This window comes from Acinetobacter pittii ATCC 19004 = CIP 70.29, from assembly GCF_000369045.1.
GTDB classification, from domain to species: Bacteria; Pseudomonadota; Gammaproteobacteria; order Pseudomonadales; family Moraxellaceae; genus Acinetobacter; species Acinetobacter pittii.
The window spans coordinates 253,858-311,528 of sequence record NZ_KB849797.1 but is presented as its reverse complement, the minus strand read 5'-3'; the positions used below and the strand labels follow the sequence as shown (position 1 = coordinate 311,528).

The 57,671-nt window shown below is 40.4% G+C and carries 49 protein-coding genes, 3 tRNA genes and 1 riboswitch (2 of these 53 only partly in view); of the genes, 26 read left to right on the top strand and 26 right to left on the bottom strand.

Annotated elements, in window-relative coordinates; genetic code table 11:
- From F928_RS20085 to F928_RS20075, 3 genes are all read right to left on the bottom strand, one after another.
- On the bottom strand, positions 1–268 hold the 5' portion of the coding sequence (locus F928_RS20085; RefSeq protein ID WP_005079315.1) for a ubiquinone biosynthesis accessory factor UbiJ. 401 nt of this gene lie to the left of the window's left edge; the window shows 268 of its 669 coding nt (coding positions 1–268); its start codon is at positions 266–268; the stop codon falls past the left edge of the window.
- An 11-nt stretch (positions 269–279) separates the two neighbouring features.
- Complete coding sequence (gene ubiE / locus F928_RS20080) at positions 280–1,227, bottom strand: bifunctional demethylmenaquinone methyltransferase/2-methoxy-6-polyprenyl-1,4-benzoquinol methylase UbiE (protein ID WP_005079312.1); 948 nt, start codon at positions 1,225–1,227, stop codon at positions 280–282.
- 147 nt (positions 1,228–1,374) lie between these two features.
- Positions 1,375–2,082, bottom strand: coding sequence for a DUF8198 family protein (locus tag F928_RS20075; protein ID WP_005079311.1), 708 nt, complete (start codon positions 2,080–2,082; stop codon positions 1,375–1,377).
- Between the two features lie 209 nt (positions 2,083–2,291).
- Between F928_RS20075 and F928_RS20070 the strand changes: the two genes are divergently transcribed.
- Complete coding sequence (locus tag F928_RS20070) at positions 2,292–3,710, top strand: polyphosphate:AMP phosphotransferase (RefSeq protein ID WP_005079309.1); 1,419 nt, start codon at positions 2,292–2,294, stop codon at positions 3,708–3,710.
- A 22-nt stretch (positions 3,711–3,732) separates the two neighbouring features.
- Here F928_RS20070 and F928_RS20065 read toward each other — a convergent pair whose 3' ends face one another.
- Positions 3,733–4,239, bottom strand: a complete 507-nt coding sequence (locus F928_RS20065) for a hypothetical protein (protein WP_005079307.1) — start codon at positions 4,237–4,239, stop codon at positions 3,733–3,735.
- Between the two features lie 169 nt (positions 4,240–4,408).
- Here F928_RS20065 and F928_RS20060 point away from each other — a divergent pair, with 169 nt between their 5' ends.
- From F928_RS20060 to recD, 3 genes are all read left to right on the top strand, one after another.
- The gene (locus F928_RS20060) at positions 4,409–8,044 is read left to right on the top strand and encodes an exodeoxyribonuclease V subunit gamma (RefSeq protein WP_005079305.1); all 3,636 of its coding nucleotides are present in this window, start codon (positions 4,409–4,411) and stop codon (positions 8,042–8,044) included.
- Between the two features lie 3 nt (positions 8,045–8,047).
- Positions 8,048–11,746 (top strand): UvrD-helicase domain-containing protein, encoded by a 3,699-nt coding sequence (gene recB / locus F928_RS20055; RefSeq protein ID WP_005079303.1) that lies wholly within the window; start codon positions 8,048–8,050, stop codon positions 11,744–11,746.
- A gap of 108 nt (positions 11,747–11,854) precedes the next feature.
- Positions 11,855–13,606: an exodeoxyribonuclease V subunit alpha gene (gene recD / locus F928_RS20050; protein ID WP_005079301.1), complete on the top strand. Its 1,752-nt coding sequence runs from the start codon at positions 11,855–11,857 to the stop codon at positions 13,604–13,606.
- A gap of 707 nt (positions 13,607–14,313) precedes the next feature.
- Here the strand turns inward: recD and yfeW are convergent.
- Positions 14,314–15,612 (bottom strand): serine hydrolase domain-containing protein, encoded by a 1,299-nt coding sequence (gene yfeW / locus F928_RS20045; protein ID WP_005079300.1) that lies wholly within the window; start codon positions 15,610–15,612, stop codon positions 14,314–14,316.
- 210 nt (positions 15,613–15,822) lie between these two features.
- Between yfeW and rpsO the strand changes: the two genes are divergently transcribed.
- From rpsO to F928_RS20030, 3 genes are all read left to right on the top strand, one after another.
- Positions 15,823–16,092, top strand: coding sequence for a 30S ribosomal protein S15 (gene rpsO, locus F928_RS20040; RefSeq protein WP_002114951.1), 270 nt, complete (start codon positions 15,823–15,825; stop codon positions 16,090–16,092).
- A gap of 257 nt (positions 16,093–16,349) precedes the next feature.
- Positions 16,350–18,437, top strand: a complete 2,088-nt coding sequence (gene pnp / locus F928_RS20035) for a polyribonucleotide nucleotidyltransferase (protein WP_170814194.1) — start codon at positions 16,350–16,352, stop codon at positions 18,435–18,437.
- Positions 18,438–18,522: 85 nt separating this feature from the next.
- On the top strand, positions 18,523–19,734 hold the full coding sequence (locus tag F928_RS20030) for a magnesium transporter CorA family protein (RefSeq protein ID WP_005079297.1): 1,212 nt from the start codon (positions 18,523–18,525) through the stop codon (positions 19,732–19,734).
- Positions 19,735–20,005: 271 nt separating this feature from the next.
- Here the strand turns inward: F928_RS20030 and F928_RS20025 are convergent, their stop codons facing one another.
- The 6 genes from F928_RS20025 to priA form a co-directional block, all read right to left on the bottom strand.
- On the bottom strand, positions 20,006–20,335 hold the full coding sequence (locus tag F928_RS20025) for a chaperone modulator CbpM (protein WP_002114963.1): 330 nt from the start codon (positions 20,333–20,335) through the stop codon (positions 20,006–20,008).
- Positions 20,336–20,346: 11 nt separating this feature from the next.
- Positions 20,347–21,303 carry a DnaJ C-terminal domain-containing protein gene (gene cbpA / locus F928_RS20020; RefSeq protein WP_005079294.1) on the bottom strand — a complete coding sequence of 319 codons (957 nt, stop codon included), beginning with the start codon at positions 21,301–21,303 and terminating at the stop codon, positions 20,347–20,349.
- A gap of 146 nt (positions 21,304–21,449) precedes the next feature.
- Positions 21,450–22,061 (bottom strand): LysE family translocator, encoded by a 612-nt coding sequence (locus F928_RS20015; RefSeq protein WP_005079293.1) that lies wholly within the window; start codon positions 22,059–22,061, stop codon positions 21,450–21,452.
- Between the two features lie 138 nt (positions 22,062–22,199).
- Positions 22,200–23,075 carry an Hsp33 family molecular chaperone HslO gene (gene hslO, locus F928_RS20010; protein ID WP_005079292.1) on the bottom strand — a complete coding sequence of 292 codons (876 nt, stop codon included), beginning with the start codon at positions 23,073–23,075 and terminating at the stop codon, positions 22,200–22,202.
- A gap of 164 nt (positions 23,076–23,239) precedes the next feature.
- Entirely contained in the window at positions 23,240–25,084 is a 1,845-nt protein-coding gene (gene kefB / locus F928_RS20005) for a monovalent cation:proton antiporter-2 (CPA2) family protein (RefSeq protein WP_005079290.1), read from the bottom strand.
- Between the two features lie 76 nt (positions 25,085–25,160).
- A complete protein-coding gene (priA, locus tag F928_RS20000) occupies positions 25,161–27,389 on the bottom strand; it encodes a primosomal protein N' (protein ID WP_005079289.1) in 2,229 nt (742 codons plus the stop codon).
- 148 nt (positions 27,390–27,537) lie between these two features.
- Between priA and gspF the strand changes: the two genes are divergently transcribed.
- The 4 genes from gspF to csaA all read left to right on the top strand — a co-directional run bounded on the left by gspF (position 27,538) and on the right by csaA (position 30,446).
- The gene (gspF, locus tag F928_RS19995) at positions 27,538–28,743 is read left to right on the top strand and encodes a type II secretion system inner membrane protein GspF (RefSeq protein ID WP_005065941.1); all 1,206 of its coding nucleotides are present in this window, start codon (positions 27,538–27,540) and stop codon (positions 28,741–28,743) included.
- A 23-nt stretch (positions 28,744–28,766) separates the two neighbouring features.
- Positions 28,767–29,351, top strand: coding sequence for a type II secretion system major pseudopilin GspG (gene gspG, locus F928_RS19990; protein ID WP_005079288.1), 585 nt, complete (start codon positions 28,767–28,769; stop codon positions 29,349–29,351).
- A gap of 266 nt (positions 29,352–29,617) precedes the next feature.
- Entirely contained in the window at positions 29,618–29,962 is a 345-nt protein-coding gene (locus F928_RS19985; RefSeq protein ID WP_005079286.1) for a hypothetical protein, read from the top strand.
- A 145-nt stretch (positions 29,963–30,107) separates the two neighbouring features.
- The gene (csaA, locus tag F928_RS19980; RefSeq protein ID WP_005079284.1) at positions 30,108–30,446 is read left to right on the top strand and encodes a tRNA-binding protein; all 339 of its coding nucleotides are present in this window, start codon (positions 30,108–30,110) and stop codon (positions 30,444–30,446) included.
- A 1-nt stretch (position 30,447) separates the two neighbouring features.
- Here the strand turns inward: csaA and lnt are convergent, their stop codons facing one another.
- Entirely contained in the window at positions 30,448–32,007 is a 1,560-nt protein-coding gene (gene lnt, locus F928_RS19975; RefSeq protein WP_005079282.1) for an apolipoprotein N-acyltransferase, read from the bottom strand.
- Positions 32,004–32,843 (bottom strand): HlyC/CorC family transporter, encoded by an 840-nt coding sequence (corC, locus tag F928_RS19970; protein ID WP_002114976.1) that lies wholly within the window; start codon positions 32,841–32,843, stop codon positions 32,004–32,006. The genes lnt and corC overlap by 4 nt, the downstream gene beginning before the upstream one ends.
- 184 nt (positions 32,844–33,027) lie before the next feature.
- Here corC and tusA point away from each other — a divergent pair, with 184 nt between their 5' ends.
- Together tusA and F928_RS22555 are read left to right on the top strand one after the other, a co-directional pair.
- Positions 33,028–33,285 (top strand): sulfurtransferase TusA, encoded by a 258-nt coding sequence (tusA, locus tag F928_RS19965; protein WP_002053527.1) that lies wholly within the window; start codon positions 33,028–33,030, stop codon positions 33,283–33,285.
- Between the two features lie 132 nt (positions 33,286–33,417).
- The gene (locus tag F928_RS22555) at positions 33,418–33,798 is read left to right on the top strand and encodes a hypothetical protein (protein ID WP_005079280.1); all 381 of its coding nucleotides are present in this window, start codon (positions 33,418–33,420) and stop codon (positions 33,796–33,798) included.
- Positions 33,799–33,884: 86 nt separating this feature from the next.
- Here F928_RS22555 and etfD read toward each other — a convergent pair whose 3' ends face one another.
- The gene (etfD, locus tag F928_RS19955; RefSeq protein WP_005079278.1) at positions 33,885–35,597 is read right to left on the bottom strand and encodes an electron transfer flavoprotein-ubiquinone oxidoreductase; all 1,713 of its coding nucleotides are present in this window, start codon (positions 35,595–35,597) and stop codon (positions 33,885–33,887) included.
- A 187-nt stretch (positions 35,598–35,784) separates the two neighbouring features.
- On the opposite strand from etfD, the gene F928_RS19950 reads away from it, so the two are divergent.
- The 5 genes from F928_RS19950 to ycbL all read left to right on the top strand — a co-directional run bounded on the left by F928_RS19950 (position 35,785) and on the right by ycbL (position 40,189).
- Positions 35,785–36,396, top strand: coding sequence for a DUF1285 domain-containing protein (locus F928_RS19950; protein WP_005079276.1), 612 nt, complete (start codon positions 35,785–35,787; stop codon positions 36,394–36,396).
- A 46-nt stretch (positions 36,397–36,442) separates the two neighbouring features.
- Positions 36,443–37,309 carry a glutamate racemase gene (gene murI, locus F928_RS19945; RefSeq protein WP_016806054.1) on the top strand — a complete coding sequence of 289 codons (867 nt, stop codon included), beginning with the start codon at positions 36,443–36,445 and terminating at the stop codon, positions 37,307–37,309.
- 117 nt (positions 37,310–37,426) lie between these two features.
- Positions 37,427–38,431, top strand: coding sequence for a DUF4062 domain-containing protein (locus tag F928_RS19940; protein ID WP_016806053.1), 1,005 nt, complete (start codon positions 37,427–37,429; stop codon positions 38,429–38,431).
- A gap of 73 nt (positions 38,432–38,504) precedes the next feature.
- Positions 38,505–39,521 carry a ferrochelatase gene (gene hemH / locus F928_RS19935; RefSeq protein WP_005079270.1) on the top strand — a complete coding sequence of 339 codons (1,017 nt, stop codon included), beginning with the start codon at positions 38,505–38,507 and terminating at the stop codon, positions 39,519–39,521.
- A gap of 23 nt (positions 39,522–39,544) precedes the next feature.
- Entirely contained in the window at positions 39,545–40,189 is a 645-nt protein-coding gene (gene ycbL, locus F928_RS19930; RefSeq protein WP_005045031.1) for an MBL fold metallo-hydrolase, read from the top strand.
- On the opposite strand, the gene F928_RS19925 is transcribed toward ycbL, so the two are convergent.
- Positions 40,186–40,380, bottom strand: coding sequence for a DNA gyrase inhibitor YacG (locus F928_RS19925; RefSeq protein WP_002114956.1), 195 nt, complete (start codon positions 40,378–40,380; stop codon positions 40,186–40,188). The two genes, ycbL and F928_RS19925, sit on opposite strands and share 4 nt — an antisense overlap.
- Before the next feature lie 87 nt (positions 40,381–40,467).
- On the opposite strand from F928_RS19925, the gene F928_RS19920 reads away from it, so the two are divergent.
- The 4 genes from F928_RS19920 (at position 40,468) to crcB (ending at position 43,407) form a co-directional block, all read left to right on the top strand.
- A complete protein-coding gene (locus tag F928_RS19920) occupies positions 40,468–41,106 on the top strand; it encodes a class I SAM-dependent methyltransferase (RefSeq protein WP_080632758.1) in 639 nt (212 codons plus the stop codon).
- A complete protein-coding gene (locus F928_RS19915) occupies positions 41,096–42,301 on the top strand; it encodes a TIGR03862 family flavoprotein (protein ID WP_005079264.1) in 1,206 nt (401 codons plus the stop codon). Before F928_RS19920 ends, F928_RS19915 begins: the two co-directional genes overlap by 11 nt.
- 78 nt (positions 42,302–42,379) lie before the next feature.
- Positions 42,380–42,790 carry a GFA family protein gene (locus tag F928_RS19910; protein ID WP_005079262.1) on the top strand — a complete coding sequence of 137 codons (411 nt, stop codon included), beginning with the start codon at positions 42,380–42,382 and terminating at the stop codon, positions 42,788–42,790.
- 45 nt (positions 42,791–42,835) lie between these two features.
- Positions 42,836–42,902, top strand: a riboswitch (Fluoride riboswitch).
- A gap of 124 nt (positions 42,903–43,026) precedes the next feature.
- Entirely contained in the window at positions 43,027–43,407 is a 381-nt protein-coding gene (gene crcB, locus F928_RS19905; protein WP_002115071.1) for a fluoride efflux transporter CrcB, read from the top strand.
- 502 nt (positions 43,408–43,909) lie between these two features.
- Here crcB and F928_RS19900 read toward each other — a convergent pair.
- From F928_RS19900 to F928_RS19890, 3 genes are all read right to left on the bottom strand, one after another.
- Positions 43,910–44,242, bottom strand: a complete 333-nt coding sequence (locus F928_RS19900) for a HopJ type III effector protein (RefSeq protein ID WP_005079259.1) — start codon at positions 44,240–44,242, stop codon at positions 43,910–43,912.
- A gap of 249 nt (positions 44,243–44,491) precedes the next feature.
- Positions 44,492–44,746: a type B 50S ribosomal protein L31 gene (locus F928_RS19895; RefSeq protein ID WP_005079257.1), complete on the bottom strand. Its 255-nt coding sequence runs from the start codon at positions 44,744–44,746 to the stop codon at positions 44,492–44,494.
- 101 nt (positions 44,747–44,847) lie between these two features.
- Positions 44,848–46,146, bottom strand: coding sequence for an ABC1 kinase family protein (locus F928_RS19890; protein ID WP_002115159.1), 1,299 nt, complete (start codon positions 46,144–46,146; stop codon positions 44,848–44,850).
- Between the two features lie 256 nt (positions 46,147–46,402).
- Between F928_RS19890 and F928_RS19885 the strand changes: the two genes are divergently transcribed.
- Both F928_RS19885 and F928_RS19880 read left to right on the top strand, forming a co-directional pair.
- Complete coding sequence (locus F928_RS19885) at positions 46,403–47,650, top strand: SfnB family sulfur acquisition oxidoreductase (protein WP_002114788.1); 1,248 nt, start codon at positions 46,403–46,405, stop codon at positions 47,648–47,650.
- A 32-nt stretch (positions 47,651–47,682) separates the two neighbouring features.
- Positions 47,683–48,933 carry an acyl-CoA dehydrogenase family protein gene (locus F928_RS19880; protein WP_002115020.1) on the top strand — a complete coding sequence of 417 codons (1,251 nt, stop codon included), beginning with the start codon at positions 47,683–47,685 and terminating at the stop codon, positions 48,931–48,933.
- 33 nt (positions 48,934–48,966) lie between these two features.
- Here the strand turns inward: F928_RS19880 and abeM are convergent, their stop codons facing one another.
- Positions 48,967–50,313 carry a multidrug efflux MATE transporter AbeM gene (gene abeM / locus F928_RS19875; RefSeq protein WP_005079254.1) on the bottom strand — a complete coding sequence of 449 codons (1,347 nt, stop codon included), beginning with the start codon at positions 50,311–50,313 and terminating at the stop codon, positions 48,967–48,969.
- A gap of 32 nt (positions 50,314–50,345) precedes the next feature.
- Positions 50,346–50,807 carry a DMT family transporter gene (locus F928_RS19870; RefSeq protein ID WP_005065993.1) on the bottom strand — a complete coding sequence of 154 codons (462 nt, stop codon included), beginning with the start codon at positions 50,805–50,807 and terminating at the stop codon, positions 50,346–50,348.
- A gap of 116 nt (positions 50,808–50,923) precedes the next feature.
- Here F928_RS19870 and hemW point away from each other — a divergent pair, with 116 nt between their 5' ends.
- Positions 50,924–52,078 (top strand): radical SAM family heme chaperone HemW, encoded by a 1,155-nt coding sequence (gene hemW / locus F928_RS19865; RefSeq protein WP_005079251.1) that lies wholly within the window; start codon positions 50,924–50,926, stop codon positions 52,076–52,078.
- 45 nt (positions 52,079–52,123) lie between these two features.
- Here the strand turns inward: hemW and F928_RS19860 are convergent, their stop codons facing one another.
- A complete protein-coding gene (locus F928_RS19860) occupies positions 52,124–52,879 on the bottom strand; it encodes an SDR family oxidoreductase (RefSeq protein ID WP_005079248.1) in 756 nt (251 codons plus the stop codon).
- A 112-nt stretch (positions 52,880–52,991) separates the two neighbouring features.
- On the opposite strand from F928_RS19860, the gene F928_RS19855 reads away from it, so the two are divergent.
- Complete coding sequence (locus F928_RS19855; RefSeq protein WP_005079244.1) at positions 52,992–53,888, top strand: LysR family transcriptional regulator; 897 nt, start codon at positions 52,992–52,994, stop codon at positions 53,886–53,888.
- Between the two features lie 63 nt (positions 53,889–53,951).
- Here F928_RS19855 and F928_RS19850 read toward each other — a convergent pair.
- The 5 genes from F928_RS19850 to rne all read right to left on the bottom strand — a co-directional run.
- Positions 53,952–54,027 (bottom strand) — tRNA-Lys (locus tag F928_RS19850).
- A 22-nt stretch (positions 54,028–54,049) separates the two neighbouring features.
- Positions 54,050–54,125: transfer RNA gene (locus F928_RS19845), tRNA-Lys, on the bottom strand.
- Positions 54,126–54,147: 22 nt separating this feature from the next.
- Positions 54,148–54,223 (bottom strand) — tRNA-Lys (locus tag F928_RS19840).
- Positions 54,224–54,343: 120 nt separating this feature from the next.
- Positions 54,344–56,185: a long-chain-acyl-CoA synthetase gene (locus F928_RS19835; RefSeq protein WP_005079242.1), complete on the bottom strand. Its 1,842-nt coding sequence runs from the start codon at positions 56,183–56,185 to the stop codon at positions 54,344–54,346.
- Positions 56,186–56,376: 191 nt separating this feature from the next.
- Positions 56,377–57,671, bottom strand: the 3' portion of a protein-coding gene (gene rne / locus F928_RS19830) for an Rne/Rng family ribonuclease (protein WP_005079240.1). It continues 2,026 nt past the right edge of the window; the window shows 1,295 of its 3,321 coding nt (coding positions 2,027–3,321); its start codon lies off the right edge, out of view — the gene reads right to left on this strand; its stop codon occupies positions 56,377–56,379.

Sequence of the window (57,671 nt, the reverse complement as noted above, 5' to 3'; positions counted from 1 at the left end):
AAGTTGCAGTTGCTTCAGAAATTTTGAATTGGGCATCAAAAGGACGCTGTTCAAAAATAGAAGGCTTTTCACTATGACCTGTTACGGTAGGTTCAAGACGTACTTTTTCTTGGTCAAAGAACACATCGACAGAAAGCTGCGGGCTATCAATCACAACACGCAACATTTTGCCCTGTAACTGATTAAACTGAATGCGAGTAACCGCATCCAGATCGATCAGATGATGAATGATACGTTCGACTGCACCGAGTGCCAGAATCGACCACATATCGTTATCCCTTACAGTTTGAAGCCACGGTGAACGGCAACGATACCAGCAGTAAGGTTGTGATAGTCACAGTTCTGGAAGCCAGCATTTTCCATCATACCTTTTAAGGTGCGTTGGTCTGGGTGCATACGGATTGATTCAGCCAAATATTTATAGCTTTCTGAGTCATTCGCAACCAATTTACCCATAATCGGTAAAGCGGTGAATGAATAGAGGTCATAAAGTTTTGAGAATGGCTCAAATACAGGTTTAGAAAACTCAAGAATCAGTAAACGGCCACCTGGTTTTAACACACGGAACATAGAAGCAAGTGCTGCGTCTTTATCTGTCACGTTACGTAAACCAAAGCTAATGGTTACAAGGTCAAAGCTGTTGTCTGCAAAAGGTTCTAATGTTTCAGCATTGGCAAGAACGAAGTCAACATTGGTACAGCCTGCATCAATTAGACGGTCACGGCCAACATTGAGCATAGATTCGTTAATGTCTGAAAGTACAACATGACCTTGCGGACCAACTTCACGGCTAAATACTTTTGCTAAGTCGCCTGTACCGCCAGCAATGTCTAACACGTGTTGACCACGGCGAACACCAGACATGTTAATTGCAAAACGCTTCCACAAACGGTGAATACCAAATGACATCAAGTCATTCATCAAGTCATATTTGCTTGCAACTGAGTGGAAAACTTCTGCAACTTTTTGTGCTTTATCTTCAGTTCTAACTGTTGAGTAACCGAAATGTGTTGTTTCACCAACGTTGCCAGTATTACCAGCACCACGAGGTAAATTGTATTTAGGTACAGAGCCATTCACAGGTGTGTCTGTTAAGGTTTGCTGTAAAGTTTGTTGTTGCCCTTGAGGAGTACCTTGAGGTAAAGGTGAGTTTAGGAATGGGCTAACTTTGTCTGAACTTTGTGCCTGCTCAGTTGGAGATGTTGGCTTTTGGTTTTCGTTAGACATATTGTCTCTCCTAGACTCAAACTCAAGTGAAACGGAATAAGTTCTGCATGATGACAGATTTTGTCTATTTTTACAGGCATCATCATGCAAATATAATGAATAAAATCTCAACTTCGCGAGGTTGAGTTTTTCTATGTGCCGACCTTATCACACTCTAAACGGATTCGGATGCCCTGAATGTACATTTTCAATAATCTGGCGTTCTTTTTCAGTAAAAGTCTTAATAAAGGTCTCGGCTGATTTTAACGGTTTCATCGCACTAAAACCATCTTGAATGAAATCATACATCAATTCGAAGTGATATTTTTGGGCAATACCTTTACACATTTTAAAAGCAGTAAACATCATAAATGAACGCATGTATTTATCGAGTGCTGCACCTAAATCGTCAAGAAGAGCAAGTTGTTGATAACGAGCTTCGGCCTGATCAAGCTTGATTAAGGTTAAACGCATAATCTCATCAGTTAATACTGTATCTGCCGGATAGTCCTCAAGAAGTTGCATTGCTACTTGCTCATCAAGTTGGGTTGCAAGTACAGCCAAACTTACTGATTTAGTACCTGTTTTAATTGCATTCTCAGGTAAGACTTTTTCTGCTTTATGGGCATATTTTAGTAAACGCTCGATTTGAGCTGCAAGAGCATCAAATTCTGGGCCACCATATAAACGATTTAAAAAGTACTCTGACATGAGCTTGTGCGCTGGCAGATTAAAAAAGTCATGATGCGTATCTTTCATCCGCTCTTTTAACCATGTTTGTACATCTTGCAAACGCTGAGCAAGTACTGGATTATCGTGATAATTAAATGTTTTATATTGTTGTAAAAGATCATCAAAAGCAGCGAGTTTAGACATTTAAGGCTCTAATATTGGGCTATTTGCAAAAAATCATAAAAGGCATTGTAACCTTGTACTATGGCGAGTAGATGTAAAAAAAATGATTCATGCGTCAATTTTTAAACAGAATTTTGGCACAATGACATAATTTGTATAGCAATTCATCATTTAAGCGCATAAGTTAAAGATCATCGAAATTAAACAATAAAAGATTAGAGCCGTGGACTATGAGTGAACAACAACCAAAATTTGAGATTCGTGATGAAGAACAGCTTTCAGTCGATTTGATTGAAGCACAATATGCGTTAAAAGAAAGTCGGGGCAAACCCAACGCTAAGAGCACACTAATATTAATGAGTGGTATTGAGTTGGCTGGAAAAGGCGAGGCTGTTAAGCAACTTCGTGAATGGCTAGATCCACGATATTTACGAGTCAAAGCAGACGCGCCACGTGTGCTGACAGATACAGAAGCATTTTGGCAATCTTACTCGGAGTTCATTCCGACTGAAGGGCAAATTGTGGTGATGTTTGGCAACTGGTATAGCGATTTGCTCGTCACGGCAACGCACGTGTCTGAACCTTTGGATGAAGCACGCTTTGATGCTTACGTTGAAAATATGCGGGCATTTGAGCAAGATTTAAAAAACAACTATGTCGATGTGGTCAAAGTCTGGTTCGATCTGTCATGGAAATCACTGCAAAAACGTTTAGACAAGATAGATCCATCTGAACAGCATTGGCATAAGCTCCATGGCTTAGACTGGCGTAATAAAAAACAATATGACACTTTGCAAAAGTTACGTCGTCGTTTTACCGACGATTGGTACATTATTGATGGCGAAGATGAAAAGCAGCGTGATCAGTTTTTTGCGCAATACCTTTTACAACACATGCGTCAACTTCCAGAGCATGAAACCGAAGTTAAAGGAAAATGGCAGCAAGCTAAAATTCCAGAGAGTTTATTAAACCCTTCTAACGAACCACTTGAAAAAGCAGAATATAAAAAAGAACTCGATAAACTGAGTAAAAAAATTGCCGATGCCATGCGTTTTGATCAACGCAATGTCGTCATTGCTTTTGAAGGCATGGACGCAGCTGGTAAAGGTGGGGCCATTAAGCGAATCGTTAAAAACCTAGACCCGCGTGAATATGATATTCACTGTATTGGAGCACCTGAACGTTTTGAAGCACGTCATCCATACTTATGGCGCTTTTGGAACCGCATTAATGAGGCCGAAAAAATCACGATTTTTGATCGGACATGGTATGGACGTGTACTCGTTGAACGTGTCGAAGGTTTTGCTTCACCTTTAGAATGGCAGCGTGCCTATGATGAAATAAACCGCTTTGAAAAAGATTTATTTGATAGTCAAACGATTGTAGTAAAAATTTGGCTGGCGATTAGTAAAGATGAGCAAGAGCAGCGTTTTAAGGCCAGAGAAGAAACACCGCATAAACGCTTTAAAATTACCGCAGAGGATTGGCGTAATCGTGATAAGTGGGACGATTATTTAAAAGCGGCCGCAGATATGTTTGAGCGAACTAGTACTGAATATGCACCTTGGTATATTGTCGCAACCGATGATAAATATACGGCACGTTTAGAAGTGTTGAAGGCCATTTTAAAACAGCTGAGAGCAGACTAAGCTCTCAGCTACAAGGCAAACATTAATTTACAATAGTGCTACGGCTTTTTTGCTGAATACGTTTTGCAAGGTTATAACTATCATTCAGATGAGTTTCTGCTATTTTTTTCATCATGAAATAGCCCAAACTTGCTGCTACAATTTGCCCACCTAGTGGTATAAATTTAGTCACCTGTTTCGTTACGATTTTGCCAAGAAAGCCATTAAATGTTTTTTTAACTGTAGTACGCGCTACTACAAAGCCTGAAAATTCAAAACCGCGTTTACGTAGTTCATCCCAATGAATTGTTTTAGTTTTCGGGTCGTAGACACTCACGTGTTCAGGTGCTAAGCCAAAACGGGAATTGATATCTGGAATAAGGTACGACAAAATTCCCAAATCGACTGCCACGTCAAAAAAAGGAATCGGTACAATTGCCGCTCCTGCTGAGACGTAAGCTCTTTTTTTGATGAGATCATGACACTCATCGCGAATTTGTTCCAGATTTAGGCTAGGATCAATATAGTCAGGAATCTTGTCAATTTTCATAATGTCTACCTGTATAAGTTTCTTGAGGGCGTCATTTAAACCAAGTGTAAGTGACACCTAAAGTTAAATTATGCTGTGTTTAAACCAACGTGACATAGTCAGATTCAGTTGTATAGTAATGAATGTTTATGATTTTGTGCATAAATTATGCAAGCAGGATATGAAATAAATGGGGATTCATGTTATTCAAAGTCAACGTATTGATGTGTTGTTGCAAGGTGTATTGACGTCTACATCTCAAGCTTCAACGCATCCATTACAGGTTTTGAAAACCCAGCATTTTATTGTTCCAAGTCCTGCGGTCGAGCAGTGGCTGATACAAAAACTTGCAGAACAGCAAGGCATGAGTGCTAATTACCAGTTTCACCAACGGGTACGCGGCTTCCAGTGGTACGCCTACCAGCAAGTTTTAACTGCGCATAAAGAACAGGTTCGTAAAGCGAACATCCCACGTTTAATTTTTAAATGGCGGGTGCATCAAGCTTTGCACGAATTCATTCAACCAGACACGATAAGTATAGATTCGTCGCATCCTTTACATTCTATTGTCCAGCGTATTTATGACAGCGCAGATCGACTCGAACAAGGCATAGACAAACAATTAAAAAAACAAAAAATGCTGTACTGGGTCGCTGAGCAGGTTGCCGATCTATTTAGTAACTATATGATTTATCGTGGGCAGTGTCAGCGTGGTTGTGAAAATAGTTGTACCTGTCCGGAAAACTGGTTGTCTGCTTGGGGGCAGGGCCGAGCACTCGATATTGAAAAATATATTGTGCAAAAAGATGAAGAAGTGACTGCTTTTGCATTACATCAAACTGAGGAGCTAGAACGTTGGCAGCGTTGGTTATGGCAACAACATTTTCATGATGACTTTTTGCAGATGCAGCAAATTGATGCATTGTTTTGGCAAGAGTTAGATCATCCAGACCGCAGTAAGCGTGCTATTTCAAGATTACCTAATCAGGTGGTGATCTTTACGTTATTAGATTTGCCGCCAAGCCAGTTACAGTTCTTGCGCCGTTTAGGCCAATACGTTGATGTACTGATTTTGCACTATAACCCTTCACAAGAATATTGGGCCGATAGTGTCGATCCACTCTGGAAACAGCGTTATGACTTAGGGGTAAAAGAGCGTTTTATTGCGAAAAATCCAAAGGCTACTGATGCTGAAATTAGTGATTTCTTTAATAAATTTACACTCAACTTTAATGCTGAAGCGCGTGAATCCAGACATCCGCTTTTAACCCGATTGGGTAAACAAGCCCGCGATCACTTTTCTTTATTATCGAATTTATCTACGGGTGAAGAGGGTAAGTGGGTTGACGCTTTTGTGGATGATTTCCCTGAAAGTCTGCTTGGTAAAGTTCAGTCAGATATTTTGCATTTAGTGGAGCCTCAAGCTAAACAATATGAGCTTGCTTCCGATGATGACTCTATTCAGATTCATGTTTGTCATTCGACTCTACGTCAACTTGAAGTATTAAAAGAGCAATTAATCTGTTGGTTGGCTAAACCGCATGAACAGCCGCGCCGTCCAAACGATATTTTAGTTCTAGTTCCTAATTTGGCCGACATAGAGCCTTTAATTCGAAGTGTATTTCCTGCTACTGCCACTGAGCAGGGTGTGCATTTGCCAGTAAAGATTGCAGGTGTTGCATCACTTGATGCACTGAATGCTTGGCGTGCAGTAATTGGGCGTATTCAACTGATGCAGGGGCGTTTTAGCTTTGATGATTTTGCTGATTGGTTAAGTTTGCATGCGACTCAACAACGTTATGAACTTGAATATGTTCAGGTTGAGCGAATTTTAAATTTGCTTGCCGATGCAGGCTTTAAACGAGGGCTTGATGCAGAGCATCTCAAGCGCAGTTTGTGTGAGGGTGATGATGATTATCGATATAGTTTTAAATTTGCCCTAGAGCGATTGGCCCTTGGCATTGCTGTGCCTGTGCATGCAACATTTAATCAGGTGTTGAGTTATGCCAAAGTTCAACCGAGCGATTTCGAGTTGGTGGGTACACTCATTCAGATTTATCAGGATTTGAATGAGCGCCGTGATTGGCTTACTCTGCATGAGCAGGGGAAAGTCTATACCGTTGAATATTGGCTCCAAGTGCTGAGCAAAGATATTGTTGAATTTGAGCAGGTCGGTGTTGCTGCTCTAAAAGCTGTGCGGGAAATTGTTAAGAAACAAGAGCGAATGTTGACCCTCGCAAGTTATTACGCCGAGACAGAAACAGGAACTTTGCGCAAAATTACCTTGCCTCTGCCTTATATTATTGAAGAAATTCAACGGACATTAGAAAGCCAAAGTGCACAAGCTGAACCGACAGGGCAAATTACCTTTGCCCAAATTGGACACATTCGACCGTTACCTTATCGTTTAATGGTCATGCTAAATCTTGATGCAGGGCAATTTCCAAACCGCGATACCCATGTTCCATTTGATTTGATGGATGCACTGCGCCAGCAGTTAGGTGATCGCTCTCGACTTGAAGATGATCAAGGTGCTTTTTTAGATGCTTTATTATTAGCCCAAGAAAATTTATGGCTGTTTTATAACGGCTTTGATGTGAACGATGGCGAGGTGCGCGAACCTTCCAGTATTCTTCAAGAGTTCCGTGAACATCTTGCCTTGATTGTGAAAGCTGAAGATGGTGAACCTGAAAGTGTCGTTATTGAAGGAATTGAGATACCTTCACAGCTAAAACAACTCCATCACTTCCATGATTTACAGCCCTTTGACCCGAAAGGTTTTACTGTAGAGAAGCGTGTTATTCGTTATCAAGATCACTGGTTTAAGGTCGCTTCACAAATTCAGCAAGTCTCAGGAAACCGTCAGCCTTGGGCGAACACGACCTATCCGCTACAAATACCTGACACACTGGTTTTAGAAAGCCAGCAGTGGATACAGGATGTAACATTCCCTGCACGATTATATTTGAAAACTTTAGGGGTAGAAAACTTAGGAAGTGTCGGAGTGCTCGACCAAAATGAACCTTTATTATTAGATGGTTTAGGGCGCTATGCGATCCGACATTTTTTACAACAATCTGAACAGCAAGCACAACCTGAAGTATTAATTGATCAGTTGCCTGTCGGTAAAGTCAAATATAGCGCATGGCAACAAGGTGTTTTTGAGCAAGAATGTTTACTTGAACGCCTTCACCATTATGCACCAGCAGTGACACAAACAACTCAGCGTATTTGGCGAATTGCTAAACAGCTTCATATGAATATTACCGTTCCGAAGTCTGAAACTCGGGACTGGGTGAGTATGGAACCTTCAAGCGCTCGCGCAAAAAGACGTGCTAAAGTCTGGTTAGAATATCTGCTCTGGTTAGCTTATTTGAATGAGGGTAGTGCAGGAGCCGAAAAGCGCCGTATTGTGGTTTTTAGCGATCAAACTGTGATTTGTAGTGGGATTAGTTCTGAGCAAGCTCGGCAATATTTACAACCATGGTTTAAAATCTGGCGCCATGCACAGCAACAACCATTGGTTTTACCAGCAGCCTTATTATTAAAGCCATTAGAAAAAGCTAAAGCATATCAGTGGGAAACAACAAATCAGACAGAAAAAGCAAAACTGGATGAGAAGAGCTATGCTGAGCTGCTAAAATACTGGAATGAAACAGGGTCATTTACCACGATGGATATGACTCAAAATGAAGCTTGTAAGTTGCATCAAGACTGGAGCTTTATTTTACAAGAACAAGATGCGCAAGCTTTGCTTCAACATGCTTGTGATGAGTTTGCGTATGATTTGTATCATCCGGTTTTTCAATTTCAACATTCGGAGTAAGGCATGAACTCAAGAGTACAGGTGTCTTATCAACCTATTATTGATATTGAATTTAGTGGCTTGCACTTAATTGAAGCTTCGGCAGGTACAGGAAAAACCTATACCTTATCAAGTTTGATGGTCCGTATCTTTCTTGAAAAATACTTGCCTAGACAAGTCATTGCGACCACGTTTACCCGTGCTGCTGCTGCTGAGTTAAAAAGCCGTATTCGTGCACGTTTGGTTGAAACGTACCGTTATTTAGATGCCAAGCGTAGTTTTACAGAACAAGAATTACTTACGCAGGCAGAGCAAGAACCTGACTTATTACTCCAGCATATTCTAAAGCATTTTGCGACGCGTATTGCCTATGCGTGTGAACGTTTAAAATTGGTTATAGATCAGTTAGACGAGTTATTTGTCGGAACACTCGATAGCTTTAGCCAAAAACTATTACGTGAGTTTGCCTTTGAGAGTGGCAAAATTGAACGCGCTCAAATTACCGATGATGCTAAAACTTATAGTCGACAACTGATTCATGATGTTTTACGTGAATGGATACAGTCTCAACCTCAGACCGTGATTGATGCATTGTATCTGGCTGGTGAACTCAAGAGTGTCGATAGTTTTGTCAAACTTGTTGAAGACTCACTTAACTTTAGTTCTGCTCATTTTAAACTTCCCGAAAAACCAACCATTCAATTTGAAGAACTTACGCAGCTCAAACAATTAGCGACAGAAATTGATATCAGTCTTTTAGAAGCATATTACTTGCTTGATGGCGAGCACTATAAACATGTGAGCGGGACAGTATTTAGAAATGGGGCATTTAATAAACTATTTAGTGAATGTTTACCGCAGCTACTACAAGTTCTAAAGCAAAGCGACAGCATTTTGGTTTTTGATGGGTCATTAGCCGCACAACGAGAACTTGTTTTTAAGTTTTTAGGTCAACTTGCCGATCAAAAAGTTTTCAAGAAATGCCCTGCTGAAATTTCAGATGGTTTCTATCAACATCCTTGTATTCAACAGATTCAGCAGTTATTTGGTGTGTTAAAAAACTACGCCGAGCAGTTCGACCAGCTTCATATTTTTTTAAAGGCCTATTTATGTGTAGAGGTTAAAAAACGCTTACCTCAGGTTTTGCAAAATAAAGGTGAAACTACTTTTTCTCAGCAAATTCGTACACTTTCAGAAGCTTTAAAAGGTGAGCAGGGGCAACGTTTTGCTGTATTTGTTCAAGCGCGTTATCCCTTAATTTTGGTCGATGAATTTCAAGACACTAACCAAGATCAAGACGATATGCTGGCGAGCATTTGGCGTCATCCGGAGCGCTACCAAAAAGGCTGCATGATTATGGTGGGTGACCGTAAACAGGCGATTTACGGCTTCCGTGGTGGGGATATGCTCACCTTTTTAAATGCCTATAAAGATATTCAAGCCAAACATGGTCGTGAATATAAGTTAATTCATAACCATCGTTCTGTTGCTGATCTGGTTGATGTGGTCGACGCCTTATTTCAACGACAAATTGATTTTGGTGAAGAGGTTCAATATGACCCAATTCGAGCGGGCACTCGACCTCATCCTGTACTGATTGAGCAGAACAATCATAATCCTTACCCTTTGCGCTGGTTAATGCTCAAAGATAAAGAAACAGAGGCTCAGCAAGTTGCATGGAAGATTCGAGATCTACTTAACCAGTCACATGCTGGACAACTATATTTTCAAAAAGATACTCAGACTCAAACCTTAAACGAAGATGATATTGCGGTATTGTCTCGTAATCATGATGGCCTCGATAAAGTTCAATTTGAGCTAGAGCGTTTAGGAATTCGGGTTAACAGGCCATCAAAACGAAGTGTTTTCGATTGTACGATTGCTCAAGACGTGGGGGCTTTGCTGACCGCCATACTTCATCCTTACGATGAGGCAAAAGTGAAGCGAGCTTTGATTAGCCGTCTATTTGCCATGGATTTAAAACAACTCTTGCAACTTGAGCAGACAGCCGAAGGGTTAAGCCAGTTTATGACTGGTTTTGACACGATTAGAGAGTTGTGGTCCGCTCAAGGCTTTTTAGTGGCATGGCAACAATGTCTCATCCAGTTTGATATATGGCAAAATTTGGTTGCAGCTCAAAGTAAAGATAATGAACGGGTTGTGGTGAACTTGCGTCATTTAACTGAAATTCTGAGTCAGCACAGTGAAAAATACTCAGGTGCTCAGAACCTTTATCACTGGTATCTCAAACAGTTGCGTTCTCCTCTTGACCGTGATTGGGAGCTAGAACGTAAATTGTCGAGTGAAGCTGGTGTTCAGCTCATGACCATTCACCAGTCAAAAGGGCTGGAATTTAAGATTGTATTTTTACTAGGTGCAGACAAGCCCTTTCGAGAAAATAATAAAACACTCAATTTTTCGACCCAAGATATTGTCCAACTAGACTCAAACCAGACTTTGACTCAACGTGTCGTTGCGATTGCTGACAAGACTTATTTGAATGAAATAGAACTTAAGCAGCACGAAGAACGAGCGCTCGCTGAACAGAATCGACTTTGGTATGTCGCTTTAACGCGAGCAAGCCACCGCGTCTATGCACTTTTACAAGATCTTGATGGCAAGTCAGTATCAGGTCTCGCATTTTGGAAAAATAGGACTGAGCCTTTTCAACACCGTTGCTGTACGGATGAAATGGTTTTGGAGCAGATTCCACAGGCAATTCATTTAGCCAAACAAACAAGTATTATTGAAATACAAGCACAACGGTTTCCGGAACAACGTTTTTATTCGAGAGGTAAAACCAGTTTCAGTTACTTGGCACAGCATTTAAAACATAAGGCTGGCACAGATTTATTGGCGAGTCAGAGCAATGATGCGGTATTAGCAGAAGATGAGCTGGATTTGATCAACACTGCTGAAGAAATCAGTGCTCAGCCGATTGACTGGATAAAGAGTAACTTTCCGCGAGGAACGCTTGCCGGTAATTTCTTGCATGAAATCTTTGAGCATATCGATTTTCAATGTTCAGATGACTGGGTAAGTGAAATACGTCGTCGTTTTAAAAATGACTATAGTAGTCTTTGGCAAGATTTACTTAATAAATATAACGAGAGCTTCCCAGAGCAAGAAGATGCCGAGCATCTGCTTTACCAGTCAGTTGCAGAGTGGCTGAAAGATATTTTGCGAACACCGCTTTATCAAGGTTTCCGACTAAATCAGCTTCAACAAGAGCAGTATTTGTCAGAGTTTCCTTTTTATTTGGCGTTGTCAGATCGGGTTCTAGCGATGACACGTATTCAGCAGCTTTTCGCTGAGTATGGTTTGAATATGCCGGAATTACTTGAGGCTCGCTCAGCACGTTACCTCAACGGTTCTATCGATTTGGTTTATTTTGATGGGCAGCGTTACCACATTGCCGATTATAAAAGTAATTACTTAGGTGATGATCTTGTAGATTATCGTAGCGATAGCATTGCCCAAAGCATGTCTTTAGCAAGTTATTGGCTACAAGCAGGTCTATATCTCGTTGCATTACATCGCTATTTGCAAGTCAAAATGCAGGATTACCAAATTGAGCAACACTTAGGTGGGGCAACTTATCTTTATTTACGTGGTATGAATGGTGAAGCTGAGCAGGGCTATTATTACTGGCAGCCTAGCATTGAGTTTATTCTGCGTCTTGATGCCATTTTAGGGTATTTTGCTGAGGATAAAATTGCATGAAAAATGCTGATAAAGTATGTAATTTTAATATTAACAAATATTTGGCATGTGGATAAGCCTGTCTATAACCATGTGGACAAGCGTGTGGAAAACTAGGTGGATAAGTGTGTGGACAATCTAAACAGCCCTGAACAAGCCGATTTAAGCTGGTTAACAACGTGGAGTAACTTCTTAAATCAGGCTCCATTTACTGAACAATCGCAAGTGTCAGAAGCTACTTCTTACTTGCAGCAGCTTATTGAAGCGAGCTTACAAGGCGATAGTTGTATTGATATCAGTTTAGAGCAAATTGCAGCACTTGGTCAGCTTGCTATATCTGCCGATCAAGCAAACTTAAAAGTTGCGCCGTGCGTCTACGATGAGCAGGGGTTGGCATTATACCGATATTGGCACCTAGAGCAACGACTTGCAGAACAAATTTGTCGATTAAAGCAACAATTAATTCAACCTGTCTCTTGTGATGACTATTTAGACCTGCTTACCGATGCTCATCAACAGGCAGCTTTACAAATGGTTGCTCGGCAGAGCCTGAGTATTATTACGGGTGGGCCGGGTACAGGTAAGACTTATACGCTGGCACGTATCATTGCTGTACTTAGCCAAGCTATTCCACATATTCGTGTGGCGATGGCTGCTCCAACAGGTAAAGCAGCACAGCGAATGCAAGAGGCTTTACAGAACTCGTTTAATGACCCTAAATTGCTTGAGTCCGGATTAGTGAGTGAAGAGCTCAGAAATCAGGGAACACAAACGATTCACCGTTTGTTGGGGATGGGACATAGCCAGACACCACGGTTTAATCAAAAACAGCCTTTGCCTTATGACGTGATTGTCGTCGATGAAGCTTCCATGCTGGATTTAAATCTGGCTACTCTTTTATTTGAAGCTGTGCCTGAGTCTTGTCGAATTATTTTATTAGGAGATGCAAATCAGCTCGCTTCCGTTGATGTCGGGGCGGTTCTTGCAGATTTGCAGCAAATACAGGCGTTGGCTGATAACCGGGTACAATTACAAACCAGTCGTCGTTTTACTGAAGGTGCGTTGATTGGACAAGTGGCCAAATTTATTCAGGCACAAAGCTATAAACAAGACCATGTAGAGGTTTTGCAGCGGTTTGAAATTGATATTGTTCAGGTTTCAGAATTAAAGCCTATACTTTTACAAAGTGACATGCCTGATGTTGTTCAGCTTGAATATTTACCAGAAGGGGGGCTATTAGACCTAGATACCTATTATCAAAAGCTAATGCTCGGTTTCCAAGGATATGTACAGAGTCTAAAAAATTATTTAAAAGAAGAACGCTCGATTGAACAGGTCCAAAACGTAGTAAAAGCATTTGATGACTACCGGATTTTAACCGCGGTTCGTCATGGTCCGTTTGGATTGCAGCAGTTAAACCAATATGCGCAGCGTTGGTTGCAGCAGCAACTTTCAATAGTGACTCTTGGAGGATGGTATGTCGGTCGTCCTGTAATGATGACCTATAACGATTATCAGCTCAGTATTTCAAACGGGGATATTGGTTTGTGCTTTGAGCACAGGACTCAGCCACAGCAGTTTGAAGTATATTTTCCAAGTTTGAACAAATGGGTTGCTGCAAATCGATTACCTAAAAGTATTCAAAGTGCATTCGCTTTAACAATTCATAAATCGCAAGGGTCTGAATTTACACATACTGCTGTCGTTTTAGATCAGGCTGCCAAGAACTTATTAAGCCAAGAACTTATTTACACTGCGATTACACGAGCTAAGAAAGTAGTCAGTCTTTTGGTGCATCAAGAGGCTTTATTACAAGCATTTACAGTTCGTACTACACGAAAAAGCGGTTTAGTTCAAAAAGTTAATCGGTTAGTTCGTTAAGACAAACTTAATATTTTTACCCTTGTAAGAAAAAGCTTACATAGATTCGAGATATTTGCTGCTAGAGTACATCCCACGTTTTTGAGATTATAAACGCACAACGAGCTTGGCACGGAATGTCGGGCAAAATCGCACAATAATAATAACTTAAGTCGAGAGACTGCGAACTTACAATGAAGTAGGTGTATAAAGAGGAAACTTACAGCCGCTAAGCCTTGTAGTTTTGGGAGAGACTACAGGGCTTTTTTATATTCTACTTTTCACTATGTTTAAAAAAGCATTACAACATTTCGTTTTTAGCACTATCTTCACTCTGTTTTTGTCTAAAGATTTAAATCAATAATATCAATATATTTATCTATAATATGATTTCAAAACAGGCATTTTTCCTGTGAATTGTTAAGTTATATGTTATACAGAACTGTACGTTAAAGGTTAAAAATGGCTATTTACCAAATATTATACAGACCTGTACGTTTTCACTTACATGATGATAAGAAAAATACTACTTTTCTTCATAATTGGATATGTCACAATACATCACATAAGGAAATAGAAACAAAAACATCGGAAGTGAGTTAGAACAACAAGAAGGATGTGACTAGCATCTCACCAACGACAATAAAAACAGCAATAACACGATAAACAAAAACTACAGCGCAAAAAACCCAAGCAGAAATGCTTGGGTTTTTTATTTGTATTTGTTTCTACACTAAGTCAGTTTCATGAGAATCACTACCAAATAACGAACGGCGTTGATCTCTCGGTATACGTGGACATTGAGTTGAGATTTGATAGAGCACTTTAGCTAAAGCAGGTAGGTGAGTACCCACTACAGATTTACCAGTTGTTAATAGGGAAACACTGATATCTCTTTCAGGGTCAGCCCAGCATAAAATGTTGGAGAATCCTAAATGACCAAAAGCTTGCCCCGTCATTGGGCCAAAAAGACCTACAGGATTGCTACCTAACATTGGCCCCAGAGCATAGCGCATTGGAATTAGCAAAGTACGGTCAATGTTAACTCCTGTGGTTGGCAGTGTTGCTCTGAAAATTGTTTTCTCACTAAAGATTTGCTGACCGCCGTAGCTTCCACCACTTAAAAGCATTTCAAAGAAGCGGCCAGCTTGTTCTGCACTGGTATAGATGTTTCCAGCTGGGCAAATGGTGTCCATAAAACGACTATCGTTAGTCACATCAACTGCAAGTTGTAAACCGCCACCTAACACATGATTCAGATAGTGATCGGTACCAAGGCGAGGGTGCAGACCTGTTGCACAGTTTAAGGCGACTTCTGAACGGTATTCTGGTTTTAAGCCATAATTGAAATAAGGCATCCCCATTGGTTTTTCGATAGTTTGATGTACAAATTCACGTAAATCCTGCCCAGTCACCCGTTCAATGACTTCTCCTAAAATATAACCTGCCGTAACAGCATGATAGGCAAGGTGATTGCCAGCAGGAGACACAGGTCGGGCAGCATATAAACGTTTTAAAATTTCGTCTTTATCAAATAATAAATCTGGTGTGACATCGCCATCAATATAAGGAATGCCACCACGATGTGCTAATAAATGAAAGATCGTTGCACGACGCTTACCGTTGACACCATATTCAGGAACATAATAGCTCACAGGATCAAGCAAATTGATTTCACCCTTTTCATCTAATAGATGAATCAACATGGCTGTGATCATCTTTGATGCTGAAAATAGGCAAACAGGTGTGTCAGGTGTTGCAATCAGGGCATTTTTTTGAAGTCCTGCCGGAGAGTTTCCTTGAGCATATCCAATGCTTCGATTCAGCAAAATTTTACCTTGTCTGCGTAAACAAAAGGTAATGAGTGGATAGTTTCCGGTTTTATATAGTGTTTCTATACTTTTCCAGATTTTTTGAATCTGGTGATCACTCATTCCACCCTGTTCAGCAGCAACTTCATCTTTTTGTCGAATGACTTGCTCAATATTGTCCGGTATTGGACAAGTGTTGGTTGAAAAAATTTTCACACGTCCCTCGCGCTTCTTTCTTTTTATTCGAGGCTAGTGTGCAGGGTTAAGGTCCTCATGTCAGTGTCTAAAATGACAAGTTACTGAAAACTATTTTGCAATCCACCTATAGATACCTTAAAATAGGCGACTTGCTGTAGTGATGCACGGCAGTCAGTTGCCTCAACTGATTCATATCGTTTACTTTTTTAAGCATCTCGGAGAAATCGAATGGCTTTAACTAATGCAGACCGCGCAGAGATCATTGCTAAATTTGCTCGCGCTGAAAATGACACTGGTTCACCAGAAGTACAAGTAGCTTTATTGACTGCTCAAATCAATGATTTACAAGGTCACTTCAAAGCTCACAAACACGACCACCACAGCCGTCGTGGTTTGATCCGTATGGTTAACCAACGTCGTAAATTGCTCGACTACTTAAATGGTAAAGACCACGGTCGTTACACTGCTTTGATCGGTGCTTTAGGTTTACGTCGTTAATTCGATTTTCACTTTGTTTTCGCTATTTCGCATGTCGCAATGCTTTATCGCTGAAAAGAGAGTTTCACTTAACGTTAGGTTAAGTGATTTTTAGAAGGGGCGCTTGTGCGCTCCTTCTTTGCGTTTAACTTATTTTAAATAATTGATCTAGTGTGATGGCTTCTAAGCTTTGTCATTTATCTACCAATCGGTGTAGTCTGAATGCCAAACCTTAGGGGTCTCACTAGAATAAAATTAGGAAAATACAATACATGTCAATGTTTAATATCGTTCGTAAAGAATTCCAATTCGGTCAACATCAAGTCGTTTTAGAAACGGGTCGCGTTGCACGTCAAGCAAACACAGTTTTAATCACTATGGGTGGCGTAACTGTTTTAGTTGCAGTTGTTGCTCAACCTAAAGCAAAAGCGGGTCAAGACTTCTTCCCGTTAACAGTGAACTATCAAGAAAAACAATATGCAGCTGGTCGTATCCCTGGTGGTTACGGTAAGCGTGAAGGTCGTGCTTCTGAAGCTGAAACTTTAATTTCACGTCTTATTGACCGTCCAATTCGTCCGTTGTTCCCAGAAGGTTACTTCAACGAAATCCAAGTAACAGCAACAGTTGTTTCTTCTGACAAAACTATGGATGCTGACATTGCAGCAATGCTTGGTACATCAGCAGCATTGTCTATTGCTGGTACTCCTTTCCGTGGTCCAATTGGTGGTGCACGCGTTGGTTTAATCAACGGTGAATATGTTCTTAACCCGAACTTCGAACAGTTGAAAGAAAGTGACCTTGACCTTGTGGTTGCAGGTACAGAATCTGCTGTATTGATGGTTGAATCTGAAGCGAAAGAACTTTCAGAAGACCAAATGCTTGGTGCTGTTCTTTTCGGTCATGACGAAATGCAAATCGCAATTCAAGCGATTAAAGAATTTGCTGCCGCTGCTGGTGCTGTTGAATCAACTTGGGTTGCTCCAACTAAAAACGAAGCTCTTCTTGAGCAATTAAAAGCAGCTTTCGAAGCGAAAATCTCTGAAGCATATACAATTGCGGTTAAACAAGATCGTTATGCAGCACTTGATGCACTTTATGCAGAAGCTGTAGCTCAGTTCGTTCCAGAAAATGACGAAACTGGTATTGCTGATGAAGTAAACGAATTATTCGAAGACCTTAAATACCGTACAGTACGTGACAACATCTTGTCAGGTAAGCCACGTATCGATGGCCGTGATACTAAAACTGTTCGTGCTATCGACGTTCAAGTTGGCGTATTAGATCGTGCACACGGTTCTGCATTGTTTACACGTGGTGAAACTCAGGCGTTAGTAACAACAACTTTGGGTAATACTCGTGATGCGTTAATGGTTGATACCCTTGCTGGTACTAAGACTGACAACTTCATGTTGCACTACAACTTCCCTGCATACTCTGTAGGTGAAACAGGCCGTGAATCTGGTCCTAAGCGTCGTGAAATTGGTCACGGTCGTTTAGCACGTCGTGGTGTTCAAGCAGTTCTTCCTGCGGCTGACCGCTTCCCGTATGTAATTCGTATTGTATCTGACATTACTGAATCAAACGGTTCATCTTCAATGGCTTCTGTATGTGGTGCTTCATTATCACTTATGGATGCAGGTGTTCCGCTTAAAGCACCAGTTGCGGGTATCGCAATGGGCTTGGTGAAAGAAGGCGAGCGTTTCGCAGTACTTTCTGACATCTTGGGTGATGAAGATCACTTAGGTGATATGGACTTTAAAGTAGCAGGTTCTGCAAACGGTATTACTGCACTTCAAATGGACATCAAGATTGAAGGTATTACTGAAGAAATTATGGAAGTTGCATTAAACCAAGCATTTGCTGGTCGTATGCACATCCTAAACGAAATGAATAAAGTCATTTCACGTGCGCGTGCTGAAATCAGTGCTCATGCACCGACGTTTGAAGTGATTAACATCAACCCAGACAAGATCCGTGATGTTATTGGTAAAGGCGGCGCAACTATTCGTCAAATTACTGAAGAAACTAAAGCTGCAATTGATATCGAAGACAATGGTACAGTTCGCGTATTTGGTGAAACTAAAGCTGCTGCTAAAGCTGCAATTGCTAAGATTCAAGCAATTACTGCTGAAGTTGAACCAGGTAAGATCTATGACGGTAAAGTAATTCGTATTGTAGAATTCGGTGCGTTTGTAAACATCATGCCGGGTACTGATGGTCTTCTTCACATTTCACAAATTTCAAATGAACGTATTGCGAACGTAACTGATGTTCTTAAAGAAGGTCAGGAAGTGAAAGTACAAGTTGCTGATGTTGATAATCGTGGTCGTATCAAATTGACTATGAAAGACATTGAACAAGCATAATTGTTCTGGTGACATGAAAAAGTCCGCTTGATGCGGACTTTTTTTATGGCATGATGCAAGTAATACAAAAACAGATCATTGTGGTATGCAGGTTTATTACTTTTATCGCCATCACGCTGACGGCTATGTCTTTTTAAGCCGTGAGCAGCATAATGAACACATTCTAGAGTTTTTCTGGATTGATAGTGTCAGAACGGATGTGGTGAACCATAACGAAGAATGGCAACAAAAGATTCAGCAGCTTTCAGACGTGGTTATCAATGAATTTCATATGCGAGATATTGCGAATATTGAGCATCCTTGTGCATTTGATACGCTTGAAGAATACGACCTGCTTATTTTTAGAAAGCTCGTTACACCTGATGATGAAATTAAAAATGGGGAATCCCATGAGAGTGTATTTGGTCTAGCAACCACGCCGATTAGCTTTATTTTTACCCCTAAAGTTCTGATTAGTGTTCGTGAGCAGGGCAATAAGTCGATTGAAAACTATATTCAACGTCTCGAAAATATTTTATGTAAAACTTTGGAAGAACAAAACAAAACCCGTAAGCTGCCTAATTCGCCTGTAGATTTATGTTTACGTCTGCTGAATAGCATGGTGGATGGCTACCTTGATATCCGTTCACCTTTAACTAGAAGGGTTGAGCATTGGCAACAACAATTGTTGCAAGGTAATCGTCGTTTTAAACAGTGGCATCAACTGTTTCATGAAAACATGGCCTTTCAGCAGGTTGAAAATTTATGCGAAGAGCAAATCGAAACCTTACAAGAGTTTCGAGATGAAATTGTAGAAAACTATCATCATGTTATTGGTGAGAAGACGCATAGTTCTCAAGATCTTTTATTAGTTCGTTTGAATGATTTAATGAGTCATGTCGAACGTATTCAAAAACATACTTTACGTTTACGTAGCGCCATTCAGTCGGCGATTGATTTGCACTTCTCAGCAATTGCCAACCAGACCAATGAGAATATGCGTATTCTTGCCATTATTACTGCTGTATTTGCACCGCTTACGCTTTTAACCGGTATTTATGGAATGAACTTTGAGTTTATTCCAGGGCTTAAATCACCGGTAGGTTTCTGGATTATGCTCGGAGTCATGCTGCTAAGTACTGTTTTGTTACTGTACTATTTTTATCGACAACATTTGGTGGGGCGCGGTGAAAAAAGTGTGATTGATTTACTGGCTCAACAGCATCGCCAAGATCGAATGAATTTGTTTTGGTTTCTGGAATATGAACCGATTAAGCAGACTTTGAAGGAAGTGGAAAAGATTACTCGGTTGAAATAATTCTTCAATTTTTATTGAATTTTTTCCAAATTTGCTTGAGCTAAGCGTCATCCACAACCTGAGCGAGAAAAAGCAAACATCGTTTGCTTCGAGCGCAAGACAAACGAAGTGCGTAGCTTGTGTTCAAATATAAATTTGATCTTAGTACGCACTTCAATATCTCTGGTTTTGGCCTTGCGTAGCTTCGCTACTCATGCCAAAACAAAAGTAACGTAATTGGCTGATGAAATAGATAGTGAGTGCCAGTAGGACTCCGTCGTCACTATCTAATCTAATGAAAATGCTTCAACTGTTTTCTAAGTTGTTGCACTTCATCAATCAAATCTAACATTACAGCAACTGCTGCCAAACTTGCGTCAAAGTCACGTTGTAGACGATACGCTTTACGTGCACGTGCGACATCTTCACCCATAAACTGGTGTGCCTCAGGTGTGTTCTCGACTGATAAAATATCATATTCAATGAGCTGAAGAATCCAGTCAGGACTTTGGCCACAAGCTTGGGCAAATTGTTGTAAATCAAATGTCGATTGTTCATCAACGACCTCTGCACTAAAGGTATGGCCGTCATATACAATTTCTCGATAGTGAATGGTTGTCATGATCTTGCTCCCTAATGAGATGAACGAGGTTCGAATGAAGCAAAGGCTTCTGCCAGTTGCTGATACGCTTCTTTTTCTTTTTCAGAATTTGCTGGGGGGAATACAATATTTAAAATTAAATAGAGATGGCCTGGCGTTTTATTTGGTATCCCTTTGTCTTTTAAGCGTAGCTGTTGTCCTTGTTTGGCATTTTTAGGTAAATTGACATGTAAGGATCCTGCTGGAGTTTTTACTTCAATACCTTGACCTAGTGCCGCTTCCCAAGGAGCTACATCTACGGTCAGATATACGTCACTGCCTTCAACATGAACACGGTCTGTATCTTTATACTGGATTTCAATATAAAGATCGCCGTTGGCACCGCCATTAATCCCGCTTTGGCCTTGTCCACTTAAGCGAATTTGTTGACCTTCTTTCATGCCTTTTGGTATTTTCACCTGCAAGGTTTTGCGTTGAACTTCAGGTTCGCCATAAGCGTTTATGGTTGGAATTTGCAAAGTAATTTGCTGTGTTGAACCATGATAGGCAATATCAAGATCAACCTCTATGCTGGCATGTTGATCTTCACCGTGATAACTACGTTGTTGTCTTTGATATTGTTGTTGCCCACCGCCAAAGCCTGCACCAAAGCGACCAAATAAATCTTCAAAACCACTAAAGTCTGCTTGTTCACCACCTGTAAAACCTTGGCGATAAAACTGTGCTCCATCAAAACCACCTTGTGCAGCACCCTGACCAAAGTTATTAAAACCTTGAGGATGATCTAACATTTGGTCATATTCGGCTTTTTTTTCTGCATTGCTTAATGTGTCGTAGGCAACATTAATGGCCTGCATCTTTTCCTCTGCATCTTTTTCTTTGCTGATGTCTGGATGATATTTGCGGGCTAATTTTCGATAAGCTTTTTTAATTTCATCAGCAGAGGCTTTGCGTGTAACCCCTAATTCTTCATAATAATTTTTTGCCATAATGTTTTATCACGATGGTGTTGTTTATTTCATTATGAAACGATTTTTAGAGTTTTCAATAAGCTAGATTGTATAAGAGTTGTTCTATTACGAAATCCAGCGGAACGTAAGGAGGTATAGCAAAATTAGACTATACCTCTAATAAGTTAGATAAAACTTTGATACAAGCCGTAAAGAGCAATCAGTAAAAGTAATAAACCGCAGAGGCCTAATATTTTTGGATATAAATGACTGTTAGAAAGGCGGCGGAAAAAGATATAAACCAAAGATAGGGTGAGGAAGTCTAAAACAATCCATGTCAGCGTAAGTAGGGTTAAACTTAAATTTAACTGAGGGGTAATAGAGACAAATTGCGGAAAGAAAGCCGAGAAAAAGATAATATCTTTTGGGTTTGAAATACCGACAAGAAAACCTTTTTTAAAGCCACCATTTTGTGCTGAAACTGTTTGTATCGCTTCTGGGTGAGGTGCCTGAATCACTTCTTTAAGAATACTCAACCCCAGATAGCCAATATATAGGCAGCCTAAAATACGAATGATATTGAGGTAACTATCATTAACACTCAGTACTCCTTTTAAAACCAGTACTGAAATAAAAATTAAAACAAGGGATGCTAGGTTTGTACCAAAAATGGTTTCCAGTGCTTTTTTATAGCCCCCTTTAAGTCCAGCGCTTGCAACTAAAATCATGACAGGGCCAGGGGTCGCAATCATGATAACTACGCTAAAAATAAAGAGAAAATAATCAAAATAATTCATGGTATTTAGGCATCTTATTTATTAGGCTATAAAGTAGCCTTATATTATCCTATTTGAATTAACATGTTGAAAATTATCATCAAAAAATGCAGGTAAATAAAAAAGGCGGTATAACCGCCTTTTTATAAAGTTAAAAGATTAACTTAAATGTTCACCAAATAACGCTAAAGCCTCTTCAGCGGTAAAGGTATATTGCGTATTACAGAACTGACAGTCCATACGAATCGGGTTCTGATGTTCTAGGGTTTCATGAACAGCGTCTACACCAATTTGAATCAGGGCATTTGCACAGCGTTCTTTTGAACATGTACAGCCAAATTTTAAAGCTTCAATTTCTGGTAAACGAACTTCTTCTTCGTTATATAAACGATACAGGATTTCATTTGCATCTAAATTGGTAAGCTCTTCAGCTTTTAATGTTTCGGTCAACATTGTCAAACGTGGCCATAAATCTTCATCGACCAAGTTTTGCTCTTCTTCATCATGACGTGGCAAGAGTTGAATCAGTAAACCGCCAGAACGCTTATCTGTACTTGCCAACACAATACGAGTTGGAATTTGTGCAGATAAATCGTAATACTGCATCAAGCAGCCTGCTAAATTTACTTGATCAAGCGGCACGATCCCTTGATAACGTTCGCCAAATTCCGGTTCAATATTAATAAATAAAACAGGATTAACTAGGGCGCCCAGAACTGTGCTGCTGTCTGTTGCTTCAACAAAGCGAGGATCAGTTTCATAGTCCGCTAAAGCACGAACCTCTCCTAAATGATTACATTCAGCCATCGCCCATTTGAAGGTGCCGCTAGCCTGGATTTGCAAGCTGATACGGCCTTTGATTTTTAGTGTACTTGCAAGTAATGCAGTCGCACTCAACATTTCACCTAGCAGAATTTTAACAGCAGGCATATAGTCACGTTGAGCTAAGATGGTTTGTAGGGCTTCTTCAAGATGAACTACTTCTCCACGTACTGGAAAGTTCTCTATATAAAAGCGTTGGCGTAAATCAGACATAATATTCTCCAGGGCCCTAAGCAGAGTATAACTATTTCGTTTTAATCAAGCTTAGGAAATGCAGCGAAGCCGCAAGCCGGACAGGGGGCAGATTTGTGCCCATTGTCCAATTATTTAGGCAATGTGAATAAGTCCTTAATATAGCCATTTTCTGAAATCTCAAGTTATTCTAGATGATCTCTTGTAATGTCGATGCGATTTGGTTGTAAATGACGCTTTAAATTAACATCATGTTTTGATGTAGCCTGTTGCTGCGCATCACTTTCAAACAAATGTTCAAGCTCGGCTAAGGCATTACGATGTGTTTCAAAGATCTTCTGTTCGTCTGTATAAATACTTTGCTGCTGTATAAGCAATTTCTCATCATAATCCCGAAAGATTTCGATATTGTTATAGGCTTGTTCATCAGAGATACCGAGTTCTCGCAAAGCGCGGTAAGCCATACCTAATGAAGATAGATACGTTTCACGCCAAATGTATTCAACACCTAAATCTCTTAAAAGATGGACATGGTGACGGTCGCGAGCACGAGCCAACAGCTTTAAGTTTGGATAATTTAATCTAAGATGGCGCGCGACATTCATAGAGTCTTCAACATCATCAATCGCTAAAATAAATACTTTAGCTTTTTCAATACCGGCAGAACGCAGTAAATCGGGCTGGGTTACATCGCCATAATAGAGTTTGCCGCCGTAGCGACGAACAAAGTCCACTTGATGAAGATTGTTGTCGATTGCAGTAAAGCCTAAATGTTGTAGGCGGGCAATACGCGCGATAATTTGTCCAAATCGACCAAAACCGGCAATGATAATCGGATTATCCTGCTGAGGAATTTCGTCATACTCAGGTGGACGTTCTTTATTAAACAGAGGAATGATCTGAGTTGCCATAATCCAGTAAATTACTGGTGTAAGTACCATCGACAACGTTACGATTAGAGTCACGGGTTCTAATATAGCTTGAGTTAAAACCTTCTCACTTTTTGCAAGACTCAAAATTACAAAAGCAAATTCTCCGCCTTGTGCCAAGCAAGTACCTAAAAGCAAGCTGTTATTCCAACTGTATTTTTTATAGCGGGCAATAGCGGTCAATATCAGCGTTTTGATGAGTAATAAACTGACTGCACCACCAATAATAAGCAAAGGCATTTCAATGAGCAGTGACAGCTGTGTGGTCATGCCAACGGTCATAAAGAATAAGCCAAGCAATAAACCTTTAAATGGTGCAATACTCGCTTCAACTTCGTGGCGAAATTCTGAATCTGCTAATAATACACCTGTGAGGAATGCACCTAATGTAGTGCTAATTCCTAAAGTGTCCATAAGCAAGACAACAGCAAGAATAATAAATAATCCTACTGCTGTAATAAGTTCAGTCGCTCCACTTTTGGCAACAAAGCGGAAGAATGGACGCATCACATAGCGACTAAACAGAAATAGACCAGTAAAGGTTGCAATGATAGCCGCAAAATAAGCTACCCCATGATGAGTTGATTCTGTTCCTGCCAATAATGGAATAATGGCAAGTAAAGGAATAGCCGCTATATCTTGGAAAAGTAAAATGGAAAAAGACTGCTGACCATAAGTCGTATTGAGTTGCTGCTTTTCGGTCAGAAGTTGTAATACAAAAGCGGTGGAAGACAGCGCAAGGGCAAAACCAATGACAAAGCTGACAGAAAGCTGCTGTTGAAACAGTAATAGTACGATCAGCATAAGAATAGCCCCACTAATGAGGACTTGCAGACTTCCCATTACAAAAATAGAGTTACGCATTTCCCATAAACGTTGTGGGCGCAACTCTAAACCAATCAGGAACATTAATAAGATAACGCCAAATTCGGCAAGTTCCATAATCGCTTCAGGGTCATGTGCAATATTTAAAACACTAGGGCCCAGAAGTATTCCTGTAAATAAATAGCCTAAAACTGTTGCTATCCCTAGGCGTTTGCCAAGAGGGACTAAAATCAGAGAAGCTCCAAGAAAAATTGTTGCTTGCAGTAAGAATGACATTCATTGCCTCGAATGTATTAGTCTCTTTTAAGTGTAAAGCCAAAAAGGCTTCTTCACACTATGATATTCAAGCCATCTAATTAAATTCTTGCGGATCAACATCAATTGAGAGTCGAAGTTGATGCTGCCTTGATGCATGAACCAATTGTGACCACCATTGTCTTAAGTAAAAATGGAGGCGAGCACGGTCAGCAGATAAAATCACCATGTGGGCGCGGTAGCGTCCAGCTTTACGCTCCATAGGGGCTGGAATTGGCCCCCAAATATCAACAATTTCACCCGCAATTTGGCGTAAATGTTCTGCCGCTTCATTTAAAAATTGCAAGGTATAGTCACGATCTTTGGATTCCGCACGTATCAGTACTGCATAACGGTAAGGCGGCAGTAATGCGACTTTACGTTCCGCAAGAGTTTGTTTGGCAACCGCCCGATAATCTTTTTCGATGAGCGTGGTCAGTAAAGGGTGATCTGGTCTTAGGGTTTGTAAATAAACATGGCCTTTATGTTCACCACGGCCTGCACGACCCGCGACTTGTACAATTAACTGTGCAGTACGTTCTGGCGCACGAATGTCTACGCTGAGTAACCCAGCATCAATATCTAAAATAGCAACCAAAGTCACGTGTGGGAAATGGTGACCTTTTGCCAACATTTGAGTACCAAGCAAAATTGTTGGTTTGTTTTGATGAATCCGATCATAGATTTTTTGCCAGCTACCGACACGACTGGTGCTGTCACGGTCAACCCGAATCACATCATAGTCTGGAAATAGTTCTTGTAAGTGCTCTTCAACCTTAGCTGTTCCAGCACCTAGGGTTTTTAGGCTTTTTTGCTGACATTCAGGGCAGTGATCGGGTAAGCGATGAACAGTACCGCAGTGGTGGCAGTGTAAATAAGAATAAGGCTGAGTGTGCAACGTAAAATGTGCATCACAATGTGGACAATTTGCTTGCCACCCACAACTTTCACAGACCAGTACAGGTGCATAGCCACGACGGTTTAAAAAGATTAAAACCTGTTCTTTTCTTGCTAACGTATGCTTGATTTGCTCAATAAGAGGTTGGCTAATTCCATGTTGCTTTTTGACAATTTTAAGGTCAATCAAATGCATTTTAGGCAAAAGCGCATGGCCTGCACGTTGGTTAAGTTGCAGTGAAGTTAATTTACCAGTTTCGACCAAATAATAACTATCGATGCTCGGTGTTGCTGAACCTAAAATAACTGGACAGTTTTGTAAGTGACCTCGGTACAGTGCGACATCACGTGCATGGTAACGGAAACCTTCTTGCTGTTTATAAGAGAGGTCATGTTCTTCATCTAGAATGATTAAGCCCAAACGTGGCAGTGGCGTATAGATGGCTGAGCGGGTTCCTAAAATAATAGATGCTTTGCCAGTCTGAGCCTGTTGCCATGCTTGTAAGCGTTTGGAGTCATTTAAGCCTGAGTGCAATAGAGCAATATCACAGTTAAAACGAGACTTAAAACGAGAAATCGTTTGAGGGGTTAGACCAATTTCTGGGACTAATACCAGTACTTGCTTACCTTGCTTGAGCACTTCGTGCATGATGTGCAGATAAACTTCAGTTTTACCACTTCCTGTTAAACCATCTAACAAAAAAGCTTGGTATTGATGCTGTGCGTTTACGACGTGCTGAGTTGCTTTCTTTTGGTCTTCATTGAGTGTAAGTGGCATTTGTGCCAATTGAACAGGTGATGGGCTAAAGTCGTGCGGTTCAAGCGTACAGTCGACTAGTCCCTTCTTTTGAAGTGCTTTAAGCGTAGCCGTTTCTACACCACTTAAATTAAGAATATTCTCTGTAGTTCCGGCAGGGTGTAACTTTAAAATTTGATACGCATCTTGTTGTTTAACAGAGCGTTTAAGAAGTGCTTCAACATTATCACATGGTGTGATTTTCCAAAGATGGAACAAAACATCCATTGGTTTGCCTTGACGCAATAATGCAGGTAGGGCAGTTTGCATGACCTCACCAATTGGAAATTGGTAATACTGAGCTGACCATGTCAATAAACTTAAAACTTGTTCATCTAAAATTGGTTCTTCATCTAAAAGGTCAGAAATGGCTTTAAGCTGAAAGGTACCTGTAAATGATTCACTTGGATCAACTTTTTCAGTAATGATGCCAATCAGATTTTGGCGTCCAAATGAAATAGCGACGCGTGAGCCTACGTGAGCCCGTTCATATTGTGCTTGGGTGAGTGTATAGTCAAAAGTATCGTACAGATGCACAGGTACGGCTACACGCACACGATAAACAACTGAATCAGGCTTTGGCGTTATGGTCATAGAGGCTCATTTCGTCAATTTTAAAAAACGGCATAGCGTCGTGAAGAGGACTTGGGTATTCTACACAGGCTATAGAACGAATATGAATGATTGCGTAGCATAGATGCAACAGCAGCGACTATTATTTTTGGAAAATTAGAACATTACCATGCCTGCATATCAATTTACTGCCATTGATGCTTCAGGGAAGCAGCAAAAAGGGGTGCTTGAGGGAGACTCAGCGCGCCAGATTCGCCAACAATTACGTGATAAAGCATGGACTCCAATTAGCGTTGACCCTGTTGAACAAAAAGATAAACATCAGAGTCAGGGATTATTCCAAAAAAAGTTCAGCGCTTACGATTTGGCGCTCATGACTAGACAACTTTCGGTCTTGGTTGCCGCTGCTATTCCACTTGAAGAAGCTTTGCGCGCCGTGAGTAGGCAAAGTGAAAAAACACATGTGCAAAATCTTTTATTATCTGTGCGTTCTCGAGTCTTAGAAGGGCATTCACTCGCACAAGGTATGCAGCAGTCTGGACGTTTCCCTGACCTTTATATTGCAACGGTGGCTGCTGGCGAGCGTTCTGGGCATTTAGATCTCATTTTAGATCAGCTTTCGGATTACACCGAAAACCGCTTTGCCATGCAAAAGAAAGTTCAGGGCGCCATGATTTATCCAATTATTTTAATGCTAATGTCTTTTGGTATTGTGATGGGTTTAATGACTTATGTTGTGCCAGAGATTGTAAAAACTTTTGATCAAAATAAAGATGCTTTACCGTGGATTACAGTCGCTTTAATGAAAGCGAGTGATTTTATTCGCCACGCGTGGGTGTTTATTATTCTTTTTGCAGTGGTAGGTGTTATCGCATTCGTTCGGTTTTTAAAAACCACTGCTGGACATTATGCTTTTGATCGATTAACACTCAAATTGCCATTATTCGGTAAACTGTCACGTGGTATTAATGCTGCACGATTTGCCAGTACCTTATCTATTTTGACCCGTTCAGGTGTCCCTTTGGTCGATGCCTTAAAAATTGGTGCAGCAGTGACCAATAACTGGGTTATTCGCGACTCAATTGCTCATGCGGCTGAGCGAGTGACAGAGGGGGGTAACTTAGGTACGCAACTGGAGCGCAGTGGTTATTTCCCGCCAATGATGGTACAAATGATTCGAAGTGGAGAGGCATCAGGCGAGCTTGACAGGATGTTAGAACGAGCATCGACCATGCAAGACCGTGAGGTGACGACATTTATTTCAACCTTACTGGCATTACTTGAACCGCTTATGCTGGTTTTAATGGCAAGCATTGTACTGGTTATTGTAATCGCGGTTATGCTGCCAATCGTAAATATGAACAATATGATTTAATAACTTTGATATTAGAGATAATGATGAAAGTAAAAAATATTCAAAGCGAAACAGCGATGGAACAACATAGTGAATCTGCGGTTTCAAATCAGTTTGAGCCAACGTGCCATTCCGAGCATTGCTCTCTATCAGATGTTTGCTCCTCAAGCACAGCTTTCGGACTTGCGGCACGTTCGAGCGGTGCTCGAATGAAGCGTGCCTCAGGCTTTACCCTCATTGAAGTCATGGTCGTGATTGTAATTTTAGGTGTGTTAGCAGCTTTAATCGTACCAAATGTCATGGGGCGTAGTGAAAAAGCTAAAATTGATACGACTCAAATTGCATTAAAGGGTGTGGCGGGTGCTTTAGATCAGTACAAGCTAGATAATGGCCATTTCCCAACCATGCAAGAAGGTGGGTTAGATGCTTTGGTTAACCAGCCTGCTACAGCGAAAAACTGGATGCCAGGTGGTTATGTAAAAGGTGGTTATCCTAAAGACAGCTGGAAAAATGATATTCAATATGTCATTCCTGGGGCAGATGGTCGAGCTTTTGACTTGTACTCATTTGGAGCGGATGGCAAAGAAGGCGGTGAAGGTAATGATGCAGATATTTATTATCAACCTTAATTAAAATGTAATGGAGATTATCAATTCAGTTAAACAGTTAAAATGATAATACGAATTGATAATCTCTCTCAATCAGAAAAATATAATAACTAACTGAAAAATATAAATTAAAGTTAATATAAATATTTGAGATTTATAATAAGAATTATTCCCATATTTAATAGTTACAAGAAAGTTAAAATGTAGAGAAAAATAAGCTATATATTTAAATGAAAGCTTTGCATAATAAATAAAAAGCACTTTATTCAATTAAAAGGAGAGATTAAATGAAAGCATTTCTCATAGTAGATGAACTGACTCAGTTTCATTGGGTAATGCTCAAGTCTGTCCTATTGATTTTGGGTTTATTGCCGATTGCTGAAGTTTCATTAAAGTTATGGCTGAGTACAGAGGGAAGTAGCCAAATCATGATTGGTTTCTTTGCATTAAGTATTGTGAGTGCATGGTTAATGGTGAGCTTCTTTACTGCATTAAAAGCGAGCGTGTGGCAAGCTAAACAAATATCTACTCAATATGAGCAATTTCTTTTTAAAGCTTATCGTTATGTACCTATGGTCTTTTTATCGAGTTTAGTTGCATATTTATCTCTGCAATTATCAATCGCTTTTTAATAATATTTTAAAACCAAATTTTTAGATAAAACGTAGACTCAACATCTACGTTTTATTTTTTAACAGGACTTAAAAACAGGGTGTTTCTTCATTTGTACATATTATATGCTTCAAATCAGCAATTTAAGAAAATGAGAAATATGAAATGGAACAAATCGATTGGAATGATTTTTTAAAAGTAGAGCTTCGTGTTGGTAAAATTATTCAAGCTGAGGTTTTTGAAAAAGCGCGTAAACCTGCTTATATTTTGCATGTAGATTTTGGTGAAGAATTGGGTGTACGTAAATCGAGTGCGCAAATCACCAAGCTCTATCAACCACAAGATTTGGTGGGTAAATTAGTTGTTGCTGTAGTGAATTTCCCTAAAAAACAAATAGGGCCTATTCAGTCAGAATGTTTGGTGACAGGATTTCATAATGCAGATGGTGATGTCGCACTTTGTATCCCAGAGTTTGAAGTGCCTCTGGGTACAAAGTTATTATGATTTAGCGACGAGATTTAAAAGAAACATCAACTTTACGTGGACGGTAAACCCAACCTAAAATCAGCAGTAAGACCGCAAATCCTAAAATTGGATAATCACCTAAACGGTTATAAAGAGTTTGGCCTTGCATAGCAGGTAAATCACCTCTCAAGACGAACTCTTTATCGATTGGTGCTTGTTCAGTGATATGACCATTTTGATCAATAAACGCTGTTACACCTGTGTTGGTTGCACGAATAAACCAGCGGCCATTTTCTTTCGCGCGCATCTGCACCATTTGTAAATGTTGCCAAGGCCCAGCAGTACCCGTAAACCAAGCATCATTCGATACAGTCACCAAAAAGTCGCTATCTTCTGCATTACGTCTTGTCAGGTTGGGGTAAGCCACTTCATAACAAATTGCAGCAGCAAGCGCATGCCCTTTAATTAAAAGTGGTTTCTGATCACTCTCACCACGTGTAAAACCGCTCATGCTAATGTCATTTTGCATGGCTGGTAACACCCAAGAAAGCAAACCTGACAGCGGAATATATTCACCAAAAGGTACGAGACGTTGCTTTTTATAGAGGCCGCTTGAATCGCTACCAGAGGCCATAATACTGTTGTAATACAGCGGGCTACCAACTTGATGTGATTTTGCAACATCCCAGTAGGGAATTCCGGTTACCCATGCAGTATGGTTCTTTTTAGCTTGTGCATCCATTGCATCCAAAAACGGTTCAATATCGGTTTGGAAAAGCGGAATTGAAGACTCAGGCCATACAATCAGGTCACGGCCCCATTCAGATTGTGTCAGACCAGCATAAATTTCTAATGTTCTAACTTGGTATTCAGTCAGCCATTTTAAATCTTGTGGAATGTTACCTTGAATGAGCGAAACGCTAAGCGGCTTGGCATCTTTAGGTTTTACAAACTGTATATATGATGCTCCCCATGCACCCAAAACTAACAGAGCAGAAGGGATAACCCAGAAAATACGTTTGCGTAGAACTTCGACGAAAGCACACGCTAATACAATGACGACGAAGGAAATTGCATAAATACCAAATAGAGGTGCATAACCATCGAGTAAGCGTTCAGTAAAAGCGTAACCTACAAACAGCCATGGGAAACCTGTAAATACCCAAGTTTTTGCCCATTCGAAAACAATCCAAAGTGGGGCAAAAGTAAGTGGTGTTTCAGGGAAGAATCGTCGGTAAACCCATGTCTGAAATGCCGTAAATAGACCCATCACAAGGGCCATAATAGCAATCATACACACGCTTAGAAAAGCATTGGTATCGCCATATACATGGATGGAAGTATAGAGCCAGAAAGCACCTACAAACCATAAGCCAAAGCCATAGCTCCAACCAATAGCAAAGGCTTGTTTAGCTGAGCGCTTATGTAATGTTGCATAGAGTAGGGCTGGAGATAAAATTGCCAACCACCACCAATAATAAGGTGCCAGTGAAAAACTGAACACGGCACCTGAAAATAAAGCAATGAGTAAAGGAAAAATTAAAGGAAGCTGTTTTTGTTGTTGCGAAGAATCTAACAGCTTTTCAAAGTATGCTCTCATTGACGTACAGCTCGAATCAGATGAATAGTGCGGGCATCTGCTTCAACGATTGTAAATAACCAATTTCCAAGCTCAACAGTTTGACCTTGTAAATCACTTACCAGACCAATCTCTTGAAGCAATAAACCGCCGACAGTTTCTACTTCATCGTCAGAAAAATCAGCATCTAAAACAGTATTGAAATGTTCGATTGGTGTAAGTGCTTGCACCATCCATGCATTTGCTACCGTATGGTCATTGTCAGGAACAATGTACTGAGCATCTTCATCGACCGTGTCGTGCTCATCTTCAATTTCGCCAACGATCTCTTCAAGAATATCTTCAAGCGTAACAAGACCGGCTGTTGAACCATATTCATCAATCACAATCGCAATGTGAGTCTGAGTATGCTTTAACATGCGTAGGACCTGATCGGAACGTGCACTTTCAGGAACAAATAAAGGCTGGCGCATAAGAACTCGAATATCGACTTTGGTATTCGGTTCAGTTAGAAACGGCAACAAATCTTTTGCGAGCAAAATCCCGACAACATTGTCAGGTTGATCGGCAGAGAAGACTGGAAAGCGTGAGTGAGCAGACTCGACCAGTACATCAAGAATATCAAGTAATTGATCATCTTCTTGTAAACTGATCATTGCTGTTCGTGGCGTCATGACTTCACGAATTTTTGTGGCTGGAAGGTCAAGAACGCCTTCAAGCATAGCAACAGTATCTGGTTCTAAAAAGCGGCGTGAATTTTGGACTAATTTTAATAATTCATCACGGGTTTCTGGCGCTGTACCTAACCATTTTCGTAAGCCTCGCATTCCCCACGACGGACTTGGTTCCTCTTGCATGATCTTTCCTAAAGACTCAATGTATCAAATGAATACACAGATCATACCGAAGAAAAGATGCTTATGCATCTATAAAACAAGCTAAAAGACAAAACGTATATTGTTATGTAAAAGCCAGTTACAGTTAACAGCTCAGTAATTTGTTTATGCTAAAATGTGAAAGTTCTATTTGTTCGAGTTTGTTATGTCAGAGCAACCCATTTCACCTACTGTACAACTCAATACGCGTGGTTTACGTTGTCCGGAACCTGTCATGATGTTGCATCAAGCCATCCGCAAATCTAAGTCTGGGGATGTGGTTGAAGTCTTCGCAACAGATAATTCGACCTCGTGGGATATTCCTAAGTTTTGTATGCATTTAGGCCATGAGTTGTTGTTACAAGAAGAACGCTTAGATGAAAATGGTCATAAAGAATTTCATTATTTAGTGAAGAAAGGTTAATAGGATAATAAGGCTTCTAATAAAGACGATTAGAAGCCATGAATAATTTAACTTTAATTTGAAATGATAATTTTTTACAAATAAGAATCGTTATATAATTTATAAAATTAAGCATATAAATGACGTATAAAAATGAATGATTATTTTGTGAAACGAAGCTTATTAATCTGTCTTTGGTTTTTCACTATTGCTGGTTTATTACATTTAGAGATCTCTTGGTTATCTGAAACTGTTGCTATCATTATTATATCTATTCTCATTATTTTAGGTTCAATTCTACTCGGTTATAGAAATACATCTTTTGCTCCTGAACCAAAGATAAAGATGAGTTTGATCTTGCATACAAGGTTTCTCGGGCTGATGTTAATTCTTGATTTATTATTTGGTAAATCGGTTTGGTACTACGATTTAGCGCGAAACTTTGGTTTTCTTGGCTTATTTTTATTAGGCACATTTATTTTCTATAAAAAGAATTTTAATTTAAACGTAGCAAAAATACCGCCTTTTCAATAAGCGGATACTAATAAAAAAGCCCCGAATAATCGGGGCTTTTTTATTACATATTAGGATATGAGCCGCGGCTAAAGCGGCGCAAGGAATTACATGTTAGGGTAATTCGGACCACCGCCGCCTTCAGGCGTTACCCATGTGATATTTTGAGATGGGTCTTTAATATCACAGGTCTTACAGTGAACACAGTTCGCTGCGTTAATCTGGAAGCGTTTAGAGCCATCATCATTTTCCATGATTTCGTAAACACCAGCTGGGCAGTAGCGCTGAGCAGGCTCATCCCATTTCGGTAAGTTCACATTCACTGGAATTGAAGGATCAGTAAGCTTCAAGTGAGCTGGCTGGTTTTCTTCATGTACAGTGTTTGAAATAAACACTGAAGATAAACGGTCAAATGTAAGTTTGCCATCTGGTTTTGGATAGTTTGGCTTAAAGCTTGTTGCATCAACAGTTTTCAATACAGCAAAGTCTTGCTTCAAGTCATGTAAAGTGAATGGCACTTTAAAGACATTCTGGTCGATAAAGTTAAATGCACCACCCATCCATTGACCAAATTTATGCATTGCTGGGCCAAAGTTACGAGAGTTATAAAGCTCTTCTTTTAACCAGCTGTTGTTAAATTTGTCAGTGTATGAAGTTAATTCTTTAACGAATAAATCTTCGCCTTCAGTAACACGTGCAATCGCAAGATCACCGCCTTTTTCTACACCCGCAGCAATCGCTTCAAATACAGCTTCACCACATAACATGCCTGATTTCATGGCAGTGTGTGAGCCTTTGATTTTTGCAAAGTTTAAGAAACCTGCATCATCACCAATCAAGCAACCGCCCGGGAAAGTTAATTTAGGAAGAGAGTTGAAACCGCCTTTCACTACCGCACGTGCGCCGTAAGAAATACGTTTACCACCTTCTAAATACTGTTTAATTAGTGGGTGAGTTTTCCAGCGCTGCATTTCCATAAATGGATACATGTGTGGATTTTCATAAGACAAGTCCACAATCATGCCCAAAGTCACTTGGTTGTTTTCAGCGTGGTATAACCACCAGCCACCTGAAGAAGCTGTTTCTGCTAAAGGCCAACCTGCACCGTGCATGACTAAGCCCGGTTTATGTTTTGCTGGGTCAATTTCCCAAAGCTCTTTAATCCCGATACCGTAGTGCTGAGGATCAGCATTTTTATCAAGGTTGTATTTCGCAATTAAGCGTTTACCTAAGTGACCACGGCAACCTTCAGCGAAGAGGGTATATTTAGCATGAAGCTCATAGCCTGGAGTAAAGTTATGCGTTGGTTCTCCATCTTTACCAATACCCATGTCGCCTGTTTGAATACCTTTTACAGTACCGTCTTCATGATAAAGCACTTCAGATGCAGCAAAGCCAGGGAAGATAGAAACTTCTAACTCTTCAGCTTTTTGACCTAACCAGCGAACCACATTACCTAAAGAGATCACATAGTTACCGTCGTTGTGCATGGTTTTAGGAACCATCCAATGAGGAACTTCTTTAGAAGTGGTGTCTGAAAGTAAGAAGAATGTTTTGTCTTCAGTTACAGGGACATTAAGAGGCGCGCCTTCATCTTTCCAGTTCGGGAAAAGTTCATTGATGGCACGTGGCTCAAGCACAGCACCAGACAAGATATGCGCACCTACTTCAGAGCCTTTTTCAACTACACAAACAGAAAGATCGGGTAAGTTTTTTTCAATCGCTAATTGACGGATCTTAATCGCAGCAGATAGACCTGCAGGTCCTGCACCTACGATGACAACGTCAAACTCCATCGATTCACGTTCGATGTGTTCCATGTAGGACTCCTCAATACTTAAAGGTGGCAACCGTCATATTCAGATAATTCGGTGCTGCCGTGAGTGTTTTAATCCATAGGCGCAAATATGCTATTGTGCCTTTTATCGTTTGGGCTAGTATAGTTTTAAACCATGATCTAGCCAATTGGCTGAGTCGTAACATTTTTTCGTCAGCAAGGCATAAACTATGGTAAATCAAAATAATTCACCATCGGATATGGGAAAAATACCGTTATCTGATGATAAAAACTTAATGAACATTGCACAATACTTAAAAGGTGTACAGCAAAGTCACAAAAGGTCAATTCCACCTTTAGAGCAGTGGCATCCAAAGCATTGCGGCAAAATGGATTTGACGGTGAAATCCAATGGAGAATGGTGGCACGAAGGTCAATTAATCAAGCGCCAAGCTCTATTAGATCTGTTTACCAAAGTCCTATGGAAAGAAGAAGGCAAATTCTACCTGAAAACCCCTGTAGAACAAATTGAAATCGAAGTTGAAGATGAACCTTTATTAGTCAATCAGGCAGATCAGGTCGCAATTTCAGGTGAGCAGTTTTTACAACTGACCACCACTAACCAAGATGTAATTTTGGTTGATGCAGAACATCCTATTTTTATGCGTGAATATGCAGGAGAGTTGCGTCCTTATGTGCATGTCCGTTTTGGGATTAATGCACTGATTCAACGTCAAGCTTTCTATCATTTGGTGAACTATGGGACACTAATTGAAAACGATAAAGGTGAAACCATTTTAGAGCTAAAAAGTGGTAATTTGCTCTTGCAATTAGGCACTTGAGGTTTAAGCTTTAGGGAGTGAAATTTTCTGACACTTCAGTACAGCTATGACCGCCATACAACCTTTATTTTCCGAGCTAGAACCTATGCCTAAAGCATCAGCAGATGCCCCAATTGGTATTTTTGATTCGGGAATTGGAGGGATGTCAGTTGCAGCAGAAATTGCCAAATATTTACCAAATGAACGTATTGTGTATTATGCCGATACTGCCTACGTTCCTTATGGTCCTCGCTCTGATCAAGAAATTAGAGAACTCACGGCTCGTGCTGTTGATTGGCTCTATCGTCAAGGTTGTAAAATTGCAGTCGTAGCCTGCAATACGGCTTCCGCATTTAGCCTTGATCATTTGCGTGAGCATTATGGAGAACACTTTCCAATTGTTGGATTGGTACCGGCCCTAAAACCTGCCGTATTACAGACTCGTTCTAAAGTAGTTGCAGTATTGGCGACACCGGCTACTTTTCGTGGCCAACTCATTAAAGATGTTGTCGAAAAGTTTGCTGTTCCGGCGGGCGTTAAAGTGATGACTTTAACCAGCCTTGAACTTGTTCCTTGTGTCGAGGCAGGTCAGCAAATGGGTGAGACATGTTTAAAGGCATTAAAAGAAGTTTTACAGCCTGCTGCTGAGCAAGGTGCCGACTATTTAGTGCTCGGTTGCACGCATTATCCTTTCTTAAATCAAGCAATCCATCATCTTTTTGATAACCAATTCACACTGGTTGATTCTGGATTGGCAGTTGCCCGACAAACAGCCCGTATTTTAATAAAAAATGAGTTATTATGTGACCAAATAGGTCAGAATGTTGCACGTATTGAATGTTATGTCAGCGGTAATAATGCTGAGGCACTGCAACCTGTTTTACAACATATGATTCCACAAGAGTTAACTTGGACACTTCATAATCTGAACTGATCTTTTTGCATCATTTAGAAAGTAGTGTTTTTTTAGATTTATTATTTTATTTGGGGCGGTTCATGATCTTGGCTGGTATTAAGTCACGGACAGATCATGGGGCGAAAGGGTATTATTATGCTCGATACACGCTATCAGATTTTTATTTCAACATCTGGCCGCGACATGCAGCCAGAGCGGATGATTCTGTCTCAAACCTTGGTAGGGATGGGTTTCTTTGCTTGGGGATTAGAACATCGAACACCCCTCACCACTACACTTGCACGTCGACAAATTGATGAATGTGATTATGTAATCCTACTTTTAGGCAGCCAGTATGGAGAGCAGTCGATTTCTGGTGTGAGTTATTTATCTTTAGAGTATGAATATGCGTTAAGTCAGGCTAAACCTATTATTGTGTTCATGCATGAGCAGCCCGAAAGTCGTGAAATACGTTTACAAGAAACACATCCACAGCTTAAAGATAAATTTCTCGCATTTAGAAAAAAGTTACTACTTGATGTAAATCATATTTTTTACTTTAAAACTCCACGTGAACTAGAGCTGGCTGTCCGTTTAAATATGCCTTTAATGGTTGAACAGCATATAGGACAAGGTTGGGTTCCTGCTCATCAGGCTCATCACTTAGAAGATGAAATTAAGTTATTAAAAAGTAAAATTTTACAGTTAGAACAACAATTAGCAGAATCATCAGCTCAAGTAAACGAAGTTGCTCCCCAAGACGTTTTTGCATTTGAATATCAAATTCAAGCATTTCAGGATGGGAATTTTAAAGAGCTTAAACGACAACGACAAATGACTTGGTCGCAGTTGTTAAGCATATTGGCAAAGCAGTTTGAAACAGCGACACCAGAAGAGAATTTTGGGACATGTTTAAATGAATATTTGAATCAGGCTGGCCTAGAAGATGCTCGTCAGGAGTTACCTCGTGCTCATGCTGTTGCCTGCGCTCAGATTAACCATAAGGCATTATTTCGGATTAAAAAGCAAATGCAGTCACAGGGCTGGATTCTTCCAATTCAGACTGAACAATCCTATAGCTTATGGAAAGTCACAGCTAAAGCTCAAAAGTTATTACTTAGCTATAAATGGAATCATCGGGGCATTCGATTAAAAGCTTAGAGCGATTCAATTTATATATGACAATAAAAGCTGTTACATTAGTGACATAAGATGAATTGAAAGGCATTTACACATGTCGTTTGAACAAAAACCGAAAGTCACAGTCATTTTAGCGAATTTAGGTACACCGGATGAGGCCACTGTTCCTGCGGTTCGCCGTTTTCTAAAGCAGTTTTTATCTGATTCACGTGTAATTGAAATACCGAAATTCATTTGGTGGATTATTTTAAATCTGTTTGTTTTACCTTTTCGCCCAAAAAGGGTAGCACATGCTTATGCTTCGGTATGGTCAAAAGATTCGCCGATGCGTGAAATTGTGTTTGAGCAAACTCAACGTATTGAGGCTTATTTGCAGCGAGAAAATAATCAGTTTGATTTAACCGTGATACCGGCGATGACCTACGGTAATCCGGGTATTGACGCAGTTTTAGAAAAATTGGCGACTAACCCGCAAGAGCATGTCATTTTATTGCCTTTATTTCCTCAATATTCCGCAACGTCTACAGCGCCGTTATATGATGCATTTGCCAAGTGGATTCCAGCTCAGCGGAACTTGCCGGGTTTAACGATTATTAAAGACTACTATCAGCATCCAATGTTTATTCAGGCATTGGCAGAAAGTGTTTTAGCTTATCAAGAGCAACATGGTAAGCCTGAAAAACTGTTGATGTCATTTCATGGTATTCCACAGCCTTATGCAGACAAAGGCGACCCGTATGCAGACCGTTGTCGCATCACAGCAAAGTTAGTAGCTGAAGCCTTACATTTGAAAGATGATGAATGGGCGATTAGCTTTCAGTCACGTTTTGGAAAACAAGAGTGGGTTAAACCATATACAGACCAACTTTTACAAGATTGGGCGAAGCAAGGCGTTAAGTCAGTACAGGTATTAAGTCCAGCTTTTTCTGCTGATTGCTTGGAAACACTTGAAGAGTTAGCTATACAAAATGCTGAGTTGTTTCAAGAGTCGGGTGGCGGAAGCTATTCTTACATTCCTGCTTTAAATAGTGATCAGGCTCATATTGATTTGCTTGCAGGGTTAGTTCAGGCTAATCTTGATGCCCTTACTTATACCTTAGCCCACCGTTAATTGCGTTTTAGCCAGAGGTTCTTATGCTGCAAGTCAAAATTGTTCCAGTTACTGCATTTGCTCAAAACTGTTCCCTTGTTTGGGACAGTGAAACGAAAGAAGCAGTTTTGATTGATGCGGGTGGTGATGCTGCTGTTTTGAAAAAAGAAGTTGAAGCCTTAGGTCTAAAAGTGAAGGCTCTGTGGCTAACTCATGGGCATTTAGATCATGCAGGAGCAGTAGGCGAGCTTGCCAAAGAATGGAGCGTTCCTGTTATTGGTCCACACAAAGAAGATCAGTTCTGGCTAGACATGATTCAGGAAGTATCAGCACGTTATGGCTTTCCAATTCCACAACCTGTCAAAGTCGATCAATGGCTTGAAGGTGGTGAAGTACTAAAACTGGGCGAAGATGAATTTGAAGTACGCTTTGCACCGGGGCATACGCCAGGTCATGTGGTTTTCTATAATAAAAACCATGGCTTACTTTGGACAGGCGATGTTCTGTTTAAAGGTTCGATTGGGCGAACAGACTTCCCACGTGGAAACCATGATCAGTTGATTGAATCGATTAAACGAGAGTGTTTTAGTTTGCCAGATGATACTCAGTTTATTTCGGGACATGGTCCGATGAGTACCATTGGCTATGAAAAACAATTTAACCCGTTTGTCGCGGGTAAAGCAGGTTAATCCTCGTAATCATCTTCATTTTGACTACCCTTGTTATGCTGAGGCGCATCTTGGGTAGGCAGTCTATACTCATCATTTGCCCAAGCACCTAAATCAATTAATTTACAGCGTTCAGAGCAAAATGGACGAAATTCATTACCTTCCCAAACACTTGGTTCACCACAACGTGGGCAGGGGAATGTACGTGGCATAAAGCGATATCCTCAAAGTGAAGAGAAATAGATTAGGCAAAAGTCAGGTGACTTGTTAGACTTATGCCGATTTTTATTTAGTTTGATGTGATTATGCAGATTCGTCAATTTCAAGCACAACGTATGCAAGCGCCTCGCGATTTTACCCCAATTGAAAATACCCCGATTTGTGTAGAAATTGGAGCGGGCAAGGGTAAACATGCTTTGCTTTTTAGCGGGCAACAGCCGCAGCACACATTGTATGCAATTGAACGAACCCGAGAAAAATTCTTGGCAATGCAAAAACAGCATGGTCTGGAACCAAGAGATAATTTAATTCCTGTACATGCAGATGCTTTACCGTGGGTGGTACATGCACTACATCCTGCTCAAGTTGAACATTTCTTTATTCTCTATCCAAACCCAGAACCCCATAATCCAGCACAGCGCTGGTTGAATATGCCATTTTTTGAGTTCTTAATCTCTCGTCTGCAAACAGGTGGAACCATTACTTTGGCAAGTAATATTCCTGAATATATTGAAGAAGCTGAACAACAATTAATTAATGTCTGGAAGCTGCCTTACCAAAAAGAAAAAATTGCTCAAACATCTGCACGTACTCATTTTGAAATTAAGTATTTGGAACGTGGAGAACTTTGCCAACAGCTTGTGATCACTAAACCTGAAGGTTACAGCACACGTTTTGATGGGTTTACCCCATTACAAGGTCAAGTGCATGGCGAATAAGCGGGTTGCCATTATTGGTGCGGGGCCGGCTGGTTTAATGGCAGCTGAGGTACTGAGCCAATATGCTTATGAGATTGATGTATACGAGCAAAAGCCTTCAGCTGCACGTAAGTTTCTGATGGCAGGTAAAACGGGGTTAAACATCTCGCATGCTGAACCATTAGCGCAGTTTATTGAGCGCTATGACCATGCAGAATGGCTCAAACCGTGGGTTGAAAAGTGGGATGCAGTCTGGATTCAAAACTGGATGGAAAATCTGGGAATTGAATCTTATGTGGGTACTTCAGGTCGTATTTTTCCTGTCGAAATGAAAGCGGCACCTCTATTACGTGCTTGGCTAAAACGTTTGGCAGAACAGCATGTTAAATTCTTTTATCGTCATCGTTGTATTAATTTGCAAGGCACAACGGTAACTTTAGAAAACCAAAATAATCAAAGCACTGAAACCTTTACCCAGCAATACGATGCAGTAGTATTGGCTTGTGGTGCTGTGTCTTGGTCACAATTAGGTAGTGATGGTGCTTGGCAGCAATGGATGGATCAATCCAATATTGAACCTTTCCAGCCAAGTAATGCAGGTGTACTTCACACTTGGTCAGCTTTTATGGAAAGCTGTTTTGGTGAACCTTTAAAACGTATCAATGCATGGGTTGATCCTAGCCAGATTACTCATGGCGATATTGTGATTACTCACTATGGTTTAGAAAGTGGTGTTATTTATAAACTTGGACGTGCCTTAAGAGAACAACAAAAACAAGGGCAAAGCTTAAATTTGTTTTTAGATTTATTGCCTGATGTAGAGTTCTCACAGTTAATTAAAAAATTGCAGGCTGGTAAAAAACAATCGCTCACTAATATCTGGCGTAAAGCAGGCTTAGACACGGCCAAAATTAACTTAATTCGAGAAGTTGTTGATAAAGCACTATGGAACCAACCAGAGGCTATGGCTCAGCGCATCAAAGCGCTTCAAATTAAGCTAGAGGGGTTTAGACCCATTGAAGAAGCGATTAGCTGTGCTGGTGGTGTTAAGCAGAATGCATTAAGTCAAAGCTTAGAGCTTACACAAACCTCAGGTGTTTTTTGCTGTGGTGAAATGCTCGATTGGGATGCTCCTACGGGTGGATATTTACTTACAGCATGCTTTGCTACAGGGCGAGCGGCTGGTGAAGGTGTGCATTCATTCTTAGAGAAATAACAGGATAATTTGGTGCTATGTTTGATATGTGAAAAGTGTTATTTTTGAGCGATCAATAATAATAGGATTTACGAGAACATGTCTCAAGCATCATCAGTTTATCAAGGAAGTTGTTTATGTCAGGGTATTCGCTATGAAATTAAAGGCGATATCGGAGATATTATTCAATGTCACTGTCAACGCTGCCGAAAAGCCAATGGAACAGCATTTGCAACGAACGCTCCTGTTAAAAGTACAGATTTTAAAATTACCCAAGGTGAAGACCTTGTCAAAAAATTTGCTGTGAACGGGGTATATCGTTGGTTTTGTAGCGAATGTGGTTCACCGCTTATTAGCTCGCGTGATGCTCAGCCTGAATTATATCGCTTAAGAATTGGGACACTTGATACACCACTAGACAAAAAGCCGACAATGCATATATTTGCTGCTTCTAAGGCTGAATGGGAAAGTATTTGTGACAATTTACCGCAATACGATGAACGTCCATGATTTTAAAAAGTATGTTTAAATCAAATTCAAGATGATCTAATATACTTAAAACAGGGAGATGGCATTCTTCCCTTGAAAAACCGCCGTATTGGCTAATGATGCCTACGTTACCCTCATGTATTTATATCGCTGGGTACGTAGGTTATTGCGTACTCTGCTTATTTTTGGAGTACGCTGTGTCATATTTCCCTTCATTATTTTTTGCTCTTTTAGCGTCTATCTAAAGGGGTGGTCCTATGTATTACTCTCTACTTTCAATTGCTTTAGGCTCAGTTCTAGGGGCATGGTTGCGTTGGTTTTTAGGTTTAAAACTTAACCCGATTTACCCGCAAATTCCACTGGGTACCGTCACTGTTAATTTGGTCGGTGGTTTTATTATTGGTTTTGCAGTTGCCTATTTTGCTCAAAGTGATTTAAGTCCGAACTATAAGCTTTTTGTGATTACTGGTTTTTGTGGTGCTTTAACTACCTTTTCAACGTTCTCGATTGAGATCGTCACTTTATTACAAAGTGGTAAGTTGGGTATGGCGATATTGGGGATTTCCATCCATTTAATTGGATCATTAATTTTTACGTGTTTGGGGTTAGCGACTTATCATTGGGTAGCGGGGCATTGAGTTTTTATATTTAAGAATTGACCATGATTTCAAGTTGTGAGAGCTCATCGAAGTTGAGTGTTGGGTAGGATTTTCACGACGGAGTCTTATCGTTGAGTTATCTAATGGAAGCAGCTAATTAAGTTACTTTGGTTTTGCCCAAAGTAACCAAAGGCATCTGTCATTCGCAGAACCTGTTCACTGAATCCATTTATCTTATGCTTTGCAAAAACGATCTTTTATTGACACCACGCAGGCTGCGAATGACGTTATCGCGTATCGAATGTAAGGGGCTAATAAAATAATTAAGAAAAATAAGGCATTTACTATCGTGACAGACGGCATGGATGCCGTCGTTTCGCTGTGCTACATGGATGTAGCATCAGCGCAACAAAGGATTTTTGTTACTTTTCATCCTTGAAAAGTAAGCTTAGCCTATACAATCCATCATTTGGATATCACTTCCATTTAAGGCAATGCTCATAATAAAAATTAAGTCGTTTCTATTATTTATTTAAATCTATTACTTTTCAGTTAAAGCTTGACCTTCAAACTTCACACCATCCCAACCATTTTGCATAAACTGACGAATATTTGGGTGGTCAGTTCCCTCTGGGGTAGCTAATACAGATGCGTAGTGCTCTGCAAATAAACTTAAAGTTTGTGCTTGGTCTAACCCTTGTAACTTGGCAAAAGAGAAAACTTTTGCACTGCCTTGATTTTCAGTAGCAGCGTTATGCTGTGCACCATTTTGAAAAGCCGTTGGAGTATGTTGGTAACGTGCTTCAATATGAGCTAAAACGTCTGAAAATTTTGCTGTGCCTGCTTGTAATTGGGCAAGTAACTCTTGTGCCATAATCTTAAACTTCCTATCAAATGGGGCTTAAGCATAGCATTGAATACATGCTTTGAAAGCTTGGCAATTATAAAAATTGAGGAGTTATTGAAAAAAATCAGAAGTGTTTTTAGACAACTTGTGGATAAGTTTTCTTTTATACACAGTTTATAAATGATGAAAAATACACATAAAAAAAGAAGCCTAAGTGGAGGAGATAGTCTTAGGCTTCCAATGATTTAAGTGTATTGGTCAAATCTTAACGCAAGATTAACTCTTACGAGTAAAGCGAGCGAAACGTTTATTGAAGCTTGCTACACGGCCTTCGTTACTTGCTTGACGTACTTCACCTGTGTAGAAAGGGTGTGATGCACTTGAAATATCAAGAGTGACATAAGGGTAGACTTTCCCTTGATACTCTTTGGTTTGTTTAGACTGAAGAGTACTACCAATTAAGAAGTACACGTCTGCATTGGTGTCATGAAATAACACTTGTTGATAAGCAGGATGAATATCTTTACGCATGAGAGATTGTCCTAAATTATTTTTGATTAAAGAAATGTTATAACATAACAATTAAAAAGTCAATGTAACCCATAAAAGGCTACACTGATCAGTAAATTAAGTTAGTTAGAAGGTGGAACAAGCTCTTCAAATAGATCGTTTAGATTGTCATGAACTTTTAAGTGAATCAGGTTCCAGTAATGTCCTGAAATGGTTCTGTTGACCATTAAAGTATCTGGTGATGGTTTAAAGACATCCCAATACTTCAAAGATTTTTTCACAAGTAACATGCCATCATGATGTGATGAGTTCTCTGCAAAATTATAAGTGGTGGTAAGCGGACGTAACAATACTTCAATCCAGAGTTTATATAGATCACTCGGGAATTTGCCTTTTTCAGCAAGTGAATGTAGTTCAAATAATTCTGTTTCGATCAAATCGATATTTTCATGGCGAGCTGCATTTACTAAGCGTTTAAAGTGCTGCACGATTTCATTTGAAAGCGTTTTAACACTGCCATAGTCATAAATAATGACACTGCCATCTTGGCGGAAAGCAAAGTTACCCGGATGAGGGTCACAGTGAAAACGTTTTAAAAAGAACATTTCCTGACCTAAAGCACGAATCAAGCGGCGTCCAATGGTATTTCGAATTTCGATAGGCCAAGCGCTGGCAGTTTCAATGCTGTCACCTTGTTCGAGACTCAAGGTTAAAATACGTCTTGAAGAGTAATCTTTATAAACAGTCGGGATGATAATTTTGTCATCTAATTGGCTATGAAATGTTTTGAAAACTTCAAGGTTTTGAGCCTCGATTTCATAGTTAAGCTCTGCTGACAGACTATCTTGAATCTCTGCAAAAAGCTGATCTTGTAGCTTTTTATCAATTTTAAGCACACCCATTAAACGAAGTGCCAAACGTACTTGTTTTAAGTCACTTTCACAGGCTTCATCAACACCCGGATATTGCACTTTAACAACAACTTGCTCGCCACTTGGCAAGACAGCTTTGTGAACTTGTCCAATTGAAGCAGCTGCAAAAGGTTCTTGATCAAAAGATTTAAAGGCAACATTCAGCGGCTTTCCAAGCTCACGTTCAACTTGTTGTTGAATAGCAGCAAAGGGCATAGGTGGAGCTTGGCGCTGTAACTTAGAAATTGCTTTAGCGACCTCGGGTGGGAAAATATCTTTATATTGTGATGCAATTTGGCCGACCTTCATGACGGCACCTTTCATTTCGCCTAAGGTGTCGGCAATTTGCAAACCAATATCCTGAAATAACTTGGTTTTTGAAGCCAGCTTTTGTTCTTCATCTGCGGTCAAGTTTCGAATCGAGTTAGAAACGGTTTTCGTTGCAATGCTCGCGGTCATTCCTGCAAGTTTCATAAATCGTTTGCCGGGTGAACTTGCATTCTTTGCCATATCTTCGATACCTCATTGACTACAACATAATATTGCCTAGTTTTGATCATAGGTGACAAAGCTTAAAAAGCCTATATGAAATTGTTTATCTCATGTAAGAAATTTTTCGAAAAACAAAATGTTATTTTTATAGTAAAAAATATGAAAAGCTTGTGAAAATCCATTTCATAAACAAAGCTTTAATATCTATAAAGTGCCTGTTTTTTTGGTGGTAATGTGAATGACAGGTTAAATAAAAATAGAGATAACAAAAGTTATGACAAGTTTAAGTTCGGCCCATGGGCGGTCTCAGGCGGTTCCTTTATCTGTGTTTGAGCAGTCAAAAGATGCGCATATTATTCGTTCTGATGAAGAGGCAATTGAGCTTGCCAAACAACTTGCTCAAGAGTTTGCACAAGAAGCATCTGAGCGAGACAAAGAGCGCCGTTTACCTCTAAACGAAATTCAACAGTTCTCACAAAGTGGCTTATGGGCTATTACGGTTCCCAAGCAATTTGGTGGTGCCCAAGTTAAATATCGAACCTTGGCTGAGGTCATCAAAACAATTGCGAGTGTTGACCCATCTCTTGCACAGCTTCCTCAAAATCACTTGGCTTTTATTGAACATTTACGCCTTGATGCAGGCCCAGAACAACAACAATTTTTCTTTAACTTAGTGTTGAGAGGGATTCGTTTTGGCAATGCCTTTTCAGAAAAACATAGCAAAACGGTGGCTGACCTCACTACCACATTACGAAAGACCGAGCACGGTTATGAAATTAATGGCAAGAAGTTTTTTGCAACAGGTGCATTGCTTGCGCATTGGGTTCCTATTGTCGCTGTAAATGAAGAGGGGCAACCTTATGCGGCGCTAGTTCCTCGGGAAACTTCAGGGGTGAATATTATTAATGACTGGTCTGGTTTCGGGCAAAGAACCACGGCCAGTGGAACCGTTGAACTTAATCAAGTTCCAGTACGTGAAGAATATCTAATTCCGATTTATCAGGCTTTTGAGCGTCCTACCCCAGCAGGTGCAATTTCACAATTTATTCAAGCTGCTGTTGATGCTGGTATTGCACGTGGCGCAATTGAAGAAACAATTCACTATGTCAAAAATCATAGTCGTGCATGGGTCGATTCAGGTTTGGAAAAAGCGAGTGATGATCCCTATACGATTGCAAACATTGGTGATTTAAAAATAAAACTTCGTGCGGCAGAAGCGGTATTAGATTTAGCAGGAGATGCGATTGATCAAGCGATTGCCGACACGACAGAAGAGCATGTAAACCAAGCCACATTACTGGTTGCTGAAGCAAAAGTACTCACTACAGAAGTTGCGATTTTAGCAGCGAATAAGCTTTTTGAGTTGTCTGGAACACGGTCAACCTTGTCTGAGCTTAATCTGGACCGCCATTGGCGTAATGCGCGTACTCATACCTTGCATGATCCAGTGCGTTGGAAATATCACATTGTCGGTAATTACTACCTCAATGGCATCCATCCACCTCGTCATGCATGGAGCTAAAGTGAAGAAAAAATAAGATTAGGAGAATAAAGATGACGATTACCCAAATTGAATTAGAAGAACTATCTGTAGGCGCCGATTATGAAAAGGTCGCAAGTAGATTTCGCCCAGTTTTTGAAAAAATTGCCCAAGGTGCAATTCAGCGAGAAAAAGAACGAATCTTGCCTTTTGAACCGATTCAGTGGTTAAAAGAACTCAAGTTAGGTGCGGTACGTGTTCCGGTTAAATATGGTGGAGATGGGGTGTCATTACCGCAACTTTTCCAGCTTTTAGCAGAGTTAGCACAAGCAGACTCGAATATTGTGCAAGCTTTGCGTGGACACTTCGCTTTTGTTGAAGACCGCTTAGTTGCCCATAAAGAGCACTCACAAGAGGTTTGGTTTCAGCGTTTTGTACAAGGTGATTTAGTTGGGAATGCATGGACCGAAGTTGGAAATGTGCAAATCGGTGATGTCGTTACACGAGTAACCAAAGATGCTTCGGGCAACTTGGTAGTGAATGGTGAAAAGTACTATTCAACGGGAAGTATCTTTGCTGACTGGATCGATTTATTTGCTTACGATGAAGTAAATGACCGCCATGTGATTGCTGCTATTTATCGCCATGAAACAGGCGTGAGTGTGATTGATGATTGGGATGGCTTTGGTCAAAAGACGACGGGTAGCGGTACTTTAAAAGTACATCAGGTTCACTTGCCGGCTTCGCACCTTATTCCATTTGACCAGCGTTTTAAATATCAAACTGCTTTTTATCAAGTCGTCCATCTTGCAACTTTAACGGGTATTGCACATGCGGCAGTAGAAACTTTTAGTCAGGAGATTCGTGAGAGAAAACGTATTTTTAGTCATGGTAATGGAGACATTGTTCGTCATGACCCACAAGTTTTACAGGTGGTGGGTAAAGCCTCTGCTCAAGCTTACGGAAGTCTAGCAATTACGATTAAAACAGCTGAAGCATTGCAGAAGGCTTATGAAAGTCACTTTAGTGAGTTAGAGGTGAAAGAACATCAGTTTAATGTAGATGCAGAGCTTGAGTCGGCGCAAGGACAGGTGGTGATTTCTAATTTGGTACTCGACTTAACCAGCCAATTATTTAATGCTTTGGGCGCGTCAGCAAGTAGTCAGGTCAAACAACTCGACCGTTTCTGGCGTAATGCTCGAACGGTGTCTTCACATAATCCGCTCATCTATAAAGAAAAGGTGATTGGAGATTGGGAAGTAAACCGTACCGATTTGCCCTTTGTCTGGCAAATTGGAGCAAGCCCGCGAGCCAAGTCTGCATAAAATAAAAAAGCCGATGAATAATCGGCTTTTTTATTAGGTTTTGCTTAAACGTTTGGTATTTAAATAAAGCCTTGAAAGTAATAAAACACAAGCAATGCTTAAACCAATAATTAAGCCTAACCATACGCCAGCTACACCCCAATGGGTATAACGTGCTAAATAAAGTCCGATAGGAAAAGCAATCACCCAATATGCCATGAGTGTAATCCACATCGGTGCTTGCGTATCTTGCATCCCTCTTAAACAGCCTGCGGCACTCACTTGCAATGCATCCATCAGCTGATAACCCATTGCAAACCAGAGTAAATACATGGCAACAGGAACTACATCTATATCTTGAGTATAAACCGAGACAATTTGTTCACGACCTAGAGCAATAAAAGACATGGTCAATAAGGCAAAAAATATTGCCGTGCTTAGACCAATCTTTTGGACTTGGTACATCGAAGCCCAGTTCTTTTCACCATAATAGGTTCCCACACGAATGGTCAGGGCAATCGCAAGTGAAAGCGGGATCATAAACAGCACAGAGGTAACTGAAATTGCAACTTGATGCGCTGCAATAAAGACTTCACCTAGTGGGCTAAGTACCAATGCACCTGTACTAAAAATACTGACTTCAAAGAACACGGCTAAACCGATGGGTAGGCCAAGCTGTAAGATTCTTTTTACCCAAGTCAGGTTAATTTTATCGAATCTGCTAAAAATAGACGTGTTACGGTAAGCCGAAGCTTTATAAATATAGCCAGCTAAAGTAATTAGCATGAGCCACTGTAAAATGGAGGTTGCAAAACCACAGCCTGCGCTACCTAATGCAGGTATTGGCCCTAATCCATGCATAAAAATCATGTTTAAAGGGATTAAAACCACTAAGGCCAGTAAACTAATGACCGTTACAGGACGTGGATGGCCTAAAGCCTCAGAATAACCGCGTAGGGCTGCGTACATGGTCACAGCTGGCATGCCTAAACCAATCGCATGTAAAAATAAACTTGCTTTAGGCTGTAAGCTTTTTGGTACGCCAAACACATGTAAGAAAAACGGCATAAGCTGCAAAATGAGCATAGCCATTACGCCTAAAATGATGGCGACCCATAAGGATTGACGAACAATGACAGGAATTTGTTCTGTATTTCTTGCGCCCTTTGCTTCAGCGACCAAAGGTGTAGTTGCAATCATAATGCCACTGAACAGGAGCATGACTGGGATCCATAAGCCCACACCTACCGCAATTGCTGCTAAATCGGTTGCAGATAAATGCCCAGCCATAATAGTGTCAATTAACCCAAATCCCGCTTGAGCAAACTGGGTAATTAAAATCGGTAGCATTAAGTGGAAGAGTTGTTTTAATTCAGACCGAAAAGATGTGACATTCGACACAAAAGGTACTCTTTTTAAATATAAAAATGAAGCTAACGTTGCAAAGTGAGTAACACACCGACAAAGATGATCACGCCACCCAGAAACCGTTGCCATGTAACAGGTGTCTTTTCTGTACCTAACCAACCAAAATGGTCAAGCAACATTGAAATGAGCAATTGCCCAAAAACGACTAGCCCTGTAAAGGTTAAAAAACCAAGTTTAGGTGCAGTATAAATGCTCATGCTAATTGCATAAACCCCAAGGAATCCTCCTGTCCAAAGAAGCCATGGAATATTTGATATTTCACTTAAAGAGGGCTTTTCGGCACTTTGGAAAAAAACCATAACGGCTAAAACAATAGTACCTATGAAAAATGATAATAAAGCTGCTTGCAACGGTGAGTGTAGTTGCTCGCGCAGTTGAGCATTGATTGCAGTCTGAAAAGCCATGGCAACACCGATTCCCATAGCTAGAGGTAAGATCAGGAAAAGTTGACTAGAGAATTTCATCATTTTTATCAATATTTAAGTATGTTTAAAAACAGTCTAAAGCAATTAAGGTATGTTTTCATAAGCCCATTGATGCAGTCATGTTAAAATAGAAATATTGTGTAAATTGGACCTGCTCCTTGGCCGTATTAAATCCTGCTTCTGTTCCTTTATCTTTATATATCCATATGCCTTGGTGCGTGCGTAAATGTCCATATTGTGACTTTAACTCGCATGCCGTACCAGATGGAGCGCTTTCGGCAGAACTCGAGCAAACCTATTTAAAGGCGTTGGTGGCCGACTTTGAAACTCAAGTTGAGATGGCTCAGGGACGTTCAATTCATAGTGTATTTATTGGTGGTGGAACGCCTTCACTTATTTCTGCTAAAGGCTATGCGTGGCTGTTTGAACAGCTTAAGTCATTGCTCAAATTTGAAGATGGCTGTGAAATCACCCTAGAGGCAAATCCCGGAACACTAGAACATGATCCGTTTGCAGGCTATTTAGAAGCAGGTATTAACCGTTTATCGATTGGTGTGCAGACTTTTAATACAGAGCACTTGCAAAAGCTTGGGCGTATTCATTCAGTCAACAATGCTATGGATGCAATTGAGCAGGCACGACAAGCAGGCTTTAAGCGAGTTAATGTCGATTTAATGCATGGCCTACCTGAGCAAACGCTAGAGCAAGCACTTTATGATTTAAAGATGGCTGTAGAGCATGGCGCGACACATATCAGTTGGTATCAACTGACTATTGAGCCAAACACCATATTCTTCCGTACGCAGCCCGTTTTACCTCAAGATGAGGTGTTAGAAGATATTCAAGAGCAGGGTGAAGCTTATCTAAAAGCCAATGGTTTTATAAATTATGAAGTGTCGGCTTGGCGTAAAGAGCAGCCTTCAGCTCATAATTTAAATTATTGGGAATTTGGTGATTACCTTGCGATTGGTGCAGGGGCACATGGCAAAGTAATCCGACCAGATGGTGTATATCGTTTCCAAAAGACTCGTTTGCCAAAAGACTATTTGGCTAAGGTTCCAGCCGAACATTTGCAAATGAAAAAGATTGAGGCAGAAGAGCTACCTTTTGAGTTTATGATGAATGCTTTACGTCTAAATGATGGTGTAAAAGCTGAGTTATATGAGCAGCGTACAGGTTTAAGCCTGGGTCACTTAAATGAAGTACTCACTTCTCTACGAGCTAGAAAACTACTGGTAGATGATGTTTCCCGTTTAGCCTGTACGGAGCAAGGCCATATTTTCTTAAACTCAGTGCTTGAAGAGTTTTTATAATTAAACAAACTAAAAGCCGCGTCATCAGATGCGGCTTTTTTTATTTTAGCGAGTGGTATAGCCGCCGTTTGCAAAAATAGTCTGTCCTGTAATCCACCAACCATCAGTTACCAAAAAGCGAACTAGAGGTTCAATATCTTCAATTTTGGTGAGTCCACCTAAAGCTGAAGCTGATTTATGGTAAGCCACTGCTTCGGCAGATTCCTGACCATAAAAGAAAGGTGTATCCATAGGCCCAGGTGCAACAGCAGTCACAGAAATCTGACGATCACCAAATTCTTTTGATGCAGCACGTGTGTAATGCTCAACAGGTGCTTTTAAACCTTCATAGGTTGAATAGAGTCCAGTGTAGGCTGCAAGAAGAGAAGTCACGATTGAACAAATCTTGCCGCCGTCATTTAAATGACGACCTGCCGATTGAATAAAGAAATAGGCAATTTTTGAGTTGATATCGCTCATGCTATCAAACTCTTGTTCTGTGGTATCTAAAAAAGATTTCTTTAAAACCTTTCCAACTGTATTAATGGCAATATCAATTCCGCCAAAATGCTGCTTAGTGTCTAAGAATAGCTTTTCGATATTATCAATATCCGTTAGGTCTGCCTGAATTAAAACGGCATCTACACCGAATGCTGTTACATCTGCAAGTGTCTGTTCTGCATCTGCTTGAGTTTCAGCGCTATTGTAGTGAATTGCAATTTTTGCGCCTTGTTCTGCAAACCTGCGGCTAATCAGTCCACCTAAGTTTTTTGCACCGCCCGTAATCAGTACAACTTTATCTTTCAGAGTATGAGTTGTCATGATGGTTGTTCCTATGATGACTTGTTTTAATGTGTTTTTAGTCTAGATTGGCGGTAATTTTTGATCAATTATGCTAGTTTGGTTTAACTATTCAAAAAATACGAACAATTAAATGGATCGGTTGCAGCAATTTTTTATTTTTACAGAAGTCGCTAAACGACAAAGCTTTAGTGAAGTGGCAAATCAGCTTGATTTACCTCGCTCGACAGTAACGAGTGCTATTCAACAGTTAGAAACTCACTATGGAGTACGCTTATTTCATCGTACTACGCGTAAAGTAAGTCTCACTCAAGATGGACAACGAATATTACCTGAGTGTCAAAATCTATTATTTGATTATGAACAGCTCGAACAGCTTATACAGGCACAAAAGCAGCATTACCGTGGCACGCTAAAAATTTCAATGCCCAGCCGAATCGTACACCAAGTGATTATTCCTGAACTTCCCGATTTTTATAGTCGCTATCCAGATATCCATTTACAACTTCATAGCTCTGATGACATCACTGACTTAATCGAGAAAGGAATCGATTGTGTTGTTCGGGTGGGGCAGCTAGATAATAGTAGTTTAATTGCGAAGTTCGTTGGTAACTTGATTATGGTGAACTGTGCAAGTGCTGACTATTTAGAACAGTACGGTATTCCTGAACAATTAGAAGATCTATCTCAACACAAACTCATTAACTATGCGGGAGCCGTAGGAGAAAAACAGGGCGTATTTTCATATCAAGATGGAGCTGTGATGATGGATAGTGCTTTAAGCGTGAATAATACGGAAGCCTATATTGCAGCGGCTATTGCAGGTTTGGGAATTATTCAACTTCCATACTACGATGTTCAGGATAAAATCGAGCAGGGAACTTTAGTTGAAGTACTAAGCGCCTATACTGCTCAATCGCTTCCACTTAATATTTTATATCCGAACCGGAGTTATATTCCTAAACGTTTGGAAATCTTTATGGAATGGGCTAGGGATGTTCTATATAAGAAGTGCATCGTCATCTTTTAGTCATAAAACTAAAATACATTAACAATAAAAAAAGCCTCTCGAACTGAGAGGCTTTTTAGAATTTGGTGGGTCGTCCGCGACTCGAACGCGGGACCAACGGATTAAAAGTCCGCTGCTCTACCAACTGAGCTAACGACCCAAATAGGTTCAAAACAGATAAGTGGTGGGTCGTCCGCGACTCGAACGCGGGACCAACGGATTAAAAGTCCGCTGCTCTACCAACTGAGCTAACGACCCAAATAGGTTCAAAACAGATAAGTGGTGGGTCGTCCGCGACTCGAACGCGGGACCAACGGATTAAAAGTCCGCTGCTCTACCAACTGAGCTAACGACCCGTATCGTTTTGATGTCGCGTATTTTAGCAAGTTATTCAACTAACACAAGAGGAAATTTAAAAACATTTGCATGATTGCCTATAAAAAGCACGATTTCCTCTTGTTTGGCTAAAAAATGAACTAAAAACGGTATTTATATGCCTGAATGTTGTCAAAAATTTCAGTTGTGATGTCACAGTAACTGCTTTCACCAGGCAATAAAGCGAGTAAACGTTCAGAAGTTTTGCTTGGATTAAATGCATCTTCCTTCAATTTATTCTTTTGGTACTTAAAAGTACCTGTGGTTTCAACTTTAGCCTGTATACGTAAAAACACTGGTACCGCATAAGCAGGTAAGCATTTTTTAAATACAGTCACCATTTCTGTTAAGTCAGTGTCATTTAATTCAGCACCATCAGCAAGTGTGATTGCTGCCATACCTGCACGACCATTGGTATTTGGAATTTCTACGCCATAAACCACAGCTTCAGCGATCTTGTCATATTCACACACCATGTTTTCAACTTCTGTGGTAGATACATTTTCGCCTTTCCAGCGGAAGGTATCACCTAAGCGGTCAACAAACTGAGCGTGACGGAAACCAATATTACGAACAAGATCACCTGTGTTGAAATATGAGTCACCTTTTTTAAAGACATCTTGCAGAATCACAGATTTGTTCTTTTCTGGGTCAGTATAGCCATCAAATGGAGAGCGACTGGTAATTTTACCTACCAATAAACCGACTTCACCTGCTTTAACTTTTTTGCACCAGCCATTTTTATCGCGTACAGGCTCATTCTTTTCTTTATCAAATTGAATGACTGCATACGGCATAGGGGAGAAGCCTACCGTATTATCAAAGTTGAAAATATTACTAAAGCCGACATTGCCTTCACTTGAAGCATAAAGTTCAAGAACTTCTTCAACACCAAAACGCTGTTTGAATTTATCCCAGATGTTCGGACGCATGCCGTTACCAATCATTTTGGTTACACGGTGAGCACGGTCAAGCTCTGTAGTTGGAGCATCCATTAAGTAACGGCAAAGTTCACCTACATAACCGATTGCAGACGCATTAAACTTCTGAACATCTTTCCAGAAAGCACTGGTTGAATATTTACGTCGAATGGCAAGCGTAGAGCTTCCTGCAATCACTCCACACCAGCACACCACCACACCTGTTGCATGGTACAGCGGTAAAGTGACATACATCACATCATTTGGGCCAAGGTTTAAAATGTGGCCATAAGTGCCATATGCGAGTGTCCAGCGACTATGTTTAAAAATAACTGCTTTTGGTAATCCTGTTGTTCCCGAAGTATAAATATAAAACAGACCATCATTACCATGAACAGAGTGTGTGGTCGATGGATTGAATTTCGGGAATTGATCAATTTCTATTGCAAGATTGGCATAACCTTGAGGTGCCGTTCCTGCATCTTGACGAGTAGTCTGATCTGCAAACCAGTGAAAACGGTCTTTAGGAACGTTTAAGTCTTGACGAATTTCATCAATTGCAGCACGAACTTCTTCACCCGCAATGACTGCAATTGGTTTTACAAGATTGATACTATGAGCGAGAACTTTACCGACTTGAGATGTATTTACAAGCGCAATCGTTACCCCAATTTTAGCTAAGCCCACAATAGTGGCAATAAGCTCAGAACGGTTCTCAACCATTACGGCAATCACATCACCTTTACGTGCGCCGAGAGATAAATAATAGTGAGAAATCTGGTTAGCCCATTCATTTAAAGCTTCATATGAGTAACTTTGATCTTCAAATAATAAAGCAATACCTTTCGGATTTCGCTTAACAGCTTTCTCAAAAGCTACACCTAATCCAGTTGGTGTATTTGCTGTTCTTAAATAAGCCTGTTTAAGACCATTCAGGATATGGGGTACTTTGGGAATGAAGCTAGGAAGTCTAGTGGCAACATCCCCAAGCGTAATGATATCGGTCTGTGTTGTCTGGCTCATATCAATCCTATTTATTTTTCGATCAATCCAAAAAAGGTTGCGTTGGCAAAAGTACAGTATTTTTCATGGTTCACCATGCTTTTAAAACTTTTCTTCTAGTGCAATCAACCTAATTGGTTAAAAATAACAAAAAAAACCTAGTCATCGAAATGACTAGGTTTGTTTAAATTAGCTGCAATTGAGCAAATGATTTACTCAGCTACAGGATTTGCTTTCTTTGGTGGACGGCCGCGAGGGCGACGAGGACGACTTGGTTTGTCCTTATCAGCTTTAGAATCTTCTGATTCACTCTCGGCAGGAGCTTCAGTTGGCTCTACAGCTTGTTCTGTAGCTGCTTTGGCTTTTGCAGCTGCTTTTGGCTGTTTTGCAACCGGAGCCTCTACTACAGGTTCAGCTGGTGTCTCTTCTACATTAGCTACTACTTCAACTTGCTGATCAAGCTCAAGCGGTTGTTGTTTTGATTCAACAGGTGCTTGTGTTTCAGCAGTAGGAGCAACAACGGCTTCTTGCACAGTCTCAGCTACAGGGGCAGCTTCTTCTGGTGCAGAATGTTGTTTAACTTGCTCAAAAGCTTGTTCAGCTGCAAGTTTCGCTAAACGACGGCGTTCACGCGGATCATTAGCAACTCGTGGTGTCGCTTCTTTTGGTGGCGTCAATGGAAGTACTGGCGCAGGTTCTGCTTCTTGTGAAGGCTTATTGCTTGGAAGCTCGGCATCACGAGTAACAGGCTTTTTGTCTTCAGCTTCAGTTGCGACTTCAGTCACTAGAGTACTTGCGTATTGCTCTGCAAATTTTTGCAATGCACGATTGAATGTTGGAACTAAACCAAACTGTTCAATCAGTACTGTGCAGTCTTCACCGTAAACATGACGGATCAAGCTACCAATTGTATATTGCGCCAACGTTGGAATTTGCGATGGGGCAATTGATGGTGCAGCAGCTTTAGCACGTTTTGCATTGCGTTGTTCACGGCGACGCATACGAGGATCATTACTTGCACGTTGAATTTGCGGTTGAGTTTTCTCAGCCTTTGGTTGAGGAACTTCTGCTTCAGCAGTTACCGTCTCTTCCACTGCCACAACTGGTGCTGGAGCTGGTTCTTGAGTAGCTTCAACAACAGGTGCTTTTTCAGGGCGTTCAATAGGTTGCTCAGGCGTTAAAGCAATAATTTCGCTTTGTGCTTGATCAACATTGATGACTAAGGCTGTATTCATGACTTCATGCTGTGGAGCATCAATCAAATCAACCTTAATTTGTTTTTCATCAACAACTGCTGGTGCCGGCGTATTTTGATTTTCATTTAATACGCTTGGATCGCGGTGGCGATTCGGACGGTTTGGACGTTGTTGGTTATTACGGTCACGACGTGGTACAGCATGTTCAGCTTGTTGCCCATCATTTTGATGTTGTGCATGCGGCTGGTCTTGCTGTTGACGCTTTTGTTGACGTTTTAATTCACGTTGCTCTTGGCGTGATAACTGTACAA

Bases quoted from the DNA above. Each gene is read 5' to 3' on its own strand.
- F928_RS20070 (WP_005079309.1), top strand. From the start codon at position 2,292: ATGAGTGAACAACAACCAAAATTTGAGATTCGTGATGAAGAACAGCTT.
- kefB (WP_005079290.1), bottom strand. From the start codon at position 25,084: ATGTCATTCTTACTGCAAGCAACAATTTTTCTTGGAGCTTCTCTGATT.
- pnp (WP_170814194.1), top strand. From the start codon at position 16,350: ATGTTTAATATCGTTCGTAAAGAATTCCAATTCGGTCAACATCAAGTC.
- corC (WP_002114976.1), bottom strand. From the start codon at position 32,843: ATGCAAGAGGAACCAAGTCCGTCGTGGGGAATGCGAGGCTTACGAAAA.
- tusA (WP_002053527.1), top strand. From the start codon at position 33,028: ATGTCAGAGCAACCCATTTCACCTACTGTACAACTCAATACGCGTGGT.
- etfD (WP_005079278.1), bottom strand. From the start codon at position 35,597: ATGGAACACATCGAACGTGAATCGATGGAGTTTGACGTTGTCATCGTA.
- F928_RS19910 (WP_005079262.1), top strand. From the start codon at position 42,380: ATGTCTCAAGCATCATCAGTTTATCAAGGAAGTTGTTTATGTCAGGGT.
- F928_RS19885 (WP_002114788.1), top strand. From the start codon at position 46,403: ATGACAAGTTTAAGTTCGGCCCATGGGCGGTCTCAGGCGGTTCCTTTA.
- F928_RS20065 (WP_005079307.1), bottom strand. From the start codon at position 4,239: ATGAAAATTGACAAGATTCCTGACTATATTGATCCTAGCCTAAATCTG.
- F928_RS19985 (WP_005079286.1), top strand. From the start codon at position 29,618: ATGAAAGCATTTCTCATAGTAGATGAACTGACTCAGTTTCATTGGGTA.
- F928_RS19915 (WP_005079264.1), top strand. From the start codon at position 41,096: ATGGCGAATAAGCGGGTTGCCATTATTGGTGCGGGGCCGGCTGGTTTA.
- F928_RS19950 (WP_005079276.1), top strand. From the start codon at position 35,785: ATGGTAAATCAAAATAATTCACCATCGGATATGGGAAAAATACCGTTA.
- F928_RS19835 (WP_005079242.1), bottom strand. From the start codon at position 56,185: ATGAGCCAGACAACACAGACCGATATCATTACGCTTGGGGATGTTGCC.
- F928_RS19855 (WP_005079244.1), top strand. From the start codon at position 52,992: ATGGATCGGTTGCAGCAATTTTTTATTTTTACAGAAGTCGCTAAACGA.
- lnt (WP_005079282.1), bottom strand. From the start codon at position 32,007: ATGAGAGCATACTTTGAAAAGCTGTTAGATTCTTCGCAACAACAAAAA.
- hemH (WP_005079270.1), top strand. From the start codon at position 38,505: ATGTCGTTTGAACAAAAACCGAAAGTCACAGTCATTTTAGCGAATTTA.
- rpsO (WP_002114951.1), top strand. From the start codon at position 15,823: ATGGCTTTAACTAATGCAGACCGCGCAGAGATCATTGCTAAATTTGCT.
- gspG (WP_005079288.1), top strand. From the start codon at position 28,767: ATGAAAGTAAAAAATATTCAAAGCGAAACAGCGATGGAACAACATAGT.
- cbpA (WP_005079294.1), bottom strand. From the start codon at position 21,303: ATGGCAAAAAATTATTATGAAGAATTAGGGGTTACACGCAAAGCCTCT.
- gspF (WP_005065941.1), top strand. From the start codon at position 27,538: ATGCCTGCATATCAATTTACTGCCATTGATGCTTCAGGGAAGCAGCAA.
- F928_RS19925 (WP_002114956.1), bottom strand. From the start codon at position 40,380: ATGCCACGTACATTCCCCTGCCCACGTTGTGGTGAACCAAGTGTTTGG.
- hslO (WP_005079292.1), bottom strand. From the start codon at position 23,075: ATGTCTGATTTACGCCAACGCTTTTATATAGAGAACTTTCCAGTACGT.
- murI (WP_016806054.1), top strand. From the start codon at position 36,443: ATGACCGCCATACAACCTTTATTTTCCGAGCTAGAACCTATGCCTAAA.
- crcB (WP_002115071.1), top strand. From the start codon at position 43,027: ATGTATTACTCTCTACTTTCAATTGCTTTAGGCTCAGTTCTAGGGGCA.
- F928_RS19900 (WP_005079259.1), bottom strand. From the start codon at position 44,242: ATGGCACAAGAGTTACTTGCCCAATTACAAGCAGGCACAGCAAAATTT.
- F928_RS19895 (WP_005079257.1), bottom strand. From the start codon at position 44,746: ATGCGTAAAGATATTCATCCTGCTTATCAACAAGTGTTATTTCATGAC.
- F928_RS20030 (WP_005079297.1), top strand. From the start codon at position 18,523: ATGCAGGTTTATTACTTTTATCGCCATCACGCTGACGGCTATGTCTTT.
- F928_RS19940 (WP_016806053.1), top strand. From the start codon at position 37,427: ATGCTCGATACACGCTATCAGATTTTTATTTCAACATCTGGCCGCGAC.
- ubiE (WP_005079312.1), bottom strand. From the start codon at position 1,227: ATGTCTAACGAAAACCAAAAGCCAACATCTCCAACTGAGCAGGCACAA.
- priA (WP_005079289.1), bottom strand. From the start codon at position 27,389: ATGACCATAACGCCAAAGCCTGATTCAGTTGTTTATCGTGTGCGTGTA.
- F928_RS20075 (WP_005079311.1), bottom strand. From the start codon at position 2,082: ATGTCTAAACTCGCTGCTTTTGATGATCTTTTACAACAATATAAAACA.
- F928_RS20015 (WP_005079293.1), bottom strand. From the start codon at position 22,061: ATGAATTATTTTGATTATTTTCTCTTTATTTTTAGCGTAGTTATCATG.
- csaA (WP_005079284.1), top strand. From the start codon at position 30,108: ATGGAACAAATCGATTGGAATGATTTTTTAAAAGTAGAGCTTCGTGTT.
- F928_RS22555 (WP_005079280.1), top strand. From the start codon at position 33,418: ATGAATGATTATTTTGTGAAACGAAGCTTATTAATCTGTCTTTGGTTT.
- F928_RS19870 (WP_005065993.1), bottom strand. From the start codon at position 50,807: ATGATGAAATTCTCTAGTCAACTTTTCCTGATCTTACCTCTAGCTATG.
- F928_RS19860 (WP_005079248.1), bottom strand. From the start codon at position 52,879: ATGACAACTCATACTCTGAAAGATAAAGTTGTACTGATTACGGGCGGT.
- F928_RS20025 (WP_002114963.1), bottom strand. From the start codon at position 20,335: ATGACAACCATTCACTATCGAGAAATTGTATATGACGGCCATACCTTT.
- recB (WP_005079303.1), top strand. From the start codon at position 8,048: ATGAACTCAAGAGTACAGGTGTCTTATCAACCTATTATTGATATTGAA.
- F928_RS19880 (WP_002115020.1), top strand. From the start codon at position 47,683: ATGACGATTACCCAAATTGAATTAGAAGAACTATCTGTAGGCGCCGAT.
- ycbL (WP_005045031.1), top strand. From the start codon at position 39,545: ATGCTGCAAGTCAAAATTGTTCCAGTTACTGCATTTGCTCAAAACTGT.
- F928_RS20060 (WP_005079305.1), top strand. From the start codon at position 4,409: ATGGGGATTCATGTTATTCAAAGTCAACGTATTGATGTGTTGTTGCAA.
- F928_RS19890 (WP_002115159.1), bottom strand. From the start codon at position 46,146: ATGGCAAAGAATGCAAGTTCACCCGGCAAACGATTTATGAAACTTGCA.